Origin of the sequence: Streptomyces sp. ITFR-21, from assembly GCF_031844685.1 — a bacterium.
Classification (GTDB): domain Bacteria; phylum Actinomycetota; class Actinomycetes; order Streptomycetales; family Streptomycetaceae; genus Actinacidiphila.
Window position 1 is genome coordinate 1 of sequence record NZ_CP134606.1, and the last position, 56,035, is coordinate 56,035.

Genomic DNA, 56,035 nt, shown 5'->3' on the forward strand with positions numbered 1-56,035 from the left:
CCCGCGGAGCGGGTACAGAGGCGGGGCGCCCTCTGACAGACCGTCAGCGCGGAGCGCTGACCGGCCGGCCCGCGGGGCCGGCCGGGAGCCGGCCCGCGGGGCGGGCCGGGGGCCGGTGGGTGGTCGCGGTGGTTATCAGGCTTTCTGTTTGCGGGTGTTGCGGTTACCGATTGGCTGGCTAGGTGGTGGGGGCGTCCCCGGTTTTCATGCTGGCCTTTCGGCGGTTTCTCGGCGGTTTTTCTCTGGGTTTCCGGGGTGTTTCTCGTCCGGGTCCGATGTCCTGCTGTGTGGAACCAGTATAGGGGGCCGGGGCCGCCTTTTTCAGGTTATGCAACGGGAATTGATGGGGCATCGGGGCCGGTCGCCCGGGGTGGCCCCGGGCCGGTGTCGTGCGCCCCTCTGTACTGCTCTGGTGGGAGCCTACAGCGTCCGGGGCGGCGGAGGGAAGGTGAGAGAGGGCGGTAACCGGGCGGGGGCGTGAGGGGCCTTTCTGGGCTTTCCGGAGGTGGCGTTAGATTCGCGCGCCCGAGTTGGCGGGGCGTTAGATTCGCCGGTTTCCGGTGGCGTTAGATCCGGGCCGCTCCAACGGAGGTGCGGGGGCGGCGCGTTAGATTCGCGCCCGGGATGGCGGGGCGGCTTTCCCGATGGTGTTAGATTCGCGTTCCTGATTCGGTGGCGGGGATCGGGCGGCGGGTGCCGGTCGGCCCCGGGGTGGGTGGTGGTCGGTCGGGGGTGCGCGGGTTGCGGGCCGGGGTGGGGGGCTGGGTGGGCGAAGTTCCTAGTAGGGGCCTGGTTCGGTGAAGCGTTGTAGGGGTGTCCCGTTCGGGTGTTGCATAACTCGATGAACCCATGTACTGTAGTTATCACGAGGTCGGGGGAACGAAGAACCGGCCGAGAAACCGACTCACCACTGACCCTCTGGAGGGGATCTTCATGTCCGGTACCAAGTCCTTCACCACCCAGGCCGGTTCCACCTACTCGTACTCCGTCGAGACGGGCGAGAACGGCGAGGCGGTCTACGACCTCTCCCGCGTCTTCCAGGAGGGCGCGATGCCGATCGGTTCGATCGTGGTCCACCCGGACTACAACCTGAACCCGGCCGTCCCCGGTCTGCTGAACATCCAGTTCGGCAAGGGCAGCACCGACCGTCACGAGCGGGTGGACGTGCCCATGCTGGGCGACGGCGACCTGATCTACGTGGTCGGTCACCAGCTCGTCAACCCGGCCGATCTGGACGTCAACCCGGAGGACGAGAAGAGCGACCCCAACCCGAAGATCACGTTCCACCGGACCGTGCTCGGCGCGCACTTCCCGACCAACGCCCCCTCCGGGCGTGCGAGCACCGCCACGTTCGAGAAGGTCCGCGACCTCGTGACCGCCCTGGTCACGGAGTACCGCGCCGACAAGGCCACGGCCAAGCGCGAGGCGCAGTACGCGGCCTTCCTCAACGGCCAGCGGGCCGAGGCGATCCAGCCGGAGATCGACAAGATCGACTCGCAGATCAAGGCGCTCCAGCTCGCGCGGGCGGAGCTGACGGAGAAGCTGAACGGCTACAAGGCCGCGTAAGCACCCCGACCCGGGCCGGGCGGCCCCCAACCCCCCCCGGGGCCGCCCGCGCCCACCACGGCCCGGCCCCGGCCCCCCACACCCCCTCCACCCGGGAACCGGGGACCGGGCCACCCCCCACACCAACCCACCCCCTGACCCCGGCCCGGGGCACCCCCCACCCCGGGCCGGACCCCCACCAACAGGGGCGGGCGGACCTGAGTCATCGCAAATCGTTGCACAACTCGATATTTAGATGTACTGTAGTTACAGCAGGTCGGGCGGGTACCGCAGGCCGGCTTCTCTGCCAACCCAAACGCCCGGTGTCGTAGCTCAGCCGGACAGAGCGCGCCCCTGCGAAGGGCGAGGCCACGGGTTCGAAACCCGTCGACACCACCACCCCCGAACACACCAACTCATCGAATCTCACGGGAGATCGCTATGGGCAAGTCCGTCATGCGCCGTACGGCCATCATCCAGGCGTCGCACCACCTCGTCGAGGGCGTCGCCGCCTTCCTCGCCGTCCGGGACTGACGACCCCCCGACCCGCCCGGGTGCACCGCGTCGACACGGCGTCAGGTGCCCGGACGGGCCGGAGGGCCGGGCAGCACCGCCCGCCTCACCACCCAAGGAGACAGACCCCATGACGACGCACCACAGCTCGACGGCCGCGGCGCCGGCGGCATTACACGGGGCCCGCTGATGTGGCCCGCGATCCTGGCCGTTGCGGGCACCCTCCTGGGGGTCCTGGCCACCGGCAGTGTCCAGCGCCGATCGGATGCGGACCGGGAGCGCGCCCAGCATCGTCGGGAACAGCTCGCCGCCGTTACGGCCCTGATTTCGGCCCTGGTCGATCACCGCCGGGCGATGTGGTCCCGGGAAGACGCCCGCCTCTCGGGCGCCCCGGCCGCCGTCGTGGCGGAGGCCCGCGCAGCCAGTCACGTGACCCGGTCCGCGGTGACCCTCCCCGAGGTGACGACGCTGGTTTTCGCCCCGTCCCTGCAAGACGAGGTGCGCACCGCGATTCGGACCGCCTACGCCCTGCGGAACGCCCCGGACGCCGCCACCCTGGCCGCGCTCCGAGAGGACGCGGTCAACGCCGCCGACGCTCTCACGGCCGCCGCCGCTATCGGAGCCGTCGCCGCCGCTGCCGTGTTCCACATCCTCATTTCGGCCCCGCCGTCGCCCTGGTGGGTCAACGCCATGGTGCTGACCACCGTTGCAGTGTGCACCTACACCGCCACCGGTAACACCCTCCACAACCGCGAGATCCGGCGCAAGGCCAAGTGACCAGGCCCGCCGGCGCATCCGGCGGGCCGTACCGAAAGGAAACCGATGCGGGCCTTTTGCCTCGTCATCGCGGTGGCGACGCCGATTCTGGCCGTCCTCGCCTTCGCCTACGGCAAGCGCCACGGAGCCTGACCCGATGGCCCCGCGACTCACCCCGAAACGGCTCGCCGCCATCCGTACGGCGGCCGAGCACCCGAAAGGGAGCATCGACCCGCGCACGGTTTCGAAGGCCGACGAGCTTGCCCTCGAAGAACTCGGCCTCGCCGACTCGATCGACGACTGCGGCCACGTCCAGCGATCGCCCGACCCCGAGCACACGCACCGGGGGCACCCGCACTTCTTCCGCCTCACCGACGACGGCCGCGCGGCTGCGCGTGGTCCACAGGAGGAACCCCGCACATGAATGACCAGCACCGGAGCGCGCTCGCCAAGCTCGCCAACCTCCAGCGGCGGGCCGATGTCCTGCTCGTCAAGACCCGCACCCGGGCCGTGTACGACGAACTCGTGACGGCCAAGGACACCGCGGCCGAGTACAACCTCGAAGGCGAATACGCCGAGGCAACGCGCGAGCTGGCGAAGTTCACCGAGGAGCCGCCGAAGGTGACCGACGAGGAGGTATTCGCGCACCACCAGTTCAAGGCGGAGACCCTCCGCGGCCTCATCGACGAACTCGGGGCCGAGGGCGACGTGTTCCGGGAGGCCCTCGCCGAGGCCGAGGCCGAGCTCGCCGACCTCACCCGCGGCGCCGACGTCCGTCTCGTCTCCTTCGGATACCTCCACCACGGCGACGGCCTGCCGGAGGACCTCCGCCCCGAGATCGTCCTCGACCTGCGCCGGCACTTCCGCGACCCGCACGTACACCCCGAACTCGTCCAGATGAACGGCCTCGACCTGCCCGTGCACCGTCTCGTCATGGGCACCGACGGAATCGCCGAGCTGCTCGACGCCACGGCCGCCGCCGTCCGCGCCTTCCGGTCTGGCCCGTCCGCTGGCCCGGTCACCGTGGCGGTTGGATGCGCGGGCGGGCGCCACAGGTCGGTGGCATTCGCAACTTCCCTCCGATCGTGGCTGGACAAGGAGATGAGCGTCACCGTCGAGCACCTCGACGTGCAGCGGGACGTCATCGACCGGTCCACCGAGCCCGAGGCCGTTCCCGAGCAGCACTGACCCACCCGCGCAGCAGCGCCCGGCCCCACTCACGGGGCCGGGCGCTGCTGTCGTTCTACGAGGCAGCGGCACGATTCCCACTGGCCGCGCGCTGGTGTTCGACGGCCCGCCGCGTGGCCCGCATCGTTGCGAGCCCTATCCGGACCCGCTCCGCCCGCCGCCAGAGCAGTAGGCGCCGTTCCTCGGTTACTGCCAGTCTCCCGGCTGGACCTCGGCATAGGTCCACTCGGAACGGCGGAACCGAGTGTGCCCGGCGTCCCGCGCGTGCTCGGCCATCCACCGGTCCAGCTCGGCCGCGCTCGCATGCCGGCCGGAGTCGGCGCCGCAGTCGGCATCCTCGCCCGTGACGCACACGGCGTGGAACTCGGGCAAGGCGGAGTCGTCGGCCGCGATGGTGTAGTTCTGGAATCGGAACCGTCTCGTTGCCACCGCGAGTCACCCCCTGCCGTGATGTGTTGGGGCGTATCGCTCCCCGGTGTCCGGGTCGGGAGAACTCACGGTCATGGTGACGTGCCACTCCCATGCGCCCTCGGTCGCGCCAGGTACCCGGGCGAGCGTGAGCCCGTGCGGTTCGAGCGACGGTGCCCGACGGGCAGCGTCGGCAGCGGCCTGCAAGGCATCGGCCGGTGTCGCCCCGACGCACACCAGGGCGGCAAGCGCGCTCACCGAGACGTCGCTCGACGGGCTGTCTTCGCCGAGGGCGCCGACAGCAGCCCGTGCGCTGTCGAGCGAGCGGACAAGATCATGGGCGAAGGGCGGCGCCGACTCGACTCTGTCGACGGCCCGCCCGTGGTTGGCGGCAGGGAGCAGCGCGTTCGGGCCGCTCTCCGAGTCATCAGCGGTTGCATGGGCCATAAGGGGGGTCACTGCGAGCGCGGGCGGTGGCCACCGCGCCGACGCGTCATCCAATCCGCACACACAGGCACCGCTTCAGAAGGAGGGGAAAACTTCAATACTTGTCATGCCTACGGCAATCCGTCAAGGAGTCTCTTCAGCGCGTCGCTTACTGCCCCGCTGCCGCTGGTTTTTCAGGGACTGCTCTTTCACACCGAGATGGCCAGCCAGGCGCCCCAGACGCCCGCGCGCCTCCCCGGTCTGGGTATCCATCGCAGCAGCATGCCGGTCAGCCTTGGCGCGCGCGTCAGCGAGATCCCCCTCCAGGCGCCGCACCTCGTCCATAGCGGCGAGGTACGCGGCCACATTGCCGTCCGCTTTGTCGAAATCGGTGAGACGTGCGTGCTGCGAGGCGCCCATGGGCACGCATAGTACTAATCTAGAGTACCTTTTCGCAACACGCCCTGCGGTTGGTATACGAGCGCCGGTGGCTACTGACGGCTGCGGCCGTGATGGCTACGAGGGCGACCAGGGTCCCGGCGACCAGCAGGATCTGGTCGAGCAGCGCCGTGCCGTACGTTGATGGGGCTCCTTGAAAATCCCCACCCCCTGCTCGGGGGTGACCCCGCACCTGCTCAGTGGAGCTCCCCACCCACAGGCCATCTGACCTGCGAACGGGCGCCGCAAGGGAGGGGCCGCCCGATAGCCAGCCAGGTCCAGGGGCGGGTCGGACTGTCCAGGGTGGCCGAAGGCCAGCGCGGAGCGCCGCCGCAGGCGCCCTTGACCGGCCGGCACGGCCCGCACACTCCACGAGCGGGCGGCCCCGGCCGACAACGCGCGCCACGCTCGCTGAAACTCCCCACTCAGTTGAACGCCGGAGCGAGTGGGGCGACGAGTAGCCCTGGCCGTTTTCAGAGAGCCTCATCAACGTGTAGAGGCGGGCACGGGCGATCACTGTCGGGTGGTCGTGGCTCAGTGCGGCGCCGGCCATCCCGGCCACGGCGGTGCCGAGTACGAGCGCGAGGATGTGGCCGGTGGGGGCGGTGGAGACACGGTGTACGTCCGACTGACCGAACACCGAGTAGCGCTCTCCCCGGTACGCAGATGCGGGCAGCGGTCACGGCTGATCTATCAGCGCTGCGACGCGCGCCAGGATTGCGTCGACGTTGGCGGCGAAGACCACCTCAACCGCGACGACATCGAGGACACCTCCCTGTACCGGGAGGTCCGTGCCCATGCGACGCTGCTGGCGACCGACGTGGTCCGGGCATCGGCCCATCGAGCTATCGGGCAGACTCCGGTCATCCCAGTACGGGCCCGCGGTAGTGCCAGACCAGCGGGTCCTCGCCCTCGGCCGGCCGGGCGTCCACGGCCGCGACCCCGGGGAGGGTCAGGCGGATGCGGGGCGGCGGGGATGGCGGATCGGACGTGTGTTCGAGGATATGCCATGTGAAGCGCGCTTGACAATGCCCGGTCGGACCGTCAATTTATGTGAAGCGCGCTACACAACGTGGCACCGGAGGGGAGAATTATGCAGGTCACCGTTCAGCAGATCAAGGACCTCTGGGCTCACGGCGGCAGGATCGACCGTGGCGACGACTACAGCCCCGTCACCACCGACGATCTCAGCGCACTCGACATCGACACCGACGATGACGGCGTCCCGCTCGACAGCGAGTGGCAGGTCATCGCCGACCAGATCAACAGCGAAGTTTCCGCCGAGGCGGCGCCCGGCTCCGGCCATGAGCTCCTGCTCCAGGGAGTCGAGGACGCGGCCCGCGCCATCGATGACGCCGTAGAGGAGCGGGACGGCAGGATCCGCCACGCAGTCGCCAGCCGCGTCCCGGTCGCCGCTATCGCCAGGGCCGCCGGCCTCACCTGCAAGCGGATCTACCAGATCCGCGACAACCGCCGCTGACCCGGTGTGGCCGCGCCTCCGACAGGCCGGGGGCGTGGCGCACTGGGCCCACCACGACCCGGCACGGTCCCTCCGTGCAGTCGCAGCCCGTCCTCCGCCTGTGCCCGCCGGAGCGGGCGGCCGTGCGCCGGGCCGGCGCGGTGTCAGCCGGCGTCGAGGTTGTCGCGCAGGTCCCGCAGGTAGCCGTCCAGGCCGGGGACCACGGCGACCCCGCTCGTGCCGAGGGCGGCGAGATCCGCGGTGATCGCGGCTGCGATCTCGTCCAGGCGCTCGTCCGCGGTGTCGGCGGTGATGCCGTACTTCTCCGCCTCGTAGCCGCTGATCGCGCTGTCGATGTCCCACTGCGCTACCAGATCGCTCTCGGTGAAGCCCGGGGTCTCGCCGAACTGGAACGCCTGCTCGTCGTCCAGGCCGAGGTGCTTCGGGATGGCATCCTCGGCCTCGTGGGCGTCGGCCCCGAGGCGGGCGATCCGGTTCTCCCCGTCCCAGTGCTCGGACCAGTCGGCGAGGACGCGGTCGGCCAGCGGGCGGAGCTGCTCCATGGCCAGGTTGGCGGCCTCGGCCGTCAGGCACGGTACGCCGTAGCGGCGCTCGTAGCCGCGGAGACATGTGAGATCTCCTGTCGGGGTGTGTGGCGTGGTGGGTGCCGGCCCCCGGGCGGGGCGGGCGGCGGGTCAGGCGGCGTCGCGGGCGGCGCGGCAGGTCTCCCGGGCGATGCGGTTGCGGGGGCGATCGGGCCTGTACACGTGCTCCCCGCGGTCGCGGGGCCGAGTCCGCGCCTGCTGGTTATGGGGCGGGGACTCCCGCCTTCTTCTGGCTACCGCCGCACGGTGCGCGGGTCAGGCATGGGGGGTGTCCCGGCTGCCGCGGTGGTTCCCCCGGCCTGGGCGGGTCGCGCGTGCGGCCTCGACCAAGTCCGCCGGGTAGAGGTTCTCCCCGGTGCGGCCGGGCTGCCGTCCCTCTGCCGGGATGCCCCACCGGCGCAGCTGGCCGCCGGTGGCATCCGCACTGGACAGGCCCAGGAGCCCGGTGATGTGCGACACCGGCCACAGAGTGCGTTTGCGCTGTGCGAACGCCCGCACGGACTCCGGGCGCCATTGCGGGCGGCCTGCGGCGTACCGGTCCGGGCGCATCAGATCCGTGCGCTGCAGCGTCTGCCATCCGGTGAGGGACAGGCCGGCACCGTACTTCCGGAGCAGGTCCATCGCCTGGTCCCGGGTCACGTACCGGTCGGCGGCGCCGGCCTGCCAGGACGGCACCCGCGGGAGACCGAGGACGCCGATCGGGTACCAGTGGGGCTCCTGCACCCGGGCCTGGTCCTCCAGCCAGCCCGTCAGCGGCACCACGGACACTGACGGGAGGATCTCCCATCGGACGGTCCGGATCGCCCGCCTGTCCGCGTTGCGGACGGGGCGGTAGGCGTCGGGCAGGCAGTGCAGGTCGGCTAGCTCGGCATTGGTGAGGTCGCACTCGAACTGGACGAGCATGGTCCCGCCGGGCACGGCGTGGGATGTGGCGTCGTGGAGGGCCTCGGTGAATGCTCGGGCGCGGGGGGTCAGTGCGTCCAGGTCTACCTCTTCGTGGTAGGCGGGGACGAGGCGGCCGTTTTCGTGTTCGTGGGCGTCGCGGCGGAACTTCACGCGGAGGATCGTGGGCACGGCGGCTCCTTCGGGTCGTGGGCGGAGGGTTCTTGGGCTACTCGTAGTAGTCGTTGAGGTAGGCGTCGTCCGCCGCGTCGGCACGGGCGTCAGCGGCTGCCGACCGGGCGAGGGCGTCGTCGATGATGCGCCGCAGGAGCGGCGCGCCCTCCAGGCGGGTGTCGTCGACGAGGTAGCAGGCGCCTTGTACGTCGGGGTGTGTCGGGTAGGTGCCCATCTCGTAGTCCAGGCCCCTGGGGCCGCCGAGGTGGCGCCCGGCCCAGTCGCGGGGGGTGTGGCCGAGGTGTACGCGCTGGCCTGTGTATTTTCCGCCGAGGGTGATCGGGGTGTCGGACTCGAAAGCGGCCCGCAGCGCGTCGGCGGGGCCGATGACGCCGAGGAGGGGGCCGGGGGTGCGGATTTCGTTGGTGAGGACGAAGGGGAGCTCGCTCACGGTGGCCTTCCGGGTTTTGAGGGCGCCGATGGTGATGCGGTGGGCGAGGGAGGCTGCGTCGATGACCCACCGGCCGGCGGTCTTGGTGGCGGCGATGACGCCACGGCGGCACCAGGTGCGGATCGTGGCAGCGGTGACGCCGGCGCACTGGGCGGCTGCGGTCGTGTTCATCGGGTCCCTCCCTCTCGACAGCAACCATAATGCTCGACAATCGAGCAAAATGCAAGGGGCACGGGGAACCAGCCAGGCGCTCCAGGCTGCTAGAGTGGGCACCGCAGTGAACTGCTGCTCCCCGCACGGCGGGGCTGATCCCCGCGTTCAGTTCAGTCACGGTGGGTCGTTTGCAGTGCTCCCCATCCCGTGGGGCTGATCCAATGCCGGTGGCCGCGAACACCCTGCTCCCCGCACGCCGGGGGCCCCCCACCCGGTATCCCGATTCACCCCAGTGGGGTTGAGCCCCCGCCGGTATCGCACCGGCGGGGGCTTGCTGCGCCTACGCCTCCCGCGCCGCCGCGTGCAGCCCCTGCACGGTGGCGTAGTCCTCGGTGAGGCCAGCTTCTGCGATCCCCGCGTGCAGCGTCTCGGCCGCCGGAGACGTGCTTGCGGACCGGTACGCCGCGCAGGACAGCGGCCAGTTCGCCGCCCGGGCCGTCATCGCCTGCTGGGACCTGATCACGCAGGAGCGGGTGGGCAAGGCGGTCGTGGACGTCGCCGAGGAGAAGCGCAAGCCGGTCAAGCTGCGCGCCGACCGCCGCCGGGGGATCACCGATGACGGCACCGTGCGGCTGGTGACCATCCGCGGCCGGCAGCCCTCTACCCCCCGGCCCCGCCAGGAGATCGGCGCCGACGGCGCGGTACCGACCCGGCACTACGACCGGGGCCGGTGGTGGGTGCACGAGCACACCCGCGACCACTGCATGAACCCGTCCCTGCACGCCAGCAAGGGGTGCACCCACCAGGACATCACCATCCTGAAGTACCCGAAGGGGCCGCAGGACAAGCCGTTCCTGGACACGGTGTACGTCTTGCGGGCCGAAACCGAGTAGCGCGTCACCCGGCACGCGGACGGGCGCCCGAGGCCATGAAGGTTGGCTTCGGGCGCCCGTCCGCGCTGCGGGCAGCGGTCACGGCTGATCTATCAGCGCTGCGACTCGCGCCAGGATCGCGTCGACGTCGGCGGCGAAGACCACCTGGTCGCCGTTGTCGAACTCAGCCCGGGGGCGGTACTCGGACCGCTCGGCGACGACGCGCCACCTCACCGAGTGGTCTTCGTGGTTGCGCACCGGCCAGTCGGCGACCTCGGGGTGCTCCCGCTCCAGCTGGATGGAGGCCATGGTGGGGAGGTAGTCGCGCAGGGGCATGACGGTTTCGCCCGGCTGGGAGTGGACGGCCCGTACCAGGCTGATCCCGACCGCGTCCAAACTGGCGGGCCAGTTCACGATCACCGTGATCGCGCCGGCGCGGGAGAGGTGCCAGGCGCCGTTGTCGTCGGTCTCCAGCCAGCCGCGGGCGGCCACACCTGCCCGCATCCGTGCCCATGACTCCTCGCTGTTGCCGGCGCCATGCAGGCTGAGGACCACCGGCAGCCGCACCGGCGGGACGTCGGCCGGGGGGACGGCGTTGAGGTACTTCGTGATCCGCGTGCGGTCCTTGATCCCCATCGCCGCGGCGATGGACAGCGCCGACATGCCGCCGACGTTCTTGGCGTCCCTGATCGTCTGCTCGTAGGCCGTGGCGGCGGTCTCCTTGGCCTGCCGCGCGTCCCGCAGACGCTGCGGCCAGGACTGGTCGCCGGGGGTTCCGTTCATGCGTTGGTTCCTTCCAGGGGGCCGTGCCGGGCGGTGCTCGCCCGGCACGGCGGTTCGGGCGGTCGGTCAGTGGTTGTCGGCGGTGACGTACCAGCGTCCGTTGTGCTGGACGGCCGTGACCTTGCCGGTGCGGCACCAGCCGAGGACGGTCGCCGCGGTGCGGCCCACGGTCTGCGCGTACTGCTGGGCGGTGGGGGCGTCGGGCGGGCAGGTGTGGGCGCCACACCGGCAGTCCCGCGGCTGCTTCCGCTCCTGTTCGGCCGCGCGCTGCTGCTCCTCGCGCTGCCGCTGGTCCTCGGTGGCGCGCTCCGTCTCCCGTTCCTGCTGGGCCTGGACGAGTTCGCGGATCGCGTCGGCCTTGTCGCGCTGGTGCTCGCGCCGCAGGCTGGCGCCGATCTCCTCGGCCAGGCGCTCGCGTTCCTGGTCCCTGCGCCGGGCCTCGCCCTCGGGGTCGAGGTCGAGCAGGAGGGTGTTCAGCTCCCCGACCTGCGCGAGGAGTTCGGCCCGGCGGGCACGGAGCTGGTCCGCCTCGGGCTGCGGCTGCACGGTCGTCTCACTGACGATGACGTACGCGCCGTCTTCGTACATGCCGAGCGCGGAGCGGGGAATGTCCCGGACTTCGACGCTGACGCCGTCGGCGTCGATCGCCGGATACGTCATCGAGCCGCCGCGGGGCGGCAGCTCGCCCTCCACGACCACCACCCCGCTGGCGAGCCGGACGGGGGAGTCCCGGCCGGGCCGCTCGGCGATGATCCGACCGGCGAACTGCGCTTTGGCGCCCGAGTGGTAGGACAGCTCGTACCTGGCCAGAGGGATGCGGACCGTCACCAGGTCGGTCATGTCCTCGGGGGAGCCATCGGTCCCGAAGTAGTCCCGCACCAGGTCGCGGGCGCGCTCTTCGTCGCGGGCGTCCACGCTCCACGCCTTCCTCTCCCGCTCCCACTTGCCGCCGATCTCCTTGACGCCGGCGACGAAGTCGGCGTTGTACGGGGTGAAGATCAGCAGTCGCTTGCCGGTGGCGCTGGGGGTGATGCGAATGTCGGACACGGGTTCTCCTCTGCTGGGGATGGACCACCCCGGCCCATCGTCTGCATGTTAAGCATACACACATGTAGGCCATGCATACAACGACAGTTCGCGAGGTCTGCCCCTCCCGCTCGACCACCCCCCGGTCATCGCCTGCGACGGCTGCGGCACCACCACGGAGCGCCCGGCCGGCCGAAAGGGAAAGCGCGATCTGCACGAGCTGGGCTGGCGCGGCCGGGGCAACCCCGCCGAGCGGCCCTTGCGGTTCGCCCCGCACACGTTCGTGTGGGGCGGCCCTTGGTGCCGGGTGGGGCTACCCGGCTTCGGCATACCGGTCGCTCGCGCCCTGTAGAGGCGGGCGTCGGTGGTGGCGAGTACGGGCGCGAGGATGTGGCCGGTGGGGGCTCTCAGCCACCATACGGTCAGGGTGCCGGCGGCGAGGCCGCGGGCCCGACGGCGATCATCGCGAGCCGTGCGTCGGGCCCGATCAGCGTGGATCCCAGCCAGGCTCCGGCGCTGATGAGCAGCAGGGTCAGGACCAGCACGGTGACGCAGCGCCATGCGGCGCCGGTGCGTGTGCAGGGGTCCGGTGTGCGTATTTCTATGTCCCCGTGGCGTGCCATGGGGGGCATTATTGCCTCCGTGTCAAGAGTTGATTTGGACAGGATGGCGATGGCGGGATGCTCACGCTCGGAGCTCTGATGAACCGCCCGCCGGGCGGGCTGCGGCTGGTCGCCGGTGAGGGCGAGCTGGGCCGGATGGTGGCGGGTGTGTGGCCGGTGGAGATCGGGGCCCCTGTTCGGCCTGGCGGGTGGACGGACGTGCTCGCGCTGGTCGGGCAGTCCGCGGCGGCGGCCGGTGGGTGGGCGGACCTGGTGGGGCAGCTGGTCCGCAGCGGGGCCGCGGGTGTGGTCACCGCGGCTCCGGCGGCGGACGGGCTGCTGTCCGCCGCGCTCGGCCGGCTGCCGGTCCTCGAAGCGCGGGAGTGCTCGGGGGCTTGGCTGGCTCAGCTGGTGTCGGACGCGCGGGAGGCCGAAGCGGGCAGAGTGGCGCGGGCCGCCGCGGGCGAGGCCGAGCGGCTGCGGGTGCTGCTGGGGCTGGTGTCCGGGCGGGAGGACACCGTGGGGGTGCTGCGGTGGCTGGCGGGGGCGGTGGACGGGCGGGCGGTCCTGGTTGTCCCGGACCGGCGGGTGCCGGTGGTCCGGGGCGGCCTGGTCCTGCCGGAGGCGCGGATCGCGGCCGTGGCGGAGGGGGTGTCCGCGGCCGTGGCGGAGGTGCCGGCCGGTGAGGACTGGGTGGTGCGGCTGTACGGGCTGGGGCCGCGGCCACCGCGCGACGTGCTGGTGGTGGCGCGGCGCGGCGGGTGGCCGCCGGGGGCGGTGGAGCCGGTGGCGGCGGCCGTCCGTGTGCTGACCGGGTGGGCCGCGCAGCGGCGCGCGGCCGAGGCCGACCGGGCGCACCTCGGCGCGGCGGTGCTGGAGATGCTGACGGCCGGTCAGGTGGAGGCCGCGCGTCGGGCGGCCGGGCCGCTGGGGCTGAGTCCGGCGGTGCTGGCGGCCCGGGAGGTGCGGGTGCGGGTGCTCAGCACGCGGACCGGCCGGCGGGATGCCCTGGTGGCCGAACTGCAGCACCGTCTGGGGGAGAGGGCACTGGTGGCCCCCGGATCCGCCGGGGACCGCGTCGTCGTGCTGCACCCGGTCCCCGACCCGGAGGGAGAGGAGGAGGGGGAGGGGGTGGGGGGTGTGCTGTGCCGGGTCCTGGACCGGGACGCGGGCCTGTGCCTGGGGGCGGGCCGGCCGGTGCCGCCGGAGGCGGTGGCCGCCGGGCGCTCCGAGGCGGAACGGGCCCTGAGCGCGGCGGTGGACGCGCCCGGCCGGTGGGCCACCTACACCCCGGTGGTCGACATCGCCTCCGCGCTGCCGGGCGCACCGGCGCACCGGTGGGCCCGGAGTGTGCTGGCGCCGCTGGAGGAGTGGCCGCGCGAGCGGCGCGTGTCCTTCGCGCTGACGACGCGGCTCGCGCTGGCCTACGGTCCGGGCGAGGTGGCCCGCCGGCTCGGCGTCGACCGGGACACGGTCGGCAACCGGGCGTGGGCGGTGGCGTCCGCGGCCGGGCTGGACTGGTCGGACCCCGGCGACCGGATCGTGCTTGATGTCGCGCTGCGGGTGCGGGAGCTGAGGCTGCGCACCCTCCCCTACACCGGGTCGCTGACCTTCGGGGACCTGCTGAGCACCGGCCCGGTCGCCGAATGGGCGGTCGGCCTGCTCGGCCGCCTGGCCGGCGGGGACCTGCTGGACGTGGTGCTGGCCTGGATCGGCTGCGGCACGGACACCGTGCGGACGGCCGCCCGCCTGGGGATGGACGTCAAGACGGTGCGGGCTCGCCTGCACCGGGCCGAGGAGCTCGCGCAGCGGACGCTGATCACCCCTTCCGGCCGGGGCGCCGCACGTGACCGCCCTCCCGCAGGTGTGCACGACCTGGTGCTGGCCGCCTACGTGACCGGGCGCGCGCCGACCGTGCTCACGCCCCGCCACCTGCACCACTGACCACACCACAGCAGCGCAAAACGCCAGATTCATGCCATTGTTGACAAACGAGAACATCTGGCTCGCGTAGGCGAGGCACGGCGCCACTGGGTGGCGGAGGCGATGTGATGGACGACGAGGACGACTCCCTGCCGCTGCGGCTGAGGTGGGTGGGCGACCCCGGTGAGACCGCGGACCAGGCCGGTCTGCTGCGGCTGGCACTCACCCAGGCCATCGGCGACCTGGGCGGGCTGGGCGGTCTGGCCCACCTGTCCGGGCCGCAGGGATCCCTCCGCCTGGCGGCCGTCGGCGGACTGCCCGAGGCGGTCACCCAGCCGTGGGAGCAGCTGCCGGCCGACTCGGCAACGGCGCCGATGCGGGCCGTGGCCGCCTCCGGCGTGGTCTGGTCCGCGGTCTGGCCCGGACCGCCGCCGACGGGCGGCCCGGTGGGGGTGCTGTCCGCTCCCCTGACCGCCGCGGACGGCACGCCGGTCGGCACCCTGTCGGTGCTGCTGGCCGCCCTGCCGGAGGAGGAGACCCGCCGCAGGCTCAGCGCGCTGGCGGAAGCGGCCAGCGCGCAGCTGCCGGCGGTCCGGATCTGGCTCAGCGGCGCGAGCTGGTGGCGGGACTCCGACCCCCGGGGCCTGGGCCGCCAGATGATGCGGGAGGTCCAGGTCGGTTTCTGGAGCTGGGACACGGAGACCGGCCGGATCGACTACGACCAGACCACCGCGGGCATGCTCCCGCTGGCCGGCCTGGACCCGGCGACCTGGGACGGGCAGATCTCCGGGTGGCTGGAGCGCATCCACCCCGCCGACCTGCCGGGCGTGCAGGCCGCGATCGAGACCTCCTTCGAAACCGGTCGGCCGTATGCGGTGGTCTACCGGGTGGTGGACCGGGAGCGGCGGATCTCCTGGCTGGAGCTGCGCGCCGCTTTCGAGGAGCCCGGGGAGGGCGAGCCGGTCCGGATGACCGGCACGGCCTGGAATGTCACCGAAGCCCACAGCCGCGAAATGTGGCTGGGGGGCGTACTGGAGCAGAACCCGGACCCGATCTTCGTCGTGGACACCGGGGACCGGGTGGAGTGGGCCAACCGCGCCGCACGCGACCTGACCGGCCTGACCGCCGAGGAGGACGTCCCCGCCGGCCGGGCCCTGTGGGAGCTGGCCGGGCAGCTGCGCGGCCAGGGGCTGCCCGAGCTCCTGGACCGGGCGAGGGCGGCCCCGGCCGCCTCGCATACCGCCACAGTGACCATGCGGGCTGTGCGGGCCGCCGGAACTGCCTGGTACCAGGTGCGGGCCGCCGAGGTCGGCGGCTACGTCGCCGTCCAGTGGACGGACATCACCGCACAGACGATGGCCGAGCAGGAGGCCGCCGAACGGGCGCGCCACCTGGAGGACCTCAACCGCGCGCTGATCCAGGCCCCAGACACCGACGGCATCGCCGCGGCGATCAGCACGCACGTGCTGCCGATGGTCGGCGCGGACGGCCTGGTCCTGCACGACCTCACCGGCCACCAGCCGCGGCTGGTGGCCGTCACCGGACACGGGGACGGCTTCCGCGCGGAGATGGCCGCGGTGCCCTGGCCCGACCGGCTGGAGGCCACCGCGCTGGAATCCGGACCCCAGTACGTCTCCAGCCGGGACGAGCTGGCACGCCGCTGGCCCCACCTGCTGCCGCTGGCACGCCTGGGCGGGCAGCGGGCATGGGCCGTCGTGCCGCTGATCGCCTCCCACCAGGTAACCGGCACGGCCGTGCTCACCTGGACCCGGCCCCGCCACCTCGGCGCCGCCGACCGGTCCGTGCTCGGCACGGCCGCCGTCGTCATCGCGCACGCCCTGCGTGCCGCCGCGGCACACGAGCGGGACCGGCGCCGCTCGGACCGCCTGCAACGCGAGCTGCTCCCCGGCCCGCCGCCCGAGCTGGCCGCCGTCACCGCCGCCGCCCGCTACCGCACCACCACCGGGAGCGAGGGCGACGTGGTGGGCGGCCACTGGTACGACCTCGAACCCCTGCCCGGAGGCCGGGTCCTGGCCGTCATCGGCTCCGTCACCGCCGGCCCCGACGCCACCGTAGCCATGGGCATCCTGCGCCAGGCCGTCCTGCTCATGTCCGTCCAGGACCTGCCGCCCGACGAACTGCTGGCCTACGTCAACGACACGATGATCAGGCTCGGGCGGCGGCTGGGCGGCGGCGCCGTCACCGCCACCTGCCTCCTGGCCGTCTACGACCCGACCACCGGCCGGTGCGCCATCGCCTCCGCAGGCCACCCCCCGCCGGTCCTGATGCGCCCCGGCGGGATCCCGGCCGCCGTGGACATGCCCACCGGCGACCGCCTGGGGGAGGCGCGGGTGCCCGCCGAGGTCACGGAGCTGTCCCTGCCCCCCGGGTCACTCCTGGTCCTCCACGCACCCGCCACCGGCGACGCGGACCCCCAGGACCGGCCGCTGACCGAGATCATCGCCTCGCACCAGGCGGCATCCCCCCTGCCCCCCGCCGTCCCCGACCCGCCCGACGGGTGGCTGGACCGCCTGTGCGACACCATCACCCGCGACCTGCCCGGCCCGGACGGCACCGGCGACCTCGCCCTGCTCACCCTCCTGACCCGCCGCCTGCCCACGGAACACATCCTGGAGTGGGACCTGCCGCGCCACCCCGAATCCGCGCGGGCGGCCCGCGACCTGGCCGCACGCGCGCTGACCGGCTGGGGCCTGGCCGACCTGGTACCCGCCGCCGAGCAGATCGTCTCGGAGCTCGTCGGCAACACCGTCAGGCACGCCGTAGGACTCGGCCAGAGCGCCGACGAGGACAGCAGGGACGGCCGGGACGACATCCGGCTGCGGCTGCTGAATCTCCGCGGCGGCGAAGTCGTGTGCGAGACGTACGACGGCTCCAAAGCCGCCCCGCAGGTCAGACACCCGAGCTTTGAGGATGAATTCGGGCGCGGCCTGGTAATGGTCTCCCTCTACGCCGCCTCCTGGGGCACCAGGTACACCCCGTCCGGCAAAGTCGTCTGGGCAGCGGTACGCGCCGAGGGACGTGAGTAGCCCACCACACGCCACACGTGCCGGGGACGGGAATCGAACCCGCAGGTGAGACCGATTTAAACCGGCTGCGTCTGCCATTGCGCCACCCCGGCCGGACCGGACGGAAACCGATGGCCGTATTCACCGTCACCCGCACCACCGCCACATCCACCGGTCCCGCCGCCGAACCGCGACCCGCCCCAACGGTCCCGGTGCCGAAGCTCGGCACCGGGACCGTCTGCACCCCCCCGGACTCGGCGCCGGGACCAGTGCGGAGCGTCACGGCCCGCACCTAACGTCCACCCCGCACGGGGGCGCCGCCGCCCCGCGGCCCGCGTTCATGGCCGCGGGCGGGGGGCGGCGACGGCACGCACCGGCAGTCGCTACCAGCAAGGGCACCCCGACTCGCCCTCCTCACACGGCAGCTACGGAGCACGAATGAGCACCACCCGACAGAGACGGCGCCGATCACGACGCCTGTGGAACCTGGCAGCCGCGCCGGCGGTAGCCGCGCTGGCCATGCTGACCACCACCGCGGCCACCGCCTGCACGCCCACCACCGCCACCACCACCGTGTTCGCTACGCCGCCGGCCGGCAGCCCCGGCCACCTGGTCGGCATCGCGACCGACCGCGGCAGCGTATACGTGGGCACCCACCAGGCCGCCGACGGCAGCCCCAACCTCCCCAGCCACATCTACCGCTACAACCAGTCCGGGCGGCTGCTCCGGGACTACACCATCACCGGCCAAGCCACCACGGGGCAGGGCCTCACCAACATGGCGGTCGGCCGGACCGGGCTGCTCTACATCCTGGACCGCCACCCCGCCCGCATGATCACCCTGGACCCGGAGACCGGCGTCCAGCGGACCTACGCGACCTTCGCGGACGTGCCGTCCTGCGGCACGGCCGGAGCCCATCCGGGCAACTGCTCGGCTACGCAAGTCGATCTGCCTGCCTACCCCGACGACATCGCGGCCGGCCCCGACGGCGCCATCTACGTCACCGACATCTCGCAGGCGCTGGTGTGGCGGGTCCCGCCCGGCGGGGGTCCGGCGCACGTCTGGCTCACTGACAGCCGGCTGGAGTCCCTCTTCGGCCCCTGCGGGATCCGTCTTTCCGGTCCGCGCACCATCGTCCTCGCCCAGTGCAGCTACGGCCTGAGCGATCCCGCACAGATCCTCACCGCGTCCGGCCGCATCTACACCCTCCCCATCGAGCCGGACGGCTCGGCCGGAGCCCTGCGCCAGATCTGGCAGGGCAGGGCCGGTGAGGCATCGGACGGGATCGCCATCGGCCAGAGCGGCCGGATCTACGTCGCCCTCGCCGTCGGCAACGCACTGATGACCCTCTCGGCCGACGGCCGGGAGATCACCCGCACACCCGCCACCGCGGCGGACAACGCCAAGCTCACCGTGCCGTACGACAATCCGGCGAGCATCGCCATTCTCCCCGACGGCCGCGCCGTGATCACCAATCAGGCATTTCTCGGCGGCCCCGCCGGCGATCAGGTCGTGCTGCAAGCACGGGTCCCTGACCGGTCCGAACGGCTGTACCACCCGTAAACCACCCCTGAGACTGCCGTTTCCCGCCACCCCCCGGCGGGAAACGGCGCCACACTGACACACTTGCTGGGCCCGGCTTCCCTCTACGGGGCCCAGCGCTGAATCATCCGATCCAGCAGTGCTAACGCAGACAGCGAAGTCGGGCCCGGATGGTGAAACGCAGACACGGCGACTTTAAATGTCGCTGTCCCGCAAGGAGCGTGCCGGTTCGAATCCGGCTCCGGGCGCTTTTATCAGAAACGCCTACTGAACCTGCTCACAATGTTGTCAGCGGCGGGCGTAATCGAGAACAGGGCTTCTACTGATGTATTCCATTGAGGAAGCGCGCGCGGGCAGGGATCAGCTGCTGCGCGAGGCGGACCGGCAGCGCCTGATCACCTACGCGCGATCGGTCCAACGCCAGGAGCGCCGGGCCGCCCGCCGGGAGCGCAGGTCGGCGCTGGGGGTGCGGCCGTGGGTATGGCTGCGTGCCCGTGTGGCCGGCCTTCTCGGCACAACGCCCCCCGCGGGTTCCGCAGAGCCGGCCGGGCCGGGGCCGTCGACCGCCCCTTCCTCCTGCTCCCGTGCGTAGGACGGCACTCGCAGACCGCCCGCGCCGCCCGCCCATGGAGACCCCCGGTGCTGCCGTCCTCTTCCGCTGATCGCTCACGGACGCGAGCGATTGGAGCGAGCCTGGCCCTGCCAGTGGCCGCGATCCCGGCCGCAGGGCTGCTCCTGCGTGCCGGACAGCCGGATCTGCTCGGCCGGTCCGGGCATCTGCACACCCTCTCCGCGGTGCTGTCCGGCTCCGGGGGCGCGGTGCTGGACTTCCTTCCTCTGCTGCTGGCGGCGGGTATCGGCGTCGGTCTCCGGCGGGGACGCGATCCGGTCGGGCCCGTCCTGGCGTGCGTCGTGTGCTACCTGATGCTGTCCCGCGCCTGTTTGGCGGTGGTTCCGCTGCCGGCAGACCGGCCCGATGTTCCCTCACGGTGGCCCTACGGGGCACTCGCCGGAATCACGGCCGGTCTGCTCGCGGTCGCGGTGTGGCGGTGGGCGGAGCGGTGGGCCGGGCGCCACGACGGCCGCCGGATTCCGCCGTTCGCCGTCTACGGCGTGGTCGCCGCGGTGGCCACCGGAAGCGGATGGTTGCTCGGTCTGGCGTATCCGTCTGTCAATGGCGCTCTGACCTGGTTCGGGACTTCCGTCGTCGGTCACCCGGTGATCGGCGGGGCCGCTTTCGGCGTCATCAACCGTCTTCTGGTCCCTGCCGGACTCCATAGCGTGCCGAATACGGTCGTCTATTTCATGACCGGCACGTGTGCGCACGGGATCATCGGCGATATCCCGTGCTTCTTGAGCGGTGACCGGCATGCCGGGATTTTCCAGGGCGGACTTTACCCGGTCACGATGTTCGGGCTCCCGGCCGCAGCGCTGGCGATGTGGCGCTCTGCACCCCCGGGAGAACGGCAGGCGGTCGCCCAGATCCTGCTACCTGCCGCCGCAGTGAGTGCCGCTTTTGGCGTGACCGAACCCGTCGAATACTGCTTCATTTTCCTCTCGTTCAGACTGCTGGCCGCGCATGCCGCACTAACCGGGCTGAGTATGGCCATCGTCAACAGCATCGGAATACGCGACGGATTTGTTTTCAGCGCCGGTCTGACGGACTACGCACTGAATTTCCGGCTTGCGACCCGCCCGTTGCTGCTACTGCCCATCGGCGGCGCGTTCGCCGCGGTGTACTACGCCGTCTTCCGCGCGGCGATCACCCGGTTCGGCATCCCGACTCCCGGCCGCCAGACGCGCCCGGTTCCCCTCCCCCTGCTCACCGAGGAATCCGCGGATGACCGCCCACTTGCCCCCTGTCTTGGCCGGCTTCTACGGGCACGGGGCCGTTTTCCCCGTCGTCGTCCTCGGCGCCGCCGGGACGTGGTGGCAGCCGGTCCTGACGGGCCTGCCCGACAACAACCCCGGCACGGTGCTCGCCCTGCGCTGGTCCGGCCCCGACACGGAGGAGCCGGCCGCCCCCGCCCTGCTCACCACAGCGGCGGCCCGCGCACCCGAACTGCCCGCCAACGGGCCGCAGATCGCACGGTACGCACAGACCCTGCCCGCCCACATACGCCTGGTCACGCTCACCCAGGACGTCCTCATCGGCCGCTGGGACCAGCGTCCCGGCCAGGGCGCCGCGAACATCAACCGGCCCTGAACCGCGCCCCGAACCGTCGCTGGAAGGACTTCTCTTCATGACACGGCCTGTGTTCACCACCGCCGTCACCGTCATCACACCGACCCGCCTCGCGGCTACCCGCCTGCCCTTCCTCCGCGAGCTGTACTCCAGCCTCCTCGTCCAGGCCCCGACCGCCTGGCAGTGGGTGCTCGCCCTTGACGGCGCCGACCCGGGCAGGGTGCCCGCCGAAATCGCGGACGCCCCCCGTGTCCTGGTTCTCGCCTTGCCGGCGGTCGGCGCCGCCGCCGCGCGCAACCTGGCGCTGAACGAGTCGACCGGGGTCTACTGCGCGTTCTGCGACGACGACGTGCTGCCCGCCGACTCCCTGGCCCGGCGCTACCGGCGTGCACAGGAGACGGGCCACGGGTGGATCGCAGGCCGGTCCGCGGACCTCCTCCCGGACGGGTCAACCCGGCTGGAGCCGGCTCTCCCGCCCGGCGTCTACCAGCCCGGCGACGTGTGGGCAGCGTGGACATCGCCGGAGACCAGCCGGCCGCCGGTCGGGCACACCACGCTGCTGGTCCGCACCGAGCTGGCCCGCGCCGCCGGCGGGCAGGGCGGCCTGACCACCGGCGAGGACTACCTGTACTGCCTCCAGGTTACCGGGCGCAGCCCCGGGGAGATCATTCCCGAGATCTGCTACCTGGTCCGCCGGCACCCCGGGCAGATGACCGCCGCCAGCGGATACGACGACGGCCCGCTGGAGCAGAGGGGCCGGCGGTTCGCCTGGCTTCACGGGCGGGCGCTGTACTCGTCCACCCGCACCGGCGAGGACGACCTGCTCACCGGCCGCCAGCTCACGCTGATACCGGGCCAGCGGCCGGACCGTACGCAGGCGGACGCGACGACGTGCGGGCGGGCACAGTGACCGCTTCCTCATACACTCCCGCGCTGCTGTCGCAGCTCAGCAGTCTGGTCCGGCTCGGACCGGTGACCCTGATAGCCGGACGGCACGGCGGCCGGTGCCGCTGCCTGCTCGGCCCCCGGTGCAACCTGCCGGGGGAGCACACGATGGCGGCGCGGTACTGGACGACCGCCAGCAGGTCTCCTGCGGACATCGCGGCGCAGTTCACGCGGTATGCGCCCTGCGGCCTGGGCGTGATCCTGCCGTCGCACAATGCGGTTCTCCAGGTGCCGGGCGCGCTCCAGGCTGATCTGGCGGACTACCTGGACGATCGGGGGCTGGCCCCTCCGACGGTCCACGGGCCGGAGCGCTCATGGGTGTGGCTGACGGTGCCCTCCGGCCTGCTCCGCCGCTACCGCACGACCCTGCCCCCTGCGCGGGTGATCGCCGCGATCGGTCCCGGGGGCTGGGTGCCGGTACCTCCCACCACGCTGGGAACAGACGCGGCGCCGCTCATCTGGAGACACTCGCCCACCGGTCACCCCCTGACACCGGAGCGCGGAATGGCGCTTGTGCAGCACCTGGGCGAGCGTCTTCGGGACCTCGCCTGACTCATTCCCTTCCTCCCACCTGCTACACGGGGACGCACCATGCGAGCGCACCGACCGACACTGCTGACCATGCCCGCCGTGCTGGAGTATCTGCGCGCCCACCGCGCCGGTGTCGACGTCCCCCCCGAGTATCTGGCCAACCTCGGGGAGAGGGACCGGCTGCGTGCGCTGTCGGCCTGTGGCCTGAGCCAGAGTCTCGTCGCCACCATGGCCGGGGTCGACGTGCGCACCTACGGGGATTTCGAGCGCAGGGGCCTGTCGTCGCCCGGGGTGGTGCGGTCGGTGGCCGGCATCCTGGGGGCCAGCTGCGCGCAGCAGGTGGCGATGTGGCGGTGGATCCGCCGCGCTGTGCCGCCCGACCTTCGGCCCTCCGCCGACATCGACCCCGAACTCGCCGACCAGCTCACCGGCGCCGAGCGCTCGCCCGCGGTGTGGCTGACGCCGGAGTGGGACGTCCTGGGCGCCAACCAGCCGGCGTCTCAGCACCTGGGACCGCTCGCCCGCCTCGGCGCCAACTGGGCGACCGCGATCCTCGGACCCGGTGGTGAGGCGCGGGACATGATGGCCGACTGGTCCACGTGCGCGCGGTGGATGGTCGCAGCCCTGCGCATGGCCACCGTGGACCCCGATCACTCCGCCCGGACCGCCGAGGTGGCGCTCGAGGTGCGGCAGCACCGACCGACCGCGGACCTGTGGGACACGTGCGCGGAGATGCTCGACGGGCCGGACGGGATGATCCTGCGGGCGCGGCTGCCCGGCCTGTCGTCCCGCCCGGTCGATCTGCGGCTGTCCACCCTGTCCCGCGGGGACGTCCGCCTGGTGGTGCTCCGGCCGATCGTGACCGTCGGGGCAGCGGAGGCGGTTTCAGCCGCGCAGGTCGACCAGCATCGGCGGCGCTGTCTCGCCCGTGACGGCGGTGACCGAGAGGACGGCGTGCCCGGCCGGCACCGCAGCGAGGTCGGACGATGACCAGCGGTCGCGCTCGACCCGGCGGACGGTGACGGCCTGGGTGGTGACCGCCTCCCCGGTGAGCAGCCGGCGGATACCGCGCGCTAGCCGCCTAGTGGCGCCGCCGGACTGGTCGGGGGTGCGGGTGACGTCGGAGTCCTCCACCCACGCGGTCCCCCACGCCCGTGCGAACTGCCGGCCGTCCCACGTCGAGATCCCGGCCAGCGCGATCCGGCAGCCCGCCGCGCCGAGCAGCGGGCCGCGCAGGTCTTCGGGCACGTCGTCCAGACCGCGCAGTGCCATCACAACGCCGGCGTGCGCGGGCCGCAGCCGCTGCAGCGCCTGCACGGATTCGGCGGTGACGGTGTGAGTGGCGTCATCCAGGACCAGGCCGGCGAACAGCGATCGGTCCGCCCGTGCAGTGGCCGCCACGGTGAACTGCGCGAGCAGTAGCCGAGTCAGGATCCGGGACGCTTCGGTGTGCCCGTCCTGGGGCAGGTCGACCCGCACCCGTACCGGCTGTTCCAGGGTCAGCGCGAACGGCCGGGACCGGCCGGTGGAGTCGAAGAACCCGGCGAGGGCTGGCCGGTCCAGCAGCGCGACCCGGTCCGCCAGCAGCGCCCCGACATCCCCCGCGCGCCCCGCCTGCCGGCTGCGGGCGTCCAGCTCGCGCGCCCAGCCCGGCTCCGCCGCCTCGTCCAGCTGCTCCCGCAGCGTCGTCACGGCCGCAGCGTCGCCGTCCAGCAGCGCGCGCAGCTCGGCGACGGAGGGGAACCGGCCGCGGGCCGCCCGGAACGGGCCGAGCACCTGGGCGAGCGCACCCACCGCCCGCCGCAGGTCGGCCCGCTCCCCCTCGGACCCGTCCAGCAGCGCGGCGGACAGCAGCGCCGCCGCGGCGTCCGGGTCCGACGTGCCGCCGTACAGGTCAAGGCCGTACGCCGAGTCCGGGTCACCGGCCGTGATCACCACGTCGAACGACCCGTCAGGCCCCAGTCCGGCGCCCCGCGTGCCGACCGCTACCACCACGGCGGCGCCGGTCAGGGCTTGCAGGCACAGCGACTCCACGACCGGCCGCACGATGTACCAGGTCTTGCCCGATCCGGACGGCCCGACCGCCACCACCGACGTCCCCAGCACCGCCGGCTCCACCGCCGCGCCCACGCCCCGGAACCGGGGCGCGTTGCGCGGGTCGTCCACGACGGTGCCCAGGCGGACTTGGCCGGTCATCAGGTCGTGCCGGGCGACGCGGGCCTGCAGGCCGCGGGCGCCGGACGGGTGCGGACACGCCGCCGCCCCCCGCTGCACCACCGCCTGGACGAACGCGTCCGCCACGGCAGGGCCCGCCGCCGCGGCGGCCGACCACGCCCGGGTCAGCCGGGCGTGGTCGACATCGCTCATCCGCCCGGCCGCCAGGTCGGCCGCGAGCCGGTCGGCCGCCGTGTGCCGGCCGGCCGCCCGCAACTGCGGCCACTCCGCCGGGTCCGCCGGGGTCGCAGCCGGATCGGCGGCTGGTTGCGCAGGGCGCGGGAACGCGCGGCGCAGCGCGGGGAGCACGTAGCGGCGGCCGGCCTCCGGCCAGTGACCGGCCCGCCCGAACACGATGGCGAGCAGCACCCACCACAGCCCGGTGTAGATGTCCTGCGCGACGATGAACCGGTGCACCTGGGCCAGGGTCCACCGGTGGCCCGAGTTCGGGGCGAGGCCGGTCCAGACCAGCGGGCGGACCCACAGCCAGTACAGGTAGTCGCGGGCGGCCGAGTTCGTCAGCCACATCCCGACCAGCGCGCCCGCGGCCGTGCCGACCAGCCGGCGGTCGGGGATGCGATCCGGGTCGGCCGGCGGGCGCGGGGTGTGCCCGAAAGCGTAGATCCCGGGTCCGTCCGGGCGCCGCGGAGTGAGCAGCCACGCCTCCAACGCCGCGCCGCGCCCGGCCGACACGGCGGGGGGAGCCGTCGGCATGGGCGGCACGGCCGCCGGCTGGTCGGCACAGCCGCTGGACGAGGTGCCGACTTGGTCTTTTTGGTTCACGGCTCCTCACCCCCGGGTGTGCCGCGTCGAGAGGGCCGACCCGGCCGGGCTCGCCGTGTCCCGGCGTCGGCCTGGCCGTCGCGGCTGTCGCAAGCGGTGCCGGTGCGAGGCTTGGTCAGCCGCTGGACGGACAGGTCGGCGCCGTCCTGCTCACGCTCGATCCCGATGGCGGTGAATCCCTCAGCCGCCGCTGCCTCCAGAGTGGAGCCCGTCCCGGCGAAAGGGTCGACGATCACTCCACCGGGCGGCGTGACGAGCCGGACCAGCCAGCACATCAGTGAGAGCGGTTTCACCGTGGGCCATGCGGTCCCGTCGGCGAGCCGCGGGCGCTCAGCGGACGGGGCTTTCGCCTGGTAACGGAAGGTGGGGAAGAACCGGGACGCGCCGCCCTCGTCCCGGTGCTTTGCGTATGGCACGCGGGACTTGATCTCGCCGTAGGTGTCGGTGAAGCGAGGGCTCGGCTCGTTGCCTGAGACATCTCCGCCTGCTCGCCGGACCCCGCTCTGCCGGTCCATCTCCGAAACCGGGCACCCGGGCACGCACCCGTCGGCGCAGGCGTCTCCGATGACCTGCCCGTCGGCGTCGACCGACGGCTGGTGTGCGAGCAGGACGTTCGTCGGCCAGCGCCCGGCTGCGTGCGCGGAGTCTTCCCGGGCGCCGGTCCGCACTCCGCCGGTGTCGCCGTTGCAAGGGCTGGCGATGCCCACCACGGAGGCGCACTTGTCGCGGTAGTCCTGTCCGGCCGGGGTTCGGCAGGCGTCGACGTTGAGTGCGCCGGTGCCGTACTGGAGGACGTTGGCTGCAACGGTTCCGGCGAGGGGCTTGCGGGCGACGATGATCGGCTCCGACGCTGGCTTGAGCGCGGTGCCCCAGCCTTCCCAGCGGGCAGCGTCGGCGCTGCTGGGTGTCCAAGTTCGTTTTCCTGCGTCCATGGCCGATCCTGCACCGTGGTCGTAGTTGACGCGGCCGCGCCCGGACGGGGTGTAGTCTCGGCCGCCGCCGGACTCAATCGCCTTGGCCACGTTCAGGGACTTCGGGAAGCCACTGTTGCCGGTGATGAACACCCGGCCGTTGCGGCGGGCGACGAAGGCTCCCGTCGGGACGCGAACGCACCAGACCTCGCCGGTGTAGTCCTCCCACGTGTCACGTAGATGCCTCGCTTGAAGCTCGGTCGTCGCCGTGTCGCGGAGGTACACGGCGCCGCCGGGGCGGTTGCTACGCATCCCGACCTTGCCCGCCTTGCCAATCAAGGCGAGGAGGGTCTGTAGCCACACCAGGTCGTCCTCGTGCTTCTGGTAGAACTGCCAGGCGCCGCGGTCCCCGTTCCGGCTGCGCTGCTGGGACTCGTCGCCGAGGAGCGCAGCGTTAAGGAGCGCCCGCTTCTCCAGTCCGGTCATCTGCCACAGCAGTTCGTAAGTGGGCCGCTTCGCAGGCAGGTCGCGACGTACCGACTTAGCGAGGTCTCCGGTGAAGAACCAAGTGGTCTCCGTGTAGGCGCGCCCCTTGTACTGGCGCTCTCGGTCGTATCGCTTGTGTGCGCCGAGGCGGTCCATGAGGGTGGCTATCTCGGCAACCTTGTCCGAGTTGACGCTGGACTGGGTGATGCGCACGCCGGTACCGGACGGGTCGAACCCGCCCTCGGTCCACACCCAGCCGAGAAGCGCGGCGTAGTCCGTGCCGCCGATGCCGGGGCCGTCGTGTTCGCCGGCCAGCGGCAGGACGACGGAGTTCCAGCTGCTGAGGGTTCCGGCCTCGGCTACCTTCCAGGTGTCCTCGTACCAGACCTTCCGGACGCCGTCGGTCATGCGGCGCTGACGAGGCCGATGGTAGACGCGGTGGTTGGGTGTCAGGACCTGATCCGTGTCGGCGTTGCGCAGGACCCGCATCGGCCCATCCCACGGGGCGCGGTAGGCATGTTCGACGGCGGCCAGACTGATTGTCCCGGTTGTGTGGTCCCACTGAGCTACGCGCTCGCCGACCTGAACATCGATGCCGCGCTTCCAGCCGTGTTCGGTCAGGATCTCGGCGTCGTCGGTGAGGCAGCCGTAGTTCCAGGTGATCATGTCGCGGATCTCGAACCCGGCGAGGCGGATGGACAGGCCCATCAAGTCGGCCGTGCGGGGCGCGGAGAACGCCACCAGGTGACCTCCGGGTTTGAGGACGCGCAGGCACTCCTCCCACACGGCCGGGGGCGGCACGAACGCGTCCCAGTCCCTGCCCAGAAAGCCCCGGCCGCTCGGCGTGTACGCCCGGTCGCCCGCCAGCCACGCGGCCAGCACCTCCGCGATGACCGTGGGATGGTGGCCGGCGAGCCCGTACGGCGGGTCGCAGATCACCGCGTCCACGCTCGCGTCGGGCAGCGTCTGGAGGACATCGAGACAATCCCCCAGGTAGAGGCAGACCGAACCGTTTTCGAAGTAGGGGGCCCGACCGTCCCGGCGGGTGCCGTCCAGGGGGCGTCCGGGCAGCGGCAGCTCGGACTCCACCTCGTACAGCTCGGGCGGTTGTTCCAAGCGCTCGACGGTGTTATGGGCGCAGTCGGCGGCGGGGCGCTCGCAGTCGCAAGCCACGGGGTTCTCCGTTCGGTGGCGCTGGTCGGGAAGGCGGTGGGTGGGTGCCGGGAGCGGGAGTCGAACCCGCAGGTGGGCCGCTTTTAGGGCGGGAGCGTTTGCCGTTTCGCCATCCCGGCGGGGTGCCTACCTGGGCTAGGTGGCGAGGTCGGGCAGGTCGGTGATGGGCTGTGGCGGGGGCTCGAAGGGCGGTTCGGGGAGGTCGGCTGGCTCGGCGTCGGCGGCGTGGTGGAAGCGGCTGCCGGCCTGGCAGCCGGGGTCGGCGCACCAGTGGATGCCGAGGAAATCCACGCCGCCGTAGGCGAGCAGCGCGGCGACGGCAAGACCGCGGGCGAGCGCGTTGAAGACCTCGGTGGTCTCGCCGCGGCGGCCGTGGAACTGAAGGATGTCGCCCTTGCTGCCGACGATGGCGGCGGATTGGGTACTGATGGCCATCAGCGTGTCGGTGGTGTGGCAGCGCAGTTCCTGAATGTGCAGGGGCACGGTGAGGCGCAGGGTCTCCTGGAGGACCATCTGCTGGGCGCTGATGGCCGCGGTTTCGGACGGGCGGGTCATGCTGTCGCCGTCTTTCTGGCGCGGCGCGCGGCGTCGCGGGCCACATCGCAGGTCCGGCAGATTCGGGACCGCGGGCGTCCGGGCCGGCGGATCGTGTTCTCCGGCGTGTACTCGTGGCCCTGCGGGCAGTGGGTGGGGACACCTTGCGCCCTGGAGCCGATGCGCCGGTCGGTGCCCTTGATGGCAGGTGCGGTCTCGGGTGCGTACCAGTGGGCACGGAAGCGGCGGCGGGCGTTGCTCATGCGGACGGTCATTGCCGTGTATTTGATGCCGAGAGAATCGGCGGCCTTCTGGTAGTCGTCGAGGGCCGCCAGTGCGACGACGGCCTCCCGCAAATGCTCCGGAAGGGTGGCGAGGATTTCGTGGACGGCGATTCGCTCGGTGACGCCTTCGTCAGCCGCGTGGGTGGCCCCGCGGGTCCAGTAGGCGACGAAGCGCGGCGCGGAGGCGACTTCGCCGGAGCGGTCGGTGGAGTCGACTCCGTACAGGCGCCGGACGGCCTTCACATCGTGGTAGATGGCCTGCCAGCCGGCACGCGTCAGGTCGTGCCGCGTTGGTGGTTCCGGGGCGGCACAGAGTGTTTCGGCGATCGCCGACCAGGCGGTGTCGTAGCGGGTCGTGATGTCGGAGGAGAGGGTGCGGTCTGCCGCGCAGGCGGCACGGGCCATGCGGTCGATGTCGCGGAGGGTGTAGCCGTACCGGATTTCGTCCGGGCCGGCCGTGGGCTGCGCGGTCCTCTCCTCCTCGAGTGCGGCCTCGGCGAGGGCAAGATCCGCGACGTGCGCGGTGCCTCGGTGCGCCGTGCCCTCCATTCCGTCGAGCCGAATGGCGAGGCCGTTGCCGCCCAGCAGCCCTCGCACGTGCCGGTGGACGGCCTGGGCGAGTTTGTCAGGTTCGGCGGTGATGTGGCGGACGGTGGTCTCGCCGGCGGTGTGGATGGTGAGCTGGTAGTCCACGAGGGGTTCCTTCCTGTCTGGTCGGTGAAGTCCCGGGTCAGTTGAGTGGCCGACGTGCCAGCCGCCGCAGGGCGCCGCGCGCGGCTTGCGGCGTCGGCTCGCTGGCCCTGCGCTGGGGAGCGGGTTCATGACAGGGCCCTGCGGATGTCGGCGAGGCGGTAGGCGGTCGGCCGCCCGGCCACGCCGTCCAGGCGGGTCGTCGGGACGGTGAGGCCGGCCTCGTGAAGGCGGGTCCTGATGGCACGGCCGATCGCTGCCGAGCGGGTCGTATGGCCGGTCCACCGGCCCCATGTGGCCGGGTCGGCGGCCTCCAGGCGGTCGGCGAGCTGCGCGACGGTCAGCACCTCCGGGTCGCCTTCCCCGGCGAAGATTTCCAGGAGCAGTTTGGCGATGGCGGGGATGTCGGCCTGCACTTCGGCGGCGCCGTCGAAGACCGGCAGGCCCGCGGCGACCCGCTCGGCGGCACGGGCCGCCGCGACGGCCGCACTGATAGGCGGCACGTACCGCAGCACCGGCCCGCGGTGCCGGGGGGTGATGCAGTAGAACCGCCCGGCGTCGGCCGGCTCCCAGTCGCCGGGGCTGGGAACGAGCAGGTGCGGCAGCCATCCCCGGGAGACGGCGTCGGCCTGGCCGACGACCAGCGGGACATCGGCCTGGCGGCACGGCAGCATGATCCGCACACCGAACACGTCGGCGACCGCGTCGCCGAGTACGTCGGCCGTGGCGTCCTGGGTGCACACCACCAGCGTGACCCGGGCCTTGCGGCCGATCCGCAGCAAGGAAAGCGCCAGCTGCTTGCCCTGCTTGGACAGGCGCGGCCACTCGTCTACGAAAGCGATGACGGCCGGGCTGACGGGGGTGACCAGCCAGTTGTCCTCGGTCGGTCCCAGCGCGGCGATCCGATCCTCGGCTGTGGCCAGCAGGTGCTCGAGGAGCGCCTCGGCGTCCTTGGGGGTGAGTGCGCGGCGGGCGGCGCAGGGCCCCAGCGGACCGAGTCCGCGGCCGGTCGGGTCGATGTCGACGGCGACCGCGTCGGTGCAGGCGGTGACGTAGTCGGCCATCGTCCGCACCATGGTGGATTTGCCGCCGCCGGTGTCGGAGACGATCAGCGCGTGCTGGCCGGCCAGCACGACCGGTGTCGCTTCGCCGTCAATCGAGATGCCGAGGCTGACCGCGTCCGTGATCGAGCAGGACAGCGGCGGGCGCACCGGGGCCGGCGGCGGCTGGCTGAAAGGGTCGCCGGTGAGGACTCGCAGGGCGATGGCCGCGCCGTCCTCGGTGTCGGTGCGCTGGGCGAGCAGCCGGTTCTCGCCGACCCGCAGCGTCGTCGCCATCCGCGGCAGGATCTTGATCAGGTCTCCGAGGGTCCCGCCGGACAGCACCACCGGCACCGTCCACCCCCAGTCGGTCTCGGCCGGCACCGCGACGTCGGCAATTTGGGCGCGTTCCTTGCGCAGGGCGAGGGTGACGGCCTCGCGGGCCCGCCTCGGGTCCCGGCCGGCCTCGCGGATCGGGAAAGGCTCCTGTTCCGGGGGCGCCTCCAGTTCGGTGTGCGCGGGCGCCGAGGCGGGCACGAAGAGCAGCTTGGGGACCGGCGGCCGGCGGTGCGTCGGCCGCCGCCCCTGCGCCCACACCAACGTCAGCGCGAACACGCTGGCCATCGCCGTGAGCAGCAGTGCGAAGGGCACCGACACCCACCACACACCCACCCACGCCGCGGGCAGCCCCAGCAGCCAGCCGGCGGCGAGAAGATGCCGGCGGGAGCGCACCTGGCCCCGGCCGACTGCCAGCATGCCCAGCGTGACTTCTAGGTGCTTGAACTCCTCGCTGTTCATGCGCATTTGGAGCTGGGCCCACTGCATCATCCGGTGGGAGATCATCGGCGACGCGCCGCCCCCGCCGCCGTAGCCCCGGCCGCGCTGCTGCCGCTGCATCTGCATGCGCTGCATCTGCATGGCCGCGGCCGACTTCTGTTGGTCTTTCAGCAGGCCGATGTTCTGTTGGACCTCGGCCGCGGCCCGCTGGCGGAGCGACCGCCACAGGCGGTACTGGTCGTTGAGGACGCGGTGTGCGATGTGTGTGTCGGTCAGGTCGTCCGTGCGCCACCAGCGGCCCCACTCGGCCCGCAGGTGGCGCACTCCGGCGGACAGGGTGCCGGTTCCGGTAGTCATGTGTGTCGCCCGCTCAGACCTGGGAGATCAGCAGGTCGCCGATGGTGGTGCCGGAGGTGCGGATCAGGCCGAGGGACAGCCCGATCAGGCCCGCGGAGGTCCCCAGCCATACCCCGCACAGCGCTCCCCGGAGCACCGGGCTTTTCAGATCAGGGCGCCCGGATTTGAAGAGCCCGAGGTAGAGCGCGAGCAGGCACAGCCCGGCGACCACACCGGACACCCCGACCTGCTCTCCGCCGGTCAGCGGCCGGTGCCCGCCGGCGGCAACGGTCGTGCCGGTGCCCGACTCCAGCGCGTACCGGCCTATCCCGTCCCCCAGCGCCGCCGTCGTACCGCCCATCGCGCCCAGGATGCCGCCGCCCAGGAACAGAAGCGTGGCCATGGCCAGCCCGGCGAAGAAGTGGACTTTCGGGGTGGGGTCCCCGCCCCGCCACCGCCCGATTTGGTAGAAAAGGACGGTCAGGCCGAGGACGACCGCGCCGATCCCACCGGCAGCGGCTCCCGTTGTGTTCATGATCAGACTCCTGTCAGCCAGTTGATGACGGCACGCCACGTCAGACGGCCGGCGGCTACGACGAAGGACCACCCGGCTACGGCCACGGCCAGGCGCAGCACGTAGCCCAGGTACGGGAAGGCCCACGCCTGCCGGAGCAGGGCGGCCACCCCGCGGACGGCCGCCGAGACGAGACCGCCCCCCAGGGGCAGCACCATCAGCACGGCCAGCGCCAGCGCTGGCAGCAGCACCCATCCCAGCGGTGCGAGCAGGCCCCCGCGTGCGACGTAGCGGGCCATGCGGTCGGCCGGGCTCTGCCCGCCCCACGTCACCAGCAGCGACAGCACCAGCGCCGGGACGGTCAGCCCCAGCCGCAACCACCGCAGGTCCAGGCCCCGCTGCTGCCCGACCGCGTACGGATCGGGCAGCTGGTCCAGGCGGGCGCCGACGACGTCCCCGATCTGCGCGCCGATCTCGTACGCAGCCTGAAGGCCCCCTCGGCCGTGCACAGTCCAGACGTCCTGCAGCTCGTCCCGCACGCCCACCCAGGCGTTCTGCAGCTCGTCCCGCACATCCGCCCCCCGCCACCACTCCCGCCCCGGTGCCCCGTCGTCCGCCGGCGCCGCGGGCGGCAGCGGATGCTTCACGCGGGGCGGCTCGGACGGCATAGGGGGCATGGGCGGCATAGGGGGCGCCGCGGGCGGCAGCGGTTGCTCCTCTTGCGGCGGCTCGGACGGCATGGGCGGCGCCACGGGCGGCAGCGGCTCCTTCGCGGCCGGCAGCGGCTTCTCTGCTCGCGGCGGCTCGGACGGCACCGCGGGGGGCAACGGCTCCTTCGCAGGCGGCAGAGGATGCTTCACAGGTGCCGCGGGGGGCAACGGCTCCTTGGCAGGCGGCAGCGGTTGCTTCACGGACGGCGCCGCGGGCCTTGTGCCCGCCGCCGGCGAGGGCGACGCCTCGGGCACGGCCTCGTCGGCCGACTCGGCTGGCAGCCCCTCATTTTCCTGCAGCATTTCACCCACTCGACTTTCCGAGAATGCGCACAGAGAGAGGCGCAAAAGAAAACGCACGGCATCCCATTTCCAGGGGCGTTTCCCTCACAGAATGCCGATCCCGTGGTCACATTTCGACCGCCAAAATTTTGCATACGTTACATGCCATAACGGACAATCTTCCAGTCTGCGCAGGTCAGGATATAGAGGTGGGCACTTCCGGAATCGGTATCCCCTCTCCCGTGGCGCCTGGATCGGCACGACGGTGAAGGCTGACACCAGCCCGATTCCCCGCAACGGGCGACGCGGCCCCACCGGGACGCGGTCGCGGTAGCTGGCTGTAATCAATTCCGATCCGGCGGATAAGGGGTACTCGAATGAGCATGAAGATTCGCCTGGCGACGCTGGCCGTGGCGGCCGGCGTGGCGCTGGGCGGCGCCGTAGGGCTGGGCGCGGAAACCGCTTCAGCCGCCCCGCAGCTCGCGGTCCCGGCCTACGTGCCGTGGATATCCGGCACGGCCACGCCGGCAGTCCAGGGGCTGCGAATCCGGTCCGGGCCGGGCACCGGGTACATCACCCGTGGCCTGCTCTACCGGGGCGACCGCATGAAGGTCACCCAGCAGGTCACCCGGGGCTCGGCCGGCAGCTGGTTCTACGTGACGCTCACCCGGCGCAGCGCATCCGGACTCCGCAGCGGATTCAGCGGATGGGTCTACGCGTCCTATCTCCGTAAGGCATGACAGCGCAGGCGGCCCGCCGCTTCCTGCCCGCCCCGACCCCCAGGACACCCCCATGTGCCCCACCTCCGCCGCACCGCTCACGCTGACCATCCGGGTCGACGTCCGGTACACCGTCACCGATCGCTGGCTGCTGCTGGCGTCAGCCCAGGCCCTGGCCATGAGTAGGGGCATCCCCCTGCCCGTGGACGCCCCCGGTGCAATCCGCACGCTGCTCATGCTCACCGACCCAGTCGAGCTGCAGCGGTGCCCGGAGGACGTCGGCCTCACGGTGGTGGAAGGCGGCCTGACCGCTACCTACTACCCCGCCCACGCCGATCCCGGCAGGGGCACGGCCGTACTGGAACTGGCACCTCAGGTGCAGGCACAGCGGAATTAGCGCACGCCTGTACATCACAGACGGGGCGGACACCCGACGCCCGCCCCGGCTGGGCCCGCCCGTCCGCGGGCCCAGCCCCCCCAAGCGCCGACCGGACCGCACCCCTCCGGCGGCGTCGGCAGGGCCCAGGCAGGTGAGGGCACGGGCTCTGCACCCGGACCCCTCACGGCGAGGTCCGGCCGCCGGGCGCGGGTCAGCTCCAGGCCCGCGCCCGGCACTGCCACGGCGCCCGCCGTTCGCGGTCCGAGCCGGGCTCTGCCCGCCGGATCCGGTTTCGATGCCGGGAACCGCCGGCCGGATGCGCCGCCGTCACGGGGCCGGCCATCGGCAGGTACCTCCACGCGGAGACCCCGGCCCGCCACACCATCCCGTACCAGGCAACGGAGCAAATCGTGGACATCCCGAGGCACGTGGGTGCGGCCCGAGTGGTCACCGCAGCCGCCCTTTCCGCTGTGCTGGCCGGCGCCGCGGGTTGCGGAGCCGGCCAGCACAGCCCGCGCCCGCACCCGGACGACACGACCGGCGCGACCCGCACCAGCACGCCGATCCCGCCCCCGACCCCGGCCCCGAGCCCGAAAGCTCCGCTGACCCGAGCCCAGGCGCTCGCAGCGATCACGCGATACGTCAAGCTCAATAATCAGGCGAATGGTGTTGCACTCTCCGGAGACACGAAGAAAGCAAAGGTGCTCAACGCGGAAATCGAAACCGACGCACTCCAGAAACAGGGCATCTCGGAATACGACCAGCTGAAGGTGATGACCGCCAAGGGCAAGGAAATCATCAAGATGTTCTATTACACCGACAGCAGCGTCTACATCCCCCGGGAATACCCCGCCGGGCAGACGCCTTATTTCTATGCCGTCACTCACCAGGGCAAGTATTTGACGCTGCTGGTGTTTGTGAAAAGTTGGCGGCGGGATCTGGAAACTCGCGGCGGCTGCGTGGACGGACCAGGCGCCCCCGGCCGTCATGATGGACCGCCAGGGGAGCGCCATAGCCGTGGACCCCGAGGCCAGCGGGCTGGCCATGCGGCCCGCTCTGCTCTCCGAGTCGGTCCAGGACAACTACACCACCGGCGGAAAACTGGACGGAAAGAGCCTGGCGGCAGCCAAGGACACCAAATACGACCGGGCGTGGACGGCGAGGTAAGACACTGGAGCCCGCCGGACACGTGAATGTGATCTCCGGCGGAGACCCCTACGGGACGACCTACGCCCTGCGGACGGTGGATGGCGGGGCACTGGTCGTCAGCACCCGGAAATTCGACGCGAATTTCGCCGGACAGCCCACCGCCCAGGGAATGGGATACATCAGCATCCCCCCGCATGATTACGCCCGCGCATGGGTCCACCACGACAGCACGCAGGTCCTCACCGACACATTCACGTGTGTCGATGTGGGCGCACCCCTGGGCCGTCCAGGGCACCGCAGGAGAGCACCCGATGACGATGACCGCCGCCGCCCGGATCACCGACTGGGCCAGCGTCCACCCCGCCCCGATGATCGCCGCCGTCTCGGCCCTGGCGGTCGCCGCCAGCGCCGTGATCGTCCGCTGCCGCACCCTCGGCCGGACCGGACGCCGCGCCTTCAGCGCGGGGACGCTCGCCGCCGCTGTCGCCTTCGTTATTTGCACATCGGTGTCGCTGAACACGTCGTTCCGTTTCACCGTCGATGGCCTCGGCATGACCGGCACCCCCGAACGGCTGCTGTCCTGCGCCGCGTTCGAGGCCCTGATCGCCATGTGCGTGCTGGGCGCCCGCGAGCGGATGGACGGCGACGCCAAGAGCCCGGGGTGGTACGGGAGCGCGGTGTGGGCGTTCGCAGCCCTGTCCTCCGTGCCGGCCTGGCACGAAGGCGGGGGATTCAGCACCGGCACGGTGGTCCGGATCATCGTCGGCTCCTTCGGGTCCGCCCTGGCCGCACACTCCGCCCTCGGCTTGGAGCTGCGGCACCGCACCGGCGACGAGTCGCAGTCACCCATGGCCCAGGTCGCCCGCGACCTCCGCGAGCGCCTGATGGCCCGCCTCGGCCTGGCCCACCGCAACCGCACCGCCCAGCAGATCGCGCGGGACCGGGCCCTGTCCAGGGCCGTGGACCTGGCCGACCGGCACAGCCGACTGTCCGACAAGGACAAGACCGGTGCCAGGGGCGCCAAGCTCGCCAAGGAGTTGGCCCGCGCCCTGGACCGTGCCGGGTGCGCCGAGGACGAGGCGCAGCTCGGGCTGTTCCGCGCCCGGGTGGCACTGCGCAGGTACGCCACCGACCTGGAGATCACCCCGGCCGAGTCGCCGTGGCACAGGGGTGGCCGACACGCGGAGGCCCCGGCAGACCAGGAGGAGGACGGCGCCGCGGACCGGACCGGCACACTCCTCCCGGGGGTGGGACAGCCCCGTGCCGCCGCCCGTATGCCGCAGCAGCACGGGCACCGGGCCGAGGAGGAGGCCGAGGCACAGCCCTCCAGTCCGCCCCGCGACCTGCGGAGCTACCCCACCAAACGGGCTGCTCTCGAAGCCCTGTTCGCGGTCCGGATCACCGGGGCGGATCCGCGGACCACGAACGCCATCGCGGAGGAGCTGCTGGCCGAACTCGCAGCGGCCGGCATCCCGCTGGACCGGGGCGCCGCCAACCGGTACGTAGCCGAGCTGAGGACCACCCGCACGCCGCTGGCGTCTTCGTCACCGGCCTGACGACGAGCTGCGCGACCGGCGCGCTCCTGGTGCTCGCCGTGACCGCATCAGGTTCCGGCCGCGTAGTCTGGTGGGGCACTGATTCCAGGAGGGTCGCATGTCCGCTGAACTTTTCGACCACGCGCCGGGGCCGATCGAGCGGCCCCGTACAGTCGGCGCAATCCGCCGGGCACTCCCGCCGGAGCTGCGCCCCCGCTTCCAGGATGCCCTCGACACAGCAGCCCCCGAGGATCTCTTCTCGCTCGTTGCCCAGTGGGGTGCCGTCGCCCAGACGGCTACCGACGCGGGCGCAGACGCGGCGGCCGACGCCGTCCGGGCCGGCACGGCGAACACGTACGAGATCGGCGAAGTGCTCCCTGCACTGGGGGGCCTGCTGTGAGCCTGAGCCGCTATCGGGTGGTGTTCACCGACGCCGCCCGCGCGGCCCTGCGCGACCTGGACGGCGCGGAGCGGCTGGCGAACATCGCCCCCGGCGCACTCTCGCGCGAGGGGCTGCGCGCGCTGCTCGCCGACACCGCCCTGGGCACGTTCCTGGAGGATCTGGAGTCGCTGGCCGGCGACCCGTACGGCGGGCCGACCCTGGCGCGCACAGCCGGAGCAGAGGACGACCGTACGGGTCTCCTCGGCGCGCTGGCAGTCACCTACATGGTGTCGCCCGTCACCGAGCCCCCGGTGATCACGGTCACCCGCATCCGGCCCCCCAAGGGGTAGCCGACTACCGGCGCTCCGCACGGCGGCCCCCCCGGGGAGATCTCTTCATCATCAGACCGAGGAGCGAGGCCATGATCACCGGCCCCGGGTTCCTCGCCGCTTGGCCGCCGGGATGGCGGTGTGCCGGCGATCCCGGCGGCCGGGGCGGGGGTGTTCAGCGGCGACCGGCCGGGGGAGGGATCACCTCGTAGACGGGCAGTTCGCTGCCGGCGGCGGCGAGGACCTGGGGGTGTCCGTCCAGGAAGACCACTCGGCCCCCTCCCACTCCCCCGCCACTGGCCCGCAGGTCGGTGATGAGCCACGCTTCGCCGTCCAGGTGGACCCTTCCCCAGGTGCTCCCCGGACCGTCCCGCCCTGCCGGGCTCGTAGCCGACGGCAAGGCGGGAAGTTCTCACGGTGGGGGTCCGAATCTCGGGGGCGGACCCCCACCGCCTCGGGACTCGACCGGCATTCCGGGCACTTCAGCAGGTGCCCCCGGGAGTCCCGAGCCCGCTAGCGCGCGCTGTCCGGATCTGCGGCGGCGCAGCGGGAGTTTCCTGGCCCGGTGCGGACCGGGGCGGCTCGGCCGCATCCGCGATTTCGGCCCACACGCGCTTGCCCCAGGGCAGGGGATCGGTCCCCCAGGTGGCGGACACGGACGCGATGAGCAGCAGGCCGCGGCCCCCCTCGTCGACCGGTCCCGTCTCCCGTACAGCGGGCCTGATGTGCGACCGGTCCACCACCGCGACCCGGACCCGGAGGGGTCCGACCCGGGTGACCGTGACCAGGATGAGACGGCCGTGGCGGGCGTGCGCGACGGCGTTGCCGACCAGCTCCGAGACGACGAGGGCCGAGGTCTCCGCGAGCTGGGGGAGGCCCCACGTGCTGAGCGCCGCGGCGACCAGGCGCCGGGCGGCGGAGGCCGATGCCGGATCGCGGCGCATCGGCAGGCGGAAGGCAGGGCGGCCGAGCAGTGCATCTTCGATCGCAGTGGACATGGGCACCTCTTGCCGTGGGCGTAGGCGGCTGCGGGGGCGCGGCGGGTACTCGCGTTGCAATTGCGCCCTGGACCAGGGTGCATCTTCACTCACCCAATCCGCAACCTTGTAACCCAGATTCGCATATCGTGGAACCCAGTTCTATTCCGCCTGGCACCGGACGGGTGCGAAAATGCACCTGGGACCGCGGCCACGCACCTGGGAGGTGTCAAAACGCATGCCGAATGTCCGAGCTGTGCCGACTCTCCGGCGCCGTCGTCTCGGCGACGCGCTCCGCGTGTACCGCAGGCGGGCAGGGCTGAGCCTGGACCGGGCGGCTGAGCTCATGGGATGGGCGGAAAGCAAGTTGTCGCGCATCGAAAACGCCCTGGCCCGGATGCACCCGCAGGACATCGCGGTCCTGCTCGCCCTGTACGGGGTGACCGACTCCGGGACGGTCACGGCGCTTGAGGGCCTGGCCCGAGACGCCAGCAAGACCGGATGGTGGCAGCCCTACGGCGACGTCGTCGCCATCAGCTACCGCGACTATCTGACCCTGGAGTCGGACGCCGGGAGCACGCACATCTACACACCGGAGCTGATCCCCGGACTGCTCCAGACCGGGGCGTACGCACGGGAGGTCATCGCCGCCACCGCGATCACCCGGACCCCGGAGGAGGTAACCGCGCTCGCAGAGGTGCGCAAGGCACGGCAGACGATCCTGACCACGCGCGACGGGGGCCCGCTCACGCTGTGGGCCGTGATCCACGAATCGGCCTTCCACAAACGGTTCGCGGCCACCCCCACGATCATGCGCGACCAGCTGCGGCACCTGCTCGACATGGCAGACCTGCCGAACATCACCATCCAGGTCATGCCGCTGGCCGCCACACCCCATCCCGGGATGCTCGGCACCTTCGAGATCGTGCGCTTCCCGGCCCCGTGGCCGAACGTCGTCACCCTCGAAAGCCTTCGCGGAACGACCTTCATCGAAGGGACCGACGACGCCGCGATTTTCAGCGCCGCCTTTCAGCGCATCGTGGCCGCCGCTCTCTCCGTGGACGACTCCCGGCAGCTGATCAAAACAATCATAGAGAAAGGGAACTGGACACCATGGGCCGTAAAGACGACCTCTACGAACTCGACCTGACCGGAGCCAAATGGCGCAAAAGCCCCCGCAGCAACGGCGGCGAGGGCTGCGTCGAGATCACCGACCTGCCCGGCGGCGGCATCGCGGTACGCGACTCCGTGTACCCCGACCGGCCGCCGCTGCGGTACACCGCAGAAGAATGGCGCCTCTTCCGCGAGAGCCTGGCCGCCGACGAACTCTGACACCGGCGACGTGACCAGTCCCCGACAACGACAGTTGTCGGGGACCTCGCCACCCGGACCGCTCAGGCGAGGGATAAAGAGAAGAAATGGTAGACGTGTGACCAGTGAATTCTCTGACGGATCGTTTTCCGCCCAGCGCGGGGCCGGGCCGGACCCCGATCCCGTCCACGACAGCGGGGAGCCTGCAGGGCTGGTCCGCTACCGGATCGTGGCGCAGCGGACCGATCCGGCGCACCCCGGTGCCGCTGTGGTGACGCAGCGCCTCTCCCCCCTACGCCCGGCCCTCGCGCCAGGAAGGGCTCCGCGCTCGGGCATCATGCCTGCATGGCCATATGGAGAAAGCCCGGAACCGCCGCTGTCGAAGGGCGGTTGATTGCCGGCCGTTACCGGCTCGCTGAGCAGCTCGGCTCAGGTGGTATGGGTGCGGTGTGGGCCGGGAGTGACACGCTGGTCGGTCGGGATGTCGCTCTGAAGGAGGCGCTTTTCCCCCCGCACCTTGCGGTCGGCGTACGGACCCGCCGTGTCGAACGCATCCTGCGGGAAGCGCGGGCCGCAGCACGGATCGACCATCCGGCCGTGGTGACCATCCATGACGTGGTCATGCACGACGGCTGCCCGTGGATCGTCATGGAGCTCGTTCATGGCGAAAACCTCGGCGACCGATTAGAGCGGCAGAAGTCGTTATCCGGGCAGGAGGCTGCGTGTATCGCGGGATCGGTAGCAGAGGCATTAGGCGCGGCCCATGCCCGCGGGGTTCTTCATCGCGATGTCAAGCCCACAAATGTTCTGCTCGGGTCGCATGGAAGAGTCGTCCTCACGGATTTCGGTATTGCCCACATCGAAGGTGAGAATTCGCTGACCCGCTCGGGCGAGTTCGTTGGATCCTTCGAATACACGGCCCCGGAGCGCATGGGCGGGCTCAAGTCGGGGCCTCCCGCAGATCTCTGGTCGTTCGGCGTCATGCTCTTCCGGATGATCGAGGGATGGTCTCCCTTCCGACGCCCCACGGTCGAGGCAACTGTCGCTGCTGTCCTCACCGCAGAAGTACCGCGGCCGGTGCGGGCAGCCGGCCTCGCCTCGCTCATGACGGCGCTGCTGGAGCGGGACCCTGCCAGCCGACCGACCGCCGTTGAGGCTGCGGAGACCCTACAGGCAGTGGCGTACCCCCTCTCCGCGCGGCAGGGATCGAACGGCGCGGCGCCGCAGGCGCGTTCCGTCCCCATGCCCGGCAGTGGTGACCGCCTTCGCGCACGACGGCGCTTGACGGTTGGCGTCGTCGCAGTCGTGGCGGCCGGGGCAGTCCTCACACCGATCGCCGTCGACACGATGCACGGCACCGGTGATCCCGGCTCCTCCGCCGAGCCGACGGCGAAAACCGCAGCCGGCCGTCCGAGCCCGTCATCGCATACGCCCCCGCCCGCCGCCGGCTACGAACGCGTCACCGAGAAGCCGTTCGCCATAGAGATTCCCGGCGGCTGGCGACTTCAGAGCACGAATTCTACCCAGAAGTTCGTGTTCACTAGAGGCGCATACCAGGTAGTGGTCACAGCCGGGCGGGACTCCACCGGATCGCATGGCAACGACCCCGTGGACTACCAGAATCGGGAGCCGGAATTAGCCGCTTACCGCAATTCGGACTGGAGTCAATCCAATGACATGGAAGAAATTCGGGACTACGGCCGGAAAGGAGCCCAGGGAACGTATACCTGGAAGGACGCCAAAGGGATCGGCATATACGCCAAGAACATTGTGCTGCTTATCGGCACACGCTTTCACGTGATCCTCGTCATGGGCCCTGACACCGAGACCGGGAGAGATTTGGTCTCTCGTGTAGCCATTCACGCATTACGGACATACCAACCCATAACATAGTGAACACAGAGCCTCGCACCTGAGCTTGATCTTTATGGTCGACGGCCGTAGGGCTGGTCGAGAGTTTCGGCGTGTTTGGCGGTCTTTCCCGGCGTGTGGCGGGGTGCTCTCACACGGTTGTTCGATCCGAGGGGGCGTCCGGGGTTGGGGCGGGAGGGTTTCGGCGCAGCCGCGGGGCGGGCAGTCTTCGCGCGGATGTTGCGAAACCCCCGCCGGACCCGGGCGGGTGTCAACTTGCGGGAGGGAAGTGGGCGTTCCCATGGGCGGCGCAGGTCCTGCGCGGCTGGTCTGGCGAGCCACGGCTGGGTATGTGCGGCGATGATGAGCGTCGTCCACAGGTCCGCGCTGGTCGGGTCCCGGAGCTTGGGCACGGTCCAGCCCAATGTCTGCTTCATCAGCCGGAAGGTGTGTTCCAGGTCGAATCTGCGCAGGTAGGTGCGCCACAGTTGGTCGACGTGGCCAGGGTCGGCTCCGGGGCGTGAGGACCACAGCCACACGGGGTCAGGATCCCGTCCGCCGGGCAGGCGCTCGACGGTGAGGCGGACTACGAGGCCGTGCAGGACGGGAAGTTCGGCGTTCTGGTCGGTGATCCAGGCTGAGCGGCGGGTGAGTCGGGGGTGGAGCCGGTCCCATGCCTGGGCGGTTGCGGTGCCATAGCGGGTGGTGTCGGTAAGGGTCTCGGTCTGCGGATCGCCCCAGGTGGTGGCCCTGGCCAGTGCGAACGGAGCACCGTGCATGCGCGGGCGGCCCGATCGTGGCCGGGCATTGTGCGGGGCCGGGTCGCGGGCCATCACGCGGTCCGAGCGCAGTCGGCCGCATACCTCCACCGGCAGGTCGGCGAGCAGATGGGCCAGACGTGCCAGGTCGTAGCCGGCGTCGGCGACGATCAGCAGTTCGGGGGCACCCTCGCTCCAGTGGCCCGCGGCGATGATCCGCTCGATGACGTCGCGCAGTTGGGCAGCGGTGACGGCCGCGGCGTCATCGGCCGGGCCGAGACGCAGTGCGTCCAGCAGGCGGCACCAGGAGGTCCGGCCCGATTCCAGAACGGCCACGAAGGAGTAGGGCCAGCCGGGGATGAACTGGTCCTTGCTGCGGCCGCGTCCGTAGACGTGGCAGAACAGCCGGTCGGGGCTGGTCTCGGCATCGGGGCGCAACCAGGTGGAGACGTCCACGGCCAGCACGATCCGGCCGTCGACCGCACGCGGCACGGGCAGCAAGGCCAGCAGGCTCCGCAGCCGTGCCGGCTCGGCCCAGCCGGTGTTCAGCGCCTGGTAGAGGGCGCCGTGCCCGCGTCGGTGCTCGGCCTCCAGACTCAGGTCGACCAAGGTCTGCACGGGCCCGTCCTTGCACAGGATCGCGTCGGTGAGCTCGAAGAGAGAGTCGGCGCGGGCGTACAGACACTCGTAGAACTCGACCCGAAAGCGGGACAGGACTCCCAACGCATCACCGACGGCCCCGGGGACAGGCAGACTCATATGCAGCGGCCGTTCTCTCGTGCTTCGTGACTCGACATCTCGAAGCGTGGAGAACGGCCGCCCCTGTTGTCCCGGAAAGATCCGCAGATCAGCAGGTCGGGTGACGTGCGAGGTTAAACACCAAGCTCAGAAGCTGTTGCTCTATCGATCAGGGTGAGCGTGGGTTCGAGGTTGGCTTCCCGGCCGGGTGATCTTCGGTGGCAGCACGCATGAGGACAGGGCCTCCGGTGCATCTCGGGGTTGTCGAGACCAACGAGCATGCCAGGAGGCCCTGTTGTCGCAGTTGTACGCCCTCGCTCCGACCGGGTCCAACCCGTTCACCCGGTCGTGTGACTGCCTCGCACACCGTTTCGGGAACGCGGGCGACCGCCCGGACCGGGAGCCGCGGTACCCGTCGGACATGACCGACGCGGAGTGGGCTGCGGTGCGGGATCTGCTGCCGGTGCCCGGCTGGATGGAGGGCAGGGGCGGGCAGCCGGAGGGCTACTGCCACCGGCAGATGGTCGACGCAGTCCGCTACCTGGTCGCGGGCGGGATCACCTGGCGGGCGATGCCTGCGGACTTTCCCGCGTGGGACCGCGTCTACGCGTTCTGGCGGCGCTGGCGCGGCCAGGGCTTGATCGGCGAATTGCACGATCGGCTGCGTGACCGGGTCCGCCAGGCGGCCGGCCGGGATACGGAACCGACCGCGGGCATCATCGACGCGCAGTCGGTGAAAGGGGCCGCTTCGGTGCCGACCGCCACCAGGGGCTTCGACGGCGGCAAGAAGGTCAACGGACGCAAACGGCACATTATGGTGGACACGCTCGGGCTGCTGCTGACCGTGATGGTCACGGCGGCATCGATCACCGACCGCGAGGCCGGGCGGAGGCTGCTGACTTGGCTGCGGCACCGGCACTGGCGGATCACGCGGGTGTGGGCTGACGGCGGCTACACCGGGCAGCTGGTCGACTTCGCCCGCGACATGCTGCGGATCGCGCTGACAGTCGTCAAACGCAGCGACGACACCAGCGGTTTCGTCGTACTCCCGAAGAGGCGGCTGGTGGAGCGGACGTTCGCGTAGTTGATGCACTCACTCCGCCTGGTCCGGGACTACGAACGGCGCACCGACAGCGCGGAGGCGATGATCTTGTGGTCGATGGCCACAGTCATGAGCCGCCGCCTCGCCCGGCGACGGCACTGAACGTACCCGGCCTGTCCTCGGCCAGCCAACCGCGGGCGACAAGACGCTTGGATTTCACCCGCACCCCCTCGACCTTCGCTGGCACTGGCGCAAGCCCGAGAGCAGCCGCGAGCTGCCGGCAATCCATCCCCTCTCCACCGGACCGAGCCGGATCAGCCACGATGTTCACGATCCGCTGGTAGTCCCGCACCAGCACGCTCGGGTCGAGCCCGTCCCGCCACACCGGCACCACCGAGCCGGGCACCGCACCCGCGGCCGAACCCGGAACCGGAGGCCCACCAGTCACCGCAGGCGGCGCCGCCTGGCCGCAGCGCGGCTCCGCCAGGACCTGGTCGACCTTCTCACGAGCGACCACAACTCGTTCCAGCATGGCCTCCGCATTCCGAAGTTCGGCCAGCAGGGCCTCGACCTTCCGCCGGACGGCACGCTCCCGCTCCTCCAGCAGCCCCATCACAGACGGCACCCGGCATCTCCACCGAAGAGACGACACGACACGTCATCCCTGCCGCCGAACCGCCGGCATCACACCTGACCAGCGGAAATACAGCGATCACCTTCGGAAAGACAACAGCTTCTAAGATGAGAGCCGCCCGGCAACGCGCTGTGTGCCCCGTGTAGCACTTCCTCCCTGTTCCCGTCGCTTCCCCCAGTCAGGAGCGGTCAGGAGCGCTACACGGGGCACACAGCCGGGCCCTCAGACCTCCCAGCCGTCCTCACGTGCGATCTCCTCTGCCTCCCGGGCCGCCGCACCCGCGAGCTGCTGCCAGGTAGCACTCGCCCCGCCCGTCGCCGCTTCCGCGAGCAGCCGCTGGTCGCTGGCACGCTGGGCCGCGATCCGGCAGCGCCCGCACCACCCGGCCGACTGGACCGGATGCCCGCACTCCCGCCCCCCGTACCCGGGGCACCTCCCGTCCGGGGTCGGTTCCCCGCGCTCCACCAGGCTCGCACCGGACGCCGCGCACGCCACGCACACCCCGGATCGCGCACGGGTCCGACACCCGCCGACGCACTCCGGCCATCCCAGGTGCGCCGCGCACAGCGCCTCGCCCTCAACCGCCAGCGACCGGCACGTGCCGCCGTCCCCGGCGCACTCCCGGTCATCACGGGTCGCCAGTGCCAGCGCCGCGCGCTTCTCCGCCCACGTCCACGCCGCCGAGCTGGACAGGTCCCGCCGGGGCTCACCGGCTGCCGGAGCGGCCCGGCCGGGCCGCTCCCGGTCGGCGGCGTCGTCCGTGCCGACGGCATCCGCCGCGCTCTGGCCCGGGATCCGCAGCACGTCCGGGGTCAGCGGCAGAGCACTGATCCGCGCGGAGACGACCGCGCCCGCACTGGTACGGATCGGCTCCCGGAACGGCACGGAAAGCGCCTCTACCAGCTCGGCCGGGGTCCACGGTCGGCCGAGCCGCTCGGACTCCGCCAGCAGCGCGTCGAGCCGCAGCGCCTGATCGCGCAGCGGCCTCCCGGCCAGCGCCAGCTCCGGCACCCGGCGCCCCATCCGGCGGAGGATCTCCAGCCCCTCCGTGGCCTGCGGGTGCGCCGGGGTGGCACCCGCCCACCCGCCCGAGGGGGCAGCTGCCCCCGCAGCTGCGTTTGTGTCTCTGTCCGGCGCGGCGTCAGCCGCCGCCGGGATCCCGCCCTCGGCCCCGCCCGGCGCCTCCTCCTGGACCACCGCGGAGCCGCCCCCGTCCGTCCCCCCGTCCGTGCCTGCGCGCGCACCCACCTCAGGTGTAGGGACGGACGGGGGCGGCTCCGGTTCTTTCGTCTTCTTGCTAATCGTCTTCTTAGGGACTCGGGGGTCCCCCGAGTCCCGGGGAACCCCCGAGTCGGGAGCGACCTGCGGTGTTGGCGCGTTTTCGCAGGTCGCCCCCGAGTCCGGGAAATCCCCGAGTCGGGAGACCCCCAGTTTGGCGCGCCGCTTGGCTGCTCTGTCGATCGCCGCCTTGGTGGGTGGGATCACCTCTACGCGCCGCGCGTCCGGGTGCTCGCGCCGGATGTCTGCCAGGAGCCTCTCGACCTCTTCGTCGTCGGCCGGGGTGTCGTAGACAGCCATTTCGGTCCGCCACTGGTTGCCCGCACCCATGATCCGCACCTTGATGACGTACTGGGCCACCTGGAGCAGGCCCATGGCGCCGGCCATCGCGTCCTCGCCGTACCCGTACCGCGCACCGACCCGGGCCAGGGTGATCTCCCACCCGTCCCGATGCCGCAGCAGCACAGCCAGCAGTCCCAGCGCCATGAAATCGAGCCCCGGTGCGTCATCGATCGTCTCGTTCGGGATCGACGCGAAACGTGGTGGTCGGCCACTGCGCTTCCTCATCGGGCCACCTCTGCCGTGCGAGGTGGGTGCATGGCTTGAATTCCCATGATGGCGCTCCCTGTACGGGCCGCCGGGCGTGACACCGGACTGAGCCGGGTACACTCACCAGCGACCGCCGTGGTCATCGCGAGCCCCTGGGGTGCGGTCCGGAGCTACCAACTCCGGGCCCCGGGGGCTTTCGCGCGTCTGGAATATGTGCAGGTGACACTACTCGTGTAAGCCACCGGGGACCGCTGATCGGCACGGCGCTACGGGGAATGCCTTGTGCGCGATCTTGTTCGGCAAATGCTGACGCATCCGGTGGCCGGACGTACGTGCTCCGGCCACCGGGCGTCATGGGTCTGGCGATAGGCGGTCTGGCTCGGTCCCGGGTCGGGGTCTTCCTGTTCGTCAGCTCCCCGGTCCGCACCGGGCCAGGAAACTCCCGCTGCGCGCGCCGCAGATCCGGACAGCGCGCGCTAGGGCCTGTGTGATGTTGTGATCAGTCGGCTGCTTGCAGGAGGTCGTTGATCCAGATCATCGAGGCGCGGAGGTGGAGGCCGGCGAGGTAGCTCTCGGGTGTCTTGTCATAGCGGGTTGCGATGCCGCGCCATGCCTTCAGCTTGTTGATGGAGCGCTCGACGGTGTTCCGCTCCTTGTAGAGATCGGGGTCGTGGCTGATGGGCCGGCCGCCCCGGCTGCCCTTCTTCTTCCGGCTGGCGGCCTGGTCCTTCTTCTCCGGGATGACCGCCTTGATGTTGCGTTTGCGCAGGTAGGAACGGTTACCATACGGCGTAATAGGTGCCGGCTGCGACGCGTGTCGGCACCGGTCCGCGAGCGCCCCACCCGCTCGTTGGACGCCCGTCCAGCTTCTGCGGGGGCGCAGGGTCCTTGTCCGGTCTACCCGGCGCACTGGCCGTGCTGCCATTGCGCAGGTTGTCGCGTTGGGCAGGCCGAGGCGCCGGGCGCGGTGCGTGAGGGTGTTCTTGTCCACACCGGGCGCGGCGGCGATCTCGTCCTTCGCCATGGCGAGGCCGTGCCACATGCAGCGCAACTGCTCATCGGATGCCAGTGTGGCGTCGGGCCCCGTCTGCGCCTGGGCTGTTCGGCGTGCGTCGCTGCGGGCCAGCCGGGTGGCTGCGCCGTGCAGGACCAAAGCCTTTGTCGTATCGAGGCGGTTCAGAGCGCGGCTTTCAAATTTCGTGAAAGTCGGGCGCTTCCCTGCGCGTCACCATGGCCTGCCTCGGACCACCTATTGTCTCGGTTCCGGACAACACGAACGGGAAACCCATGGCCTTCGAATCCTTCGACACGATCTTCCAACAGCCGGATATCTCTGTGGATCTCGACGACTCCGCCGTCGAGGCGATCACCTATCCCGCCACTGCCGCCAGGACCGGTGAGACCTGGACGGTGGACGTCCACAGCCTCCCCGACGGTCTGTCGGTACGCGCTGAGGGAAGCACCTGGCGCGAGGTGGAGGCAGACGTCGTCACCAGGGTCCCGAGGGAGCTGAAGGCCGGCCCCGGGACCGTCATCGTCTCGGTGAAGCCCGCCGACCCCGAAGCGGCTGCTGCGGTCGGCGCCCTCACCCGCGCCCGGCTGGACCGGGCCTACGCCGAGCAGGCCGAGCGCGACGCCGCCCGAGCCGCCGCGCGCGTGCTGGCCGCGCAAGGCTGGAGCGCCGAGGACGCCGGTACCGTCCTGCGCCTGCCGACCGCCCGCATCGACAAACTGCTGGCCCCGGCTTCAGGGCCCAGTGCCTGACCAGCGACAGCACGGAATGCCAGAACGCCCCGAAGACTGCGGGCCGGCAAGCTCAGGACTTACCTGCGTAGGGATCCGGCTCACCGGTCCATGGGTCCAGGCCCTGCTCGGTACGGCGCCGCTCCTCGCTCTCAGTGAGGAATAGTGCGGAGCCAGCGCCCCACAGGTAGAGATCACCGAGCGGACACTTGTCGAACTCGGCCCGCAGCACCCGGGACTGTCAGATCACTGTCCGGAAAATGCGAGGCCCCTCACGCCAACCTGGTCCCCAGATACCGGACGGTCCCGAGCTGGATCGCCCAGCCGATCCGGTTCCGCGCGCCCTTGGCAGCCAGCGCCCGGCGCCGCGCCGTCTGGTCAAGCATCGGGCCCGGGCCCGATGCTTGACCCGTGGCCGGTACGCCGTGGCGCTGTGGGTACGATGTCGACAACGCCCGATGATCAAGGACGGCCCCCGTCGGCCTCTTCCGAAAGCGGCGATCCCATACTCGAACCCACTGACAAGGTCGCAAGGTTCGGTCCCGCTGCCTCGGACCGCGTCAGCGTCGGGGCCGTGCACTGCCGAGGCGCACGCGCCGGACGGCGTCGGCGACCCGGCCGGGTAGTTGGCAAGCCGTAGCGGGCCTGTACCACAAGCGAAGGGCCCCTCTGTGGGGAGGGGCCCGGTTCGCTATCCCGTGGTTTACCCGCGGGTACCGTTCACAGTGGATGCCTATGAACTCGGGAGTCAGTATGTCCCAGAAGCCAGCCGTAGAGCCCCCGAAAGCTGGAATTGGCCGGAACATCGCGGCCATCAGGAAGCAGCGCGACCTCACCCAGCACGGGCTCGCGCAGCGGGCCAACATCTCCTACAGCCTGCTGACGAAGATCGAGTCCGGGAGGGTGGCCGCCACCCCTAAGGCGACCGCCGCCTGCGCTCGTGCGCTGCGGGTTCCCGTGACCGATCTGACTGGACAGCCCTACGTCAGGAGCCTGAAGGACGAGGGGTTGGAAGAGCTGATCCAGCCGCTGCGGGCGTCGATCAGCAACCCGATGCTGCCAAGCTACGAGGACGATGTGCCGCCTCGGCCGCTGAACCGGGTCCTGGCCGACCTGCGGTCTCTGGAAGCCAGTCGCCTGCGCGGGGAGTATATGCCGCTCGGTGTGGGAGTGCCGGCCCTCATCGACGAGCTCATCGAGATCGTCCACGACGCCCCCTCAGCCCGGCGCAGAGAGGAGGCGTTCACGCACCTGGCTCAGGCGTACCGGCTCGGGAACTGCTTCGCCCACAAGCTCGGTTTCCTCGATTTGAGTCTGATCTCGCTGGACCGGATGCAGTCGGCCGCAGCACAGTCCAGCGACCCGTACCTCCAGGCCGTGGTCACCCATTACCGCAGCGACTACTTCCTGCATCACGGCGCGTACGACGTCGGTCTGCGCGGCATCCGGGCGATGGAGCGGCTGCTGGAGGAGCCGGCACGGCGCGGCGATACCAGGGCGCTGTCAGCGCTGGGCACGATGCACCTGAAGGCGGCTGTCCTCCACTCCCGCCAGCGCCGGCCTTCGGCCCGCGGGGACGCCTTCGCCCGGATCACCGAAGCACACGAAATCGCGCAGCGGGCAGAGGGCAACCCGGACCCGTACGGGCTGATTTTCGACCGGTGGAACGTCGCCATCCACGAGACGTCGATCCGGATCGACATCGGCGAGCACGGTGAGGCCGTTGAGAAGGGCGAGTCAATCCGGTTTCCTGAGAGTTGGGCCCAGAACCGCAGATCCCATCACCACATGGACATGGCCCGCTTGTACGAGAAGGAAGGCCGGCCCGACGAAGCGTTCAGCGCGCTGGTCAACGCCCGGTCCCTCGCCTCTGATCAGACCCGCTACCACCCCACAACGCGGGAGACCGTCCTGGCGCTGCTACGCAAGCGGGGGCAGCCGTCGAAGCAACTGCAGTCCTACGCGCGGTGGATCGGAGTCTGAGCTCCGCCTGCACGCAAGCTTTCCCTGGCCCTGGTCCCGCACACTGTGCGGGACCAGGGCCTTTGCCGTACCGAGGCGGATCGGGGGGTCGGGCTTTCAAATTTCGTGAAAGTCGGGCGCTTCCCTGCGCGTCACTATGGCCTGCCTGACCCGCCGTCACCGGAGGGTCACGGACAGACGTATTCCGCCAGTGCAGGCGATCCGTCGCGAAGGAGGGAACCCATGGACCGCAGCGTCACAGTCGCCCCATCAGCGGCCAGGCATCGCCTCGCGCGGCGCAATGACAGCCTCGGTCGGGCAGAACCCACGCGCCAGCCACTGCGGGGCGGGCGCCGTCGTACGGCTTCACCCCCGGGAATGCCGTACGCCGGTGTCCGCCCTCGGCTCCGAGTCCCCTCCCGAAGAAGCCGTCTGGGAGCCCGCGGCTTCCGGGAGGCCCCGGAGCGAGGCGCGGCGCCCTAGCGCCGGCGCCTCCCTGCTGCCGTGGCGTGGGTATCCCCCACGGCAGCCGGTCCCTTCCCGTCTCCCGTCTGCTTGACCTGTTACCACGAATCGAGGACGTGTCCGTGCCCAGCCACCGTCTGACCCGGGATATCCCCCCGGAGTGGTCGGCCCGCCTGGTCGTCGCCGCCGAACTGCGCTACTACCGGGAGAGGGCCGGGCTGAGTCTGCGGGAAGCTGGGAGCCTGCTCTACGTGTCCTCCGCGCACCTGAGCAATCTCGAAATCGGACACCGCGCGGTCCAAGGCCACTTCGCATCCCGTCTTGACCGTTTTTATGACACCGGCGGATTCTTCACCCGGAACCTCTCGGCCGGTCAGTCTCCCCATCCCCAGCCGCAGCGCCTACTGGGCGACCTCCACGGCCGCGCCACCGAGATCCGCCAGTGGGCACCGACTCTTGTTCCCGGTTTCCTCCAGACCCCTGATTTCGTCCTCGCATCCCGTAGCGCACACGTGTCCACGGGATCCGAACGCCCCGTCGGGCAGGCCCGCCTGCTCGACGGCGCCGATGCGCCTGTGTACTGGGCGATTCTCAGCGAAGCGGTCCTTCACTACCGCGTCGGGGGCTGCCAGGTCATGGCCGGGCAGCTCGCCCACATCGCCGACCTGGCCGGGCGGCACCGCATTATCCTGCAGGTCCTCCCGTTCACCTCCGGGGCCCATCCCGGCGCTGACGGTGCCCTCACTCTCATGGCCTTCCCCGACGCCCAGCCCGTCGCCCGCGTCTCCGCCCTGGACGCCCACGCCCTCATCGACGCGCCCGAGCCCGTCCAGGGCTATTACCGCGTTTTCGAGATCCTCGCTGCGACCGCCCTCCCGCCCGACCGGTCCCTCACCCTCATCCGCGACGCTGCCCAGCGCTACCTCGCCGAGCAACTCCCCACTTCGTCCGCGCCTGGGCAAGAGCCGCTGTCTGAACCCGCGCGCCGCCGCGAACTGCTGTCGGACCTGACGTGGTGACGCATCGTCCGCCGTCGCTGACGGCATCGGGGAGGATCCGCGTGGGCACGGCAGGGCGGTCGGCCCGCGGTGTCGGCGACCCGCCGACGTGCGGCGGCGGGTCCGGGTTATGCCTCCCAGCGGTAGAAGATTTTGCCGTTGTGCTGCTGGAAGCCGAGCGCCTGGTAGAGGGCGAGGGCGGACGGGTTGTCGCGGTCGGCGGTCCATTCGATCCGGGTGCAGCCGGCCGCGGTCGCCTCGGCGCGGACCGCGGTCATGAGCCGGCGGGCCACGCCGCGGCGCCGGGCGCGTTGCCGGACGAAGAGCTCCTTCAGATAGAGCGAGGACTGCGCGCTGGCCGCCGGCCACAGGAGCGAGAAGGCGGCCAGTCCGAGGACCTCCTCGCCCTCCCTGGCGAGCAGCACGGTGGCGACCGGGCCGGTACCGAACAGAGCGGCGCGGACCTGTGCCTGGTCGGCGGGGGTGTCCTTGCCGCCGTAGTACGCCTCTACCTCTCCGAGGATCACCGCGATCGTGTCGGTGTCGGTGTCCGTCGCCCGCTCGATGCGCATCGGGTTCTCCTATTCGGCCGGGGGGTGGGCGAGCAGGCGGTGCAGTGCCTGCCGGGCGGTTCCTTCGGGGACTGTGGCGGCCACTTGGCGGGCGCGGTTGGTGATCAGCGCGGAGCGGTGTTCGGGCGGGAGGCCGGCGACGGTGTCTGCCGCCAGTGCTGCGGCGGCGTCCGGGTTGCCGTCGGCGGTGTGGCAGGCGGCGAGGTCGAGACCGATGAGGGCGCGGTCGGTGTAGTCGGTGGCCGGGTACAGGGCCAGGGCGTGGTGGAGTTGGTCGCGGGCCCGGTCGGTGTCGCCCAGGCGGGTCCAGGTGTCTCCGGCGTGGAAGTGGAGATTCGCCGGGGAGTAGCCCAGTGCGCTGGAGACTTGCAGATCGGGGCTGAGGCGTGCCAGTGCGGTCTGTCCGGCGGTGAGGGCGGCTGCCGCGCGGTCGGGCCGGCCGAGGACGGCGTGGGCGCGGGCCTCCAGGGGGGCTGCGAGCGCGGGTCCCGCGCAGGGCAGGCCGCCTGCGATGTACTGGGCGCGGTTGCTGATTTCGAGGGCGCCGACGACGTCGCCGTTGTAGAAGAGCTGGTACGCCTCCTGGGCGTAGATCCAGCTGAGGGTGGCGCGGTCGTCGGCGGCGGTGGCCGCGGCGCGTCCGGTTCTCCACCAGTCGCGTGCACCGGGGTCGGCGGCTTTCAGCAGGGTGAGGGCGACCAGGCCCGCCAGCTGCGCCAGGCAGGTGGTGAGTCGGCGCCTGACCTGGGCGGTGTGGCGGTGTCCGAGGATGCGCTGCAGGTCGGCGAGGTCGGCCGTCAGGTCCGGGAGCAGGTCTGCTTCGGGCCGCCACCGGGTGGCCCTGGCGTGCCGGGTGACGGTGTACTCCCAGTCCTCGGCTCCCGCGTCGGTCATCGGGCCGGCCGCGGTGAGCGCGTCCGCCACAGCGTGTTGAAGCCGCCCGGCCTGTTCCCCTGCCGGCAGGGAGGGACTGACGGCGGCGAGCGCGATCAGCTCGCCGCCGGCGTCCAGGGCGTTGTCGAGCGCTTCGGCAACCGCCGCGGTGGGGCGCCGTTTCCCGGACTCCAGGTCGCTGATCTGTGTCTTGCTGATGGCCGACCGTTCCGCGACCGCTCGCACCGTGCGGGTCCCGCGCAGGCGCCGCAGCGCGGCGCCGAAGGTCTCCCGGCTCACGGCACTCCCCTCCTCGCGTCCGGCGTGTCCGGCGTGTCCGGCGTGTCCGGCGTGTCCGCACGGTTGCGGACAGTTGCGGACGCCTGTCCCTGGAGGCAGCCCGCCCCCAGCGCTCACGCTAGTGGGCATAAGCGATCACCCGCAGCGACACCGGTGAAGTCGTCGCTGGTCCTCCCCGATTCGTGCCGAGGTATCTGATGTCCCGTCGAGGTCGAGCTGGTTCCGTTAGCCACCGTTTCGCTCCTGAGGGCGACGGCGGTCCGGCCGCGCCGGATTCCGGGGCGGGCCCCGACGTGGCGCTGCTGGTCCGCCGCCACCTTCTCGGGCCGGCTCTGGCCTGGACGGCGGCCCCCCCGGCGCTGTGGGCCGGCGCCCAGGCCGCCGGCCACGTGCCGGGCACGTCCCTGGACATGGCTGTCGCCGTGTGTGCTGCGGCCGGGGCCGCGCTGTCGCTGCGGCGCGGTGCGCGCACCGCGGCCTCACTCCTGGCGCGGGATGTCGCCGCGCGGGAGGAGGCGGAGATGGGGCAGCGCCGGCAGGCGCTGGAGTTCTGGCAGCGGACGAGTGCCGACCTGCACGAGGCGCACGTCTCACTGGCCGGGGTCCTGCGCGAGCAGCTGACGCTGCACACCGGGCAGGACCGCGACTTCCGCAGCGTCACTGCGGCCTGGCTGGACTACTACCGGCGGTCGGTGGACGGCATTGCCGACGACGTCACGGCGCTCCTGGCCGACGTGCGGCAGGGCCGGGTACCGCAGCGTCCGGCGTTCCCGGAGCTGCCGCCGCAATCCCCGGGGCCGTTCGACGGGCTGGCGCAGCAGATGGTGCTTCTCGGGCACACGGTACGGGACGGTGTCGTCCAGGCGGCGGCCAGCACCGGTACCGCGGAGGCGGAGCTGGCCGTCTTCGCGGGGGTCGGCAACCGGCTGCGGTCGGCGGCCGACCGCGTGCTCGCCGGTCTGGACGAGCTGGAGCGCTCCACCGAGGACCCGGACGCCCTGCAGGCCCAGCTGCGCATCGACCACCTGGTCGTGCTGATGCGCCGGATGGCGGAGGACGTGCAGGTCCTGTCCGGCGGGCAGCTGCGGAGCAGCGGCAAACCCGCCGATCTGTCCACGGTGCTGCGGCAGGCGACAGCGGAGATCGAGGAGTACGGGCGGGTCCGGATCGGCGCTGCAGCACCGGTTCAGGTGGTCGCCTACGCCCGGACGCCGCTGATCCACCTGCTGGCAGCCCTGCTCGACAACGCGACCCGCTTCAGCCGGGACACGGTCGATCTGGCCGGCACGCTGGACGCTTCCGGACTGGTGATCACGGTGGTGGACGCGGGCCTGCACATGCCCGCGGAGGATCTGCGGCTGCTGAACGCGCTGCTGGCCGATCCGGATCCGGTCCTGGAACGGGCGCGGCTGGTGGAGGGCCGAATCGGACTGCTGGTCGTGGCGAGGCTGGCCCGCCAGCACCGCCTGGGGATCACGCTCCAGCCGGGTGCCGAGCGCGGCACCCGGGCCGTGGTCACCGTGCCGCCCAAACTTCTGCTCCACCCGGTGAAGCCGCCGGCCGGCGCGCCCCTACCGGTCCGGGCGGTTTCCGAACCGCCTGCAGCAACAGCCGCTGCAGCGTCCGTGCCGGTCTCACCGCACCCGGGCCCGGGCGGTCCGGGCGGCCTGCCGCGACGCCACGCAGCACCCGGCGGGACCCAGCCCGCCGACGGACAAGGGCGTCCCGGCCTTCCCCGCCGGCGCCGCACCCCGGCCGGGAGCCTGCCTGGCGCAGCTCCAGAGCGCGCCGGGGACCTCGCCCCGGCCACGCCCGGACTGGCCGGCGCCTTCCTCCAGGGCACCCGGCGGGCCGGTGACGCCGCGGCCGGCACGGACGATAGGCCGGTCCCAGCGGAGCCGCCCGCCGAGTGATCCCTGCGCTTCCCCTGTCCGCCGGGTGCGCCGACCGCGCGCCCGCCCACCCGCACGAATACCCCTGGAGTCCCCATGTCCGGCACCACACCCGTCCCCGCCCCAGCTCCCGACCTCAGCGATCTGAACTTCCTCCTGGACCGCTTCCTCACCACCGTCCCCAACGCGCGGGTCGCCCAGCTGGCCACCACCGACGGCCTGTCCCGGGCCTGCGCCGGCACGGACAGGTCCAACGCGGAGCGCCTGGCCGCGGTCGCGGCCGCCCTGCACTCCCTCGGACTCGGCGTCGGCCGGGCCCTGGACCGCGGGCAGGACAGCCGCCTGAGGCAGGCGTTCATCGAGACCGACACCGACCGGGTCTTCGTCATGCTCGCCGCCGCAGGCACACTGCTGACCGTCATCGCCGACCTG

49 protein-coding genes, 4 tRNA genes and 2 pseudogenes (1 of these 55 cut by a window edge) are annotated in these 56,035 nt (G+C 71.6%); 31 read left to right on the forward strand and 24 right to left on the reverse strand.

Translation table 11 applies throughout. From position 1 onward, the window contains the following. The first annotated feature begins 933 nt into the window (after positions 1-933). The 5 genes from RLT57_RS30680 to RLT57_RS30700 all read left to right on the forward strand — a co-directional run bounded on the left by RLT57_RS30680 (position 934) and on the right by RLT57_RS30700 (position 4,002). Positions 934-1,566 carry a hypothetical protein gene (locus RLT57_RS30680; protein WP_311300932.1) on the forward strand — a complete coding sequence of 211 codons (633 nt, stop codon included), beginning with the start codon at positions 934-936 and terminating at the stop codon, positions 1,564-1,566. A 301-nt stretch (positions 1,567-1,867) separates the two neighbouring features. After that, positions 1,868-1,944: transfer RNA gene (locus tag RLT57_RS30685), tRNA-Arg, on the forward strand. A 303-nt stretch (positions 1,945-2,247) separates the two neighbouring features. Continuing rightward, positions 2,248-2,835, forward strand: coding sequence for a protein kilB (locus tag RLT57_RS30690; protein ID WP_311300933.1), 588 nt, complete (start codon positions 2,248-2,250; stop codon positions 2,833-2,835). 136 nt (positions 2,836-2,971) lie between these two features. Next, positions 2,972-3,238, forward strand: a complete 267-nt coding sequence (locus RLT57_RS30695; RefSeq protein ID WP_311300934.1) for a hypothetical protein — start codon at positions 2,972-2,974, stop codon at positions 3,236-3,238. Then, positions 3,235-4,002, forward strand: coding sequence for a RapZ C-terminal domain-containing protein (locus tag RLT57_RS30700; RefSeq protein WP_311300935.1), 768 nt, complete (start codon positions 3,235-3,237; stop codon positions 4,000-4,002). The genes RLT57_RS30695 and RLT57_RS30700 overlap by 4 nt, the downstream gene beginning before the upstream one ends. Positions 4,003-4,188: 186 nt before the next feature. Here RLT57_RS30700 and RLT57_RS30705 read toward each other — a convergent pair whose 3' ends face one another. Next, positions 4,189-4,431 carry a hypothetical protein gene (locus tag RLT57_RS30705; RefSeq protein WP_311300936.1) on the reverse strand — a complete coding sequence of 81 codons (243 nt, stop codon included), beginning with the start codon at positions 4,429-4,431 and terminating at the stop codon, positions 4,189-4,191. Between the two features lie 549 nt (positions 4,432-4,980). Further along, positions 4,981-5,256, reverse strand: coding sequence for a hypothetical protein (locus RLT57_RS30710; RefSeq protein ID WP_311300937.1), 276 nt, complete (start codon positions 5,254-5,256; stop codon positions 4,981-4,983). A gap of 1,111 nt (positions 5,257-6,367) precedes the next feature. On the opposite strand from RLT57_RS30710, the gene RLT57_RS30715 reads away from it, so the two are divergent. Further along, positions 6,368-6,754, forward strand: a complete 387-nt coding sequence (locus tag RLT57_RS30715) for a hypothetical protein (protein WP_311300938.1) — start codon at positions 6,368-6,370, stop codon at positions 6,752-6,754. 143 nt (positions 6,755-6,897) lie between these two features. Here the strand turns inward: RLT57_RS30715 and RLT57_RS30720 are convergent, their stop codons facing one another. The 3 genes from RLT57_RS30720 to RLT57_RS30730 all read right to left on the reverse strand — a co-directional run bounded on the left by RLT57_RS30720 (position 6,898) and on the right by RLT57_RS30730 (position 9,016). Further along, positions 6,898-7,296 carry a hypothetical protein gene (locus RLT57_RS30720; protein ID WP_311300939.1) on the reverse strand — a complete coding sequence of 133 codons (399 nt, stop codon included), beginning with the start codon at positions 7,294-7,296 and terminating at the stop codon, positions 6,898-6,900. Positions 7,297-7,593: 297 nt separating this feature from the next. Further along, entirely contained in the window at positions 7,594-8,412 is an 819-nt protein-coding gene (locus RLT57_RS30725) for a hypothetical protein (protein ID WP_311300266.1), read from the reverse strand. A gap of 37 nt (positions 8,413-8,449) precedes the next feature. After that, positions 8,450-9,016, reverse strand: coding sequence for a helix-turn-helix domain-containing protein (locus RLT57_RS30730; protein ID WP_311300940.1), 567 nt, complete (start codon positions 9,014-9,016; stop codon positions 8,450-8,452). Positions 9,017-9,390: 374 nt separating this feature from the next. Between RLT57_RS30730 and RLT57_RS30735 the strand changes: the two genes are divergently transcribed. Next, the gene (locus RLT57_RS30735; RefSeq protein WP_311300941.1) at positions 9,391-9,891 is read left to right on the forward strand and encodes a hypothetical protein; all 501 of its coding nucleotides are present in this window, start codon (positions 9,391-9,393) and stop codon (positions 9,889-9,891) included. A gap of 78 nt (positions 9,892-9,969) precedes the next feature. Here RLT57_RS30735 and RLT57_RS30740 read toward each other — a convergent pair whose 3' ends face one another. The 3 genes from RLT57_RS30740 to RLT57_RS30750 form a co-directional block, all read right to left on the reverse strand. Further along, complete coding sequence (locus RLT57_RS30740; RefSeq protein ID WP_311300942.1) at positions 9,970-10,653, reverse strand: hypothetical protein; 684 nt, start codon at positions 10,651-10,653, stop codon at positions 9,970-9,972. Between the two features lie 66 nt (positions 10,654-10,719). Next, positions 10,720-11,700 carry a hypothetical protein gene (locus tag RLT57_RS30745; protein WP_311300943.1) on the reverse strand — a complete coding sequence of 327 codons (981 nt, stop codon included), beginning with the start codon at positions 11,698-11,700 and terminating at the stop codon, positions 10,720-10,722. A 401-nt stretch (positions 11,701-12,101) separates the two neighbouring features. Further along, positions 12,102-12,302 (reverse strand): hypothetical protein, encoded by a 201-nt coding sequence (locus RLT57_RS30750; RefSeq protein WP_311300944.1) that lies wholly within the window; start codon positions 12,300-12,302, stop codon positions 12,102-12,104. 78 nt (positions 12,303-12,380) lie between these two features. On the opposite strand from RLT57_RS30750, the gene RLT57_RS30755 reads away from it, so the two are divergent. Further along, positions 12,381-14,225 (forward strand): helix-turn-helix domain-containing protein, encoded by a 1,845-nt coding sequence (locus RLT57_RS30755; protein ID WP_311300945.1) that lies wholly within the window; start codon positions 12,381-12,383, stop codon positions 14,223-14,225. Positions 14,226-14,332: 107 nt separating this feature from the next. After that, a complete protein-coding gene (locus RLT57_RS30760) occupies positions 14,333-17,251 on the forward strand; it encodes a SpoIIE family protein phosphatase (protein ID WP_311300946.1) in 2,919 nt (972 codons plus the stop codon). 18 nt (positions 17,252-17,269) lie between these two features. Here the strand turns inward: RLT57_RS30760 and RLT57_RS30765 are convergent. Continuing rightward, positions 17,270-17,343 (reverse strand) — tRNA-OTHER (locus RLT57_RS30765). 325 nt (positions 17,344-17,668) lie between these two features. On the opposite strand from RLT57_RS30765, the gene RLT57_RS30770 reads away from it, so the two are divergent. The 7 genes and pseudogenes from RLT57_RS30770 to RLT57_RS30795 all read left to right on the forward strand — a co-directional run bounded on the left by RLT57_RS30770 (position 17,669) and on the right by RLT57_RS30795 (position 23,423). Then, positions 17,669-18,793, forward strand: a complete 1,125-nt coding sequence (locus tag RLT57_RS30770; RefSeq protein WP_311300947.1) for an SMP-30/gluconolactonase/LRE family protein — start codon at positions 17,669-17,671, stop codon at positions 18,791-18,793. 143 nt (positions 18,794-18,936) lie between these two features. After that, positions 18,937-19,020, forward strand: a tRNA-Leu gene (locus RLT57_RS30775). A 232-nt stretch (positions 19,021-19,252) separates the two neighbouring features. Next, positions 19,253-20,356, forward strand: a pseudogene (locus RLT57_RS33640) (PTS transporter subunit EIIC); the annotation flags it as partial. Between the two features lie 256 nt (positions 20,357-20,612). Beyond that, positions 20,613-20,978: a hypothetical protein gene (locus tag RLT57_RS30780; protein ID WP_311300948.1), complete on the forward strand. Its 366-nt coding sequence runs from the start codon at positions 20,613-20,615 to the stop codon at positions 20,976-20,978. Positions 20,979-21,015: 37 nt separating this feature from the next. Further along, positions 21,016-21,867: a glycosyltransferase family A protein gene (locus RLT57_RS30785; RefSeq protein WP_311300949.1), complete on the forward strand. Its 852-nt coding sequence runs from the start codon at positions 21,016-21,018 to the stop codon at positions 21,865-21,867. After that, on the forward strand, positions 21,864-22,454 hold the full coding sequence (locus RLT57_RS30790; RefSeq protein ID WP_311300950.1) for a hypothetical protein: 591 nt from the start codon (positions 21,864-21,866) through the stop codon (positions 22,452-22,454). Before RLT57_RS30785 ends, RLT57_RS30790 begins: the two co-directional genes overlap by 4 nt. A gap of 69 nt (positions 22,455-22,523) precedes the next feature. After that, positions 22,524-23,423, forward strand: a complete 900-nt coding sequence (locus RLT57_RS30795) for a hypothetical protein (RefSeq protein ID WP_311300951.1) — start codon at positions 22,524-22,526, stop codon at positions 23,421-23,423. Here RLT57_RS30795 and RLT57_RS30800 read toward each other — a convergent pair. The 8 genes from RLT57_RS30800 to RLT57_RS30835 form a co-directional block, all read right to left on the reverse strand. Then, the gene (locus RLT57_RS30800; RefSeq protein WP_311300952.1) at positions 23,319-25,430 is read right to left on the reverse strand and encodes an ATP-binding protein; all 2,112 of its coding nucleotides are present in this window, start codon (positions 25,428-25,430) and stop codon (positions 23,319-23,321) included. The two genes, RLT57_RS30795 and RLT57_RS30800, sit on opposite strands and share 105 nt — an antisense overlap. Continuing rightward, positions 25,427-28,000 carry a DNA methyltransferase gene (locus RLT57_RS30805; protein WP_311300953.1) on the reverse strand — a complete coding sequence of 858 codons (2,574 nt, stop codon included), beginning with the start codon at positions 27,998-28,000 and terminating at the stop codon, positions 25,427-25,429. The genes RLT57_RS30800 and RLT57_RS30805 overlap by 4 nt, the downstream gene beginning before the upstream one ends. 45 nt (positions 28,001-28,045) lie before the next feature. Continuing rightward, positions 28,046-28,119 (reverse strand) — tRNA-Leu (locus tag RLT57_RS30810). A 16-nt stretch (positions 28,120-28,135) separates the two neighbouring features. Further along, positions 28,136-28,555 (reverse strand): hypothetical protein, encoded by a 420-nt coding sequence (locus RLT57_RS30815; RefSeq protein ID WP_311300954.1) that lies wholly within the window; start codon positions 28,553-28,555, stop codon positions 28,136-28,138. Continuing rightward, positions 28,552-29,511 (reverse strand): hypothetical protein, encoded by a 960-nt coding sequence (locus tag RLT57_RS30820; RefSeq protein ID WP_311300955.1) that lies wholly within the window; start codon positions 29,509-29,511, stop codon positions 28,552-28,554. The genes RLT57_RS30815 and RLT57_RS30820 overlap by 4 nt, the downstream gene beginning before the upstream one ends. Positions 29,512-29,636: 125 nt before the next feature. Then, positions 29,637-31,682 carry a hypothetical protein gene (locus RLT57_RS30825; protein ID WP_311300956.1) on the reverse strand — a complete coding sequence of 682 codons (2,046 nt, stop codon included), beginning with the start codon at positions 31,680-31,682 and terminating at the stop codon, positions 29,637-29,639. 13 nt (positions 31,683-31,695) lie between these two features. Continuing rightward, the gene (locus tag RLT57_RS30830) at positions 31,696-32,196 is read right to left on the reverse strand and encodes a hypothetical protein (protein WP_311300957.1); all 501 of its coding nucleotides are present in this window, start codon (positions 32,194-32,196) and stop codon (positions 31,696-31,698) included. A 2-nt stretch (positions 32,197-32,198) separates the two neighbouring features. Beyond that, on the reverse strand, positions 32,199-32,822 hold the full coding sequence (locus tag RLT57_RS30835; RefSeq protein WP_311300958.1) for a hypothetical protein: 624 nt from the start codon (positions 32,820-32,822) through the stop codon (positions 32,199-32,201). 722 nt (positions 32,823-33,544) lie between these two features. Here RLT57_RS30835 and RLT57_RS30840 point away from each other — a divergent pair. The 6 genes from RLT57_RS30840 to RLT57_RS30865 all read left to right on the forward strand — a co-directional run bounded on the left by RLT57_RS30840 (position 33,545) and on the right by RLT57_RS30865 (position 37,681). After that, positions 33,545-33,907, forward strand: a complete 363-nt coding sequence (locus RLT57_RS30840) for an SH3 domain-containing protein (protein WP_311300959.1) — start codon at positions 33,545-33,547, stop codon at positions 33,905-33,907. A 52-nt stretch (positions 33,908-33,959) separates the two neighbouring features. Beyond that, the gene (locus tag RLT57_RS30845; protein WP_311300960.1) at positions 33,960-34,283 is read left to right on the forward strand and encodes a hypothetical protein; all 324 of its coding nucleotides are present in this window, start codon (positions 33,960-33,962) and stop codon (positions 34,281-34,283) included. A 392-nt stretch (positions 34,284-34,675) separates the two neighbouring features. Further along, entirely contained in the window at positions 34,676-35,458 is a 783-nt protein-coding gene (locus tag RLT57_RS30850; RefSeq protein ID WP_311300961.1) for a hypothetical protein, read from the forward strand. Positions 35,459-35,725: 267 nt separating this feature from the next. Continuing rightward, entirely contained in the window at positions 35,726-36,970 is a 1,245-nt protein-coding gene (locus RLT57_RS30855; protein WP_311300962.1) for a hypothetical protein, read from the forward strand. A gap of 97 nt (positions 36,971-37,067) precedes the next feature. Further along, on the forward strand, positions 37,068-37,349 hold the full coding sequence (locus RLT57_RS30860) for a hypothetical protein (RefSeq protein WP_311300963.1): 282 nt from the start codon (positions 37,068-37,070) through the stop codon (positions 37,347-37,349). After that, positions 37,346-37,681 (forward strand): hypothetical protein, encoded by a 336-nt coding sequence (locus RLT57_RS30865; protein ID WP_311300964.1) that lies wholly within the window; start codon positions 37,346-37,348, stop codon positions 37,679-37,681. The genes RLT57_RS30860 and RLT57_RS30865 overlap by 4 nt, the downstream gene beginning before the upstream one ends. A gap of 461 nt (positions 37,682-38,142) precedes the next feature. Here the strand turns inward: RLT57_RS30865 and RLT57_RS30870 are convergent, their stop codons facing one another. Continuing rightward, positions 38,143-38,658: an ATP-binding protein gene (locus RLT57_RS30870; RefSeq protein WP_311300965.1), complete on the reverse strand. Its 516-nt coding sequence runs from the start codon at positions 38,656-38,658 to the stop codon at positions 38,143-38,145. A gap of 217 nt (positions 38,659-38,875) precedes the next feature. Between RLT57_RS30870 and RLT57_RS30875 the strand changes: the two genes are divergently transcribed. The 3 genes from RLT57_RS30875 to RLT57_RS30885 all read left to right on the forward strand — a co-directional run bounded on the left by RLT57_RS30875 (position 38,876) and on the right by RLT57_RS30885 (position 41,841). Next, positions 38,876-39,787, forward strand: a complete 912-nt coding sequence (locus RLT57_RS30875) for a helix-turn-helix domain-containing protein (protein WP_311300966.1) — start codon at positions 38,876-38,878, stop codon at positions 39,785-39,787. Further along, on the forward strand, positions 39,751-39,969 hold the full coding sequence (locus tag RLT57_RS30880) for a DUF397 domain-containing protein (protein ID WP_311300967.1): 219 nt from the start codon (positions 39,751-39,753) through the stop codon (positions 39,967-39,969). The genes RLT57_RS30875 and RLT57_RS30880 overlap by 37 nt, the downstream gene beginning before the upstream one ends. A gap of 324 nt (positions 39,970-40,293) precedes the next feature. After that, positions 40,294-41,841 (forward strand): serine/threonine-protein kinase, encoded by a 1,548-nt coding sequence (locus RLT57_RS30885; protein WP_311300968.1) that lies wholly within the window; start codon positions 40,294-40,296, stop codon positions 41,839-41,841. A gap of 32 nt (positions 41,842-41,873) precedes the next feature. Here the strand turns inward: RLT57_RS30885 and RLT57_RS30890 are convergent, their stop codons facing one another. Then, positions 41,874-43,316 carry an NF041680 family putative transposase gene (locus tag RLT57_RS30890; protein ID WP_311300969.1) on the reverse strand — a complete coding sequence of 481 codons (1,443 nt, stop codon included), beginning with the start codon at positions 43,314-43,316 and terminating at the stop codon, positions 41,874-41,876. Between the two features lie 400 nt (positions 43,317-43,716). Here RLT57_RS30890 and RLT57_RS30895 point away from each other — a divergent pair, with 400 nt between their 5' ends. Then, positions 43,717-44,379 (forward strand): IS5 family transposase, encoded by a 663-nt coding sequence (locus RLT57_RS30895; protein WP_311300970.1) that lies wholly within the window; start codon positions 43,717-43,719, stop codon positions 44,377-44,379. An 85-nt stretch (positions 44,380-44,464) separates the two neighbouring features. Here RLT57_RS30895 and RLT57_RS30900 read toward each other — a convergent pair whose 3' ends face one another. The 3 genes and pseudogenes from RLT57_RS30900 to RLT57_RS30910 form a co-directional block, all read right to left on the reverse strand. Beyond that, positions 44,465-44,950: a hypothetical protein gene (locus RLT57_RS30900; RefSeq protein ID WP_311300971.1), complete on the reverse strand. Its 486-nt coding sequence runs from the start codon at positions 44,948-44,950 to the stop codon at positions 44,465-44,467. Between the two features lie 243 nt (positions 44,951-45,193). After that, positions 45,194-46,816 (reverse strand): hypothetical protein, encoded by a 1,623-nt coding sequence (locus tag RLT57_RS30905; RefSeq protein ID WP_311300972.1) that lies wholly within the window; start codon positions 46,814-46,816, stop codon positions 45,194-45,196. A gap of 481 nt (positions 46,817-47,297) precedes the next feature. Next, positions 47,298-47,582, reverse strand: a pseudogene (locus RLT57_RS30910) (IS5/IS1182 family transposase); the annotation flags it as partial. Between the two features lie 503 nt (positions 47,583-48,085). Between RLT57_RS30910 and RLT57_RS30915 the strand changes: the two are divergent. The 3 genes from RLT57_RS30915 to RLT57_RS30925 all read left to right on the forward strand — a co-directional run bounded on the left by RLT57_RS30915 (position 48,086) and on the right by RLT57_RS30925 (position 51,987). Beyond that, on the forward strand, positions 48,086-48,562 hold the full coding sequence (locus tag RLT57_RS30915) for a hypothetical protein (protein ID WP_311300973.1): 477 nt from the start codon (positions 48,086-48,088) through the stop codon (positions 48,560-48,562). A gap of 732 nt (positions 48,563-49,294) precedes the next feature. Then, on the forward strand, positions 49,295-50,524 hold the full coding sequence (locus RLT57_RS30920) for a helix-turn-helix domain-containing protein (RefSeq protein WP_311300974.1): 1,230 nt from the start codon (positions 49,295-49,297) through the stop codon (positions 50,522-50,524). Between the two features lie 566 nt (positions 50,525-51,090). Beyond that, positions 51,091-51,987 (forward strand): helix-turn-helix domain-containing protein, encoded by an 897-nt coding sequence (locus tag RLT57_RS30925; RefSeq protein ID WP_311300975.1) that lies wholly within the window; start codon positions 51,091-51,093, stop codon positions 51,985-51,987. Between the two features lie 107 nt (positions 51,988-52,094). On the opposite strand, the gene RLT57_RS30930 is transcribed toward RLT57_RS30925, so the two are convergent. Beyond that, complete coding sequence (locus RLT57_RS30930; RefSeq protein ID WP_311300976.1) at positions 52,095-52,538, reverse strand: GNAT family N-acetyltransferase; 444 nt, start codon at positions 52,536-52,538, stop codon at positions 52,095-52,097. Between the two features lie 9 nt (positions 52,539-52,547). After that, complete coding sequence (locus RLT57_RS30935) at positions 52,548-53,711, reverse strand: helix-turn-helix domain-containing protein (RefSeq protein WP_311300977.1); 1,164 nt, start codon at positions 53,709-53,711, stop codon at positions 52,548-52,550. A 293-nt stretch (positions 53,712-54,004) separates the two neighbouring features. Here RLT57_RS30935 and RLT57_RS30940 point away from each other — a divergent pair, with 293 nt between their 5' ends. Both RLT57_RS30940 and RLT57_RS30945 read left to right on the forward strand, forming a co-directional pair. Beyond that, positions 54,005-55,624 carry a sensor histidine kinase gene (locus RLT57_RS30940; protein WP_311300978.1) on the forward strand — a complete coding sequence of 540 codons (1,620 nt, stop codon included), beginning with the start codon at positions 54,005-54,007 and terminating at the stop codon, positions 55,622-55,624. Positions 55,625-55,699: 75 nt separating this feature from the next. Continuing rightward, positions 55,700-56,035, forward strand: the 5' portion of a protein-coding gene (locus RLT57_RS30945) for a roadblock/LC7 domain-containing protein (protein ID WP_311300979.1). The gene runs 93 nt beyond the window's last position; the window shows 336 of its 429 coding nt (coding positions 1-336); it begins with the start codon at positions 55,700-55,702; the stop codon falls past the right edge of the window.

Bases quoted from the DNA above. Each gene is read 5' to 3' on its own strand.
- RLT57_RS30920 (WP_311300974.1), top strand. From the start codon at position 49,295: ATGTCCCAGAAGCCAGCCGTAGAGCCCCCGAAAGCTGGAATTGGCCGG.
- RLT57_RS30840 (WP_311300959.1), top strand. From the start codon at position 33,545: ATGAGCATGAAGATTCGCCTGGCGACGCTGGCCGTGGCGGCCGGCGTG.
- RLT57_RS30680 (WP_311300932.1), top strand. From the start codon at position 934: ATGTCCGGTACCAAGTCCTTCACCACCCAGGCCGGTTCCACCTACTCG.
- RLT57_RS30885 (WP_311300968.1), top strand. From the start codon at position 40,294: ATGGCCATATGGAGAAAGCCCGGAACCGCCGCTGTCGAAGGGCGGTTG.
- RLT57_RS30770 (WP_311300947.1), top strand. From the start codon at position 17,669: ATGAGCACCACCCGACAGAGACGGCGCCGATCACGACGCCTGTGGAAC.
- RLT57_RS30780 (WP_311300948.1), top strand. From the start codon at position 20,613: ATGACCGCCCACTTGCCCCCTGTCTTGGCCGGCTTCTACGGGCACGGG.
- RLT57_RS30750 (WP_311300944.1), bottom strand. From the start codon at position 12,302: ATGGCACGCCACGGGGACATAGAAATACGCACACCGGACCCCTGCACA.
- RLT57_RS30730 (WP_311300940.1), bottom strand. From the start codon at position 9,016: ATGAACACGACCGCAGCCGCCCAGTGCGCCGGCGTCACCGCTGCCACG.
- RLT57_RS30880 (WP_311300967.1), top strand. From the start codon at position 39,751: ATGGGCCGTAAAGACGACCTCTACGAACTCGACCTGACCGGAGCCAAA.
- RLT57_RS30855 (WP_311300962.1), top strand. From the start codon at position 35,726: ATGACGATGACCGCCGCCGCCCGGATCACCGACTGGGCCAGCGTCCAC.
- RLT57_RS30845 (WP_311300960.1), top strand. From the start codon at position 33,960: ATGTGCCCCACCTCCGCCGCACCGCTCACGCTGACCATCCGGGTCGAC.
- RLT57_RS30740 (WP_311300942.1), bottom strand. From the start codon at position 10,653: ATGAACGGAACCCCCGGCGACCAGTCCTGGCCGCAGCGTCTGCGGGAC.
- RLT57_RS30860 (WP_311300963.1), top strand. From the start codon at position 37,068: ATGTCCGCTGAACTTTTCGACCACGCGCCGGGGCCGATCGAGCGGCCC.
- RLT57_RS30795 (WP_311300951.1), top strand. From the start codon at position 22,524: ATGCCCGCCGTGCTGGAGTATCTGCGCGCCCACCGCGCCGGTGTCGAC.
- RLT57_RS30890 (WP_311300969.1), bottom strand. From the start codon at position 43,316: ATGAGTCTGCCTGTCCCCGGGGCCGTCGGTGATGCGTTGGGAGTCCTG.
- RLT57_RS30695 (WP_311300934.1), top strand. From the start codon at position 2,972: ATGGCCCCGCGACTCACCCCGAAACGGCTCGCCGCCATCCGTACGGCG.
- RLT57_RS30760 (WP_311300946.1), top strand. From the start codon at position 14,333: ATGGACGACGAGGACGACTCCCTGCCGCTGCGGCTGAGGTGGGTGGGC.
- RLT57_RS30710 (WP_311300937.1), bottom strand. From the start codon at position 5,256: ATGGGCGCCTCGCAGCACGCACGTCTCACCGATTTCGACAAAGCGGAC.
- RLT57_RS30785 (WP_311300949.1), top strand. From the start codon at position 21,016: ATGACACGGCCTGTGTTCACCACCGCCGTCACCGTCATCACACCGACC.
- RLT57_RS30690 (WP_311300933.1), top strand. From the start codon at position 2,248: ATGTGGCCCGCGATCCTGGCCGTTGCGGGCACCCTCCTGGGGGTCCTG.
- RLT57_RS30915 (WP_311300973.1), top strand. From the start codon at position 48,086: ATGGCCTTCGAATCCTTCGACACGATCTTCCAACAGCCGGATATCTCT.
- RLT57_RS30900 (WP_311300971.1), bottom strand. From the start codon at position 44,950: ATGGGGCTGCTGGAGGAGCGGGAGCGTGCCGTCCGGCGGAAGGTCGAG.
- RLT57_RS30720 (WP_311300939.1), bottom strand. From the start codon at position 7,296: ATGGAGCAGCTCCGCCCGCTGGCCGACCGCGTCCTCGCCGACTGGTCC.
- RLT57_RS30875 (WP_311300966.1), top strand. From the start codon at position 38,876: ATGCCGAATGTCCGAGCTGTGCCGACTCTCCGGCGCCGTCGTCTCGGC.
- RLT57_RS30815 (WP_311300954.1), bottom strand. From the start codon at position 28,555: ATGACCCGCCCGTCCGAAACCGCGGCCATCAGCGCCCAGCAGATGGTC.
- RLT57_RS30870 (WP_311300965.1), bottom strand. From the start codon at position 38,658: ATGTCCACTGCGATCGAAGATGCACTGCTCGGCCGCCCTGCCTTCCGC.
- RLT57_RS30905 (WP_311300972.1), bottom strand. From the start codon at position 46,816: ATGAGGAAGCGCAGTGGCCGACCACCACGTTTCGCGTCGATCCCGAAC.
- RLT57_RS30755 (WP_311300945.1), top strand. From the start codon at position 12,381: ATGAACCGCCCGCCGGGCGGGCTGCGGCTGGTCGCCGGTGAGGGCGAG.
- RLT57_RS30825 (WP_311300956.1), bottom strand. From the start codon at position 31,682: ATGACTACCGGAACCGGCACCCTGTCCGCCGGAGTGCGCCACCTGCGG.
- RLT57_RS30895 (WP_311300970.1), top strand. From the start codon at position 43,717: ATGACCGACGCGGAGTGGGCTGCGGTGCGGGATCTGCTGCCGGTGCCC.
- RLT57_RS30830 (WP_311300957.1), bottom strand. From the start codon at position 32,196: ATGAACACAACGGGAGCCGCTGCCGGTGGGATCGGCGCGGTCGTCCTC.
- RLT57_RS30700 (WP_311300935.1), top strand. From the start codon at position 3,235: ATGAATGACCAGCACCGGAGCGCGCTCGCCAAGCTCGCCAACCTCCAG.
- RLT57_RS30930 (WP_311300976.1), bottom strand. From the start codon at position 52,538: ATGCGCATCGAGCGGGCGACGGACACCGACACCGACACGATCGCGGTG.
- RLT57_RS30715 (WP_311300938.1), top strand. From the start codon at position 6,368: ATGCAGGTCACCGTTCAGCAGATCAAGGACCTCTGGGCTCACGGCGGC.